Below are 57,671 nucleotides of genomic sequence, written 5' to 3'. Positions count from 1 at the left end.
TCGCTAAATTAAATCCGTTTATCAGTCTTTTGATTACATCCATCCTTGTCGGTTTCGCAACGGGCATGAATCTGCCGGACATTATCGCTTCGATGAAAACCGGGCTCGGCAATACGCTGTCGCTGCTTGCTATCGTGCTGGCCCTCGGTACGATGCTCGGAAAAATGATGGCTGAATCAGGCGGTGCGGAGCGTATCGCCCACACCCTGATCGGCCGCTTCGGAAAAAAGAAAGTGCATTGGGCGATGATGGCCGTCGCTTTTATCGTCGGCATCCCGGTCTTTTTCCAGGTCGGCTTCGTCCTGCTCGTGCCGCTTTTGTTTACGATTGCGATTGAAACCGGCGTTTCATTAGTGACGATCGGGATTCCGCTCCTTGCGGGACTTTCCGTCGTGCACGGATTGGTTCCGCCCCACCCGGCGGCGATGGCGGCTGTCGGCATTTATCACGCCAATGTCGGAAAAACGATTTTGTTTTCTTTAATCGTCGGCATTCCGACTGCCATCATCGCAGGGCCGCTTTACGGAAAATGGATTGGTAAGCGCATTCATAAACCCGTTCCCGAACTGTTGAAAAAACAATTTATTGAACGGAATGAAAAACGCAAGCTTCCGGGATTCGCAAATACATTGTTTACGATATTGGTACCGGTGATCCTGATGCTTATGGCAACGCTTGCCGAAATTGCGCTTCCGGAAAAAAGCGCGCTCTATGAAACTTTTAAATTTATCGGCGACCCTGTCACGGCGCTTTTGATCGCCACGGTGTACTCCTTTTTCAGCCTTGGTTTTTATCAGGGCTTTGACAGAGAAAGCATTTTAAAATTCAGCAATGACTGTCTCGGACCGATCGCTTCCATTCTGCTTGTGATCGGAGCCGGCGGCGCTTTTAACAACGTCCTGATTGATTCAGGCGTCGGCACGTATATTGCTGACATTGCGAAGCATTCAAGCTTCTCTCCCGTTCTTTTAAGCTGGACGATCGCGGCGGTCATCCGTGTCGCCACAGGTTCAGCGACTGTCGCCATGATGACGGCGGCCGGCATTGTTGCACCGATTGCATCTGTCATGCCGGGCGTCAGCAGTGAGCTTCTCGTTTTGGCAACGGGAGCGGGCTCTTTGATTCTGTCACATGTCAATGACTCCGGTTTCTGGCTCATTAAAGAGTATTTCGGAATGACGGTAAAAGAAACATTCCTGACATGGACGGCGATGGAAACGATTATTTCTGTCAGTGCGATCTGTTTTATCATGATCATTAACGCGTTTATATAAAAACAAACCCCGGCCGAATGAAGTGACCCCTGTCAAGTAGACAGTGTTAAAAAGACACGAAGCAGCCTGAGTCCTGTATTGATATGGGCTCAGGTTGTTTCACTTCTTTTGGAACCGTTGATGGTTGTAAAAATGAATATATTTACATACTGCTTCTTGAACTGCTTCAGCTGTTTTGACCCTTTCATCCCCTCTGTCTGAAAGTGGTTAATCCATTTCCTTACTTGGTTTTTATCAATGTTCATTTCTCTGGTCATTTAGGTGAAGATCAACAACTTTTTTCTTAAAGTGAATATTCATAAGTTTTACGTGTTTTCCCCATAAAAAATCCCCTCCATTGCAGACAGATCAGTATGCTTTCTTTTTTCTGTCTGCTATGAGGGGATCATATCAATATGAGCTGGGCTCCTCTTTCTTTAACGAAACAAAAGAACAGCTAATATCCCTAGATTAATTATTCCTAAAAGGAAGGAAACGACCGCTATCCCTTTGTTTTTCTGCATAAAATAAAGACCGTTTATAACCAAGATACAGCTGATCAAAGCATCAAATAATCGGAGAGCCATACCGTTAAAATCAACTTCCGACTCAAAAAAGCTAAATATCGATACTGCTATTAAAAAGATTACTGATACTGTAATATAAATCAACCAGTCCCTAGATGCATTGCTCTTTTCAGTTTCTTTTTGAATACTGTTCATGAGTTATTCAAAACCACCTTAAAACAATATTTCCTAAATCTTATAATATGCGCCTAATCATTTTCAATGGCGATTGTCTGATAACCCATCCCATCATTTAGGTGAAGATCAACAACCTTTTTCTTAAAGTGAATATCATAAGCTTTACGTGTTTTCCCCATATAAAATCCCCTCCATTGCAGACAGATCAGTATGCTTTCTTTTCTCTGTCTGCTATGAGGGGATCATATCAGAAAACCGGGGTTTGTTTTTTTATCGGTCATTCACAAGGATATAAGCGGCTTTAACGGGTCCGTGGACGCCGACAACCAAATCCATTTCGATATCGGCCGAGTTGCTCGGTCCAGTAATATAGTTGATGCAGGAAGGAACGGTGACGCCGTCTCTGATCTGCTGTTTCAGTATATCGCTGGCCTGTGTCATTCTCGGCACAATGGAAGATTTCGGGATGATTGCGATATAGGTGGTCGGAAGCAGGCTGACAGAACGGCCGGCATGCTCTGACGCATACAAAACGACGGTGGCTGATTCTGCAAGCGTAATCTCGCTGAATGTGATGCCCACATTCGCTTGTTCCGCTTTTTCAATATTTTTCGCTCCTTGTTCCGCGTCCCATTCCCAAACTGGAATCCCTTCATCCGGCCACTCTTCTGTCATAAGGGTCTGCAAGCCGTACGTTTCAAACCGGCTGTCCTTCGGAATGATGACAGGCCCTCCTTCAAAGCGGTTCACCTGCGTGCGCAAAGCGTCGTAAAGCCCGGCTGCATCCGTTTCGATCAGTTCCGTATGAATGTTGACGCAGTGGTCTTTCAGCATCGTGACAAGATCGTCTTCCGTACAGTCCGCATGCGTTTGATATTGAGGCTGATACTTCCATTCAGGCAGGGACACGCCTGATTTCCTGCGCTCTCTGCCCAGACTTTCGGCGATCCGGTTTAAAAAGGATTCCTGATGTGTAACCGTCCCTTTCATCATCATTCTTCCCCCTTTTGTTTTTCCCGGTCTTTAAACCAATCTCTGAATCTCGATTTATGCGGCGCCGGGAAATCCCGTATTGCCGTCCATTCTTTTAACGGCCCCGGCCCTTTTGATATTTTGTCATCTTCCGTAAACGGCGTCATGGCGGCAGGCGCCCATTTCGATCCCATTTTATAAAGGGACGGGGATGACGAGCCGAGCCCGAAGGCTTTCATCGCCAGTTTTTCGCTGATCGGCGCTTTGCCCTCTTTTTCCACGATGTTCTGCCGATGCTTGAGCAGCAGCTCGTGCAGCGGAATTTTAACGGGACATGCTTCCGTACAGGCCGCGCATAAGGAAGATGCGTACGGGAGCTCCTTGTATTCGTCATATCCGCCCAGAAGAGGCGATAAGACGGCGCCGATCGGACCCGAATAGATGGACCCGTACGAGTGTCCGCCGACATGCCGGTACACCGGACAGACGTTGATGCAGGCGGCGCAGCGGATACATTGCAGCACCGATTGGAATTCCGTGCCGAGTATGCGGGAACGCCCGTTGTCCACAACCACAAGGTGGAATTCCTCAGGCCCGTCAGCTTCTCCTTGCTGACGAGGTCCCGTCAGCGCCGTAATGTAACTTGTAAGCCGCTGGCCGACCGCGCTTCTCGTCAGCATGCTGACAAGCACTTCAAACTCAGAAAATGACGGAACGATCCGCTCCATTCCCATCACGGTGATCTGCGTCTTCGGCAGCGCGGAAACAAGGCGGCCGTTTCCTTCGTTCGTCACGAGACTGACCGATCCGGTATCCGCGATCGCAAAGTTGCAGCCTGTAATGCCGACATCCGCTTCGAGAAATTTTTTCCGGAGAACGCTGCGCGCGTGCATGACGAGCTCTTCCGGTTTTTCCGTCTGTTTGTATTCGAGTCTCTCTTTAAACACGTCACGGATCTGCTCTTTGTTTTTGTGAAGAGCGGGAGCAACGATATGTGACGGCGGATCGTGATCGTCAATCTGGAGAATGTATTCGCCGAGATCCGTTTCTGTGACTTCACAGCCCTCTTCCTCAAGCACTTCGTTCATATTGATTTCTTCTGTCACCATGGATTTGGATTTTACGATTTTTTTGGCGTTTTTCTGCCGGATGACATCGCGGATATAGGAGGACGCTTCTTCCGCCGTTTCGGCGAAAAAGACGTGTCCGCCTCTGTTGGCGACATTTTCGGCGAGCTGTTCCAAATAGAAATCAAGATTGTCCAGCACATGCTGTCTGATTTCTTCCGCATGGGAACGCCAATCCTCCCAGTTTCCCAATTCTTCGGCCGCCTGAAGCCTTCTTGTCCTGAGCCGTTCCTGCGCTCCGGAGACGGCTCCTCTCATAAACTCATTATCTATTCCTTCTGATACCCGCTCTTTAAAAGCGGCGGTACCGATTTTCATCGCCATGATTTTCCCCCCTTGTTGTTTCCCGTGTTATCTGCTGTTCAGCACTTCGGCGATGTGCATGACTCTGACGTTTTTATCCTTACGGTCAAGACGCCCGCCGATATTCATCAGACAGCCGCAATCCGCCCCGATCAGCACCTCGGCCTCCGTGTCTTCCACGCAGGCGACCTTCTCATCCACCATTTGTTCAGAGATTTGCGCCATTTTCACAGAAAACGTTCCTCCGAATCCGCAGCATTGGTGCTTTCCGGGAAGCGCGGTCAGCTCGAGCCCCTTGACATGGCGCAAAAGCTTCATCGGCTCCTCCGACACGCCGAGCAGCCTCGTCATGTGGCACGATGTATGGACTGTCGCTTTTTTTTGCAGCACCGCCCCGACATCCTCCACCCCGAGAACGTTGACGATAAAATCTGTTAACTCATATGTTTTGTCCGCAAGCTGCTGCGCTTTTGCCGCCCACTTCGGATCGTCCTGAAACAGATGCGGATATTCACGGAACATCGTCGTACAGGAACCTGACGGACTGACGACGTACTCCGCTTCTTCAAACGCGGCAATCATCCGCTTCATCGCTTTTTTCGCATCCGTCACATACCCGCTGTTGTATGCGGGCTGCCCGCAGCAAATCTGCCCCTCGGGAAAATCCACCTCACACCCGAGCCGTTCCAGCACCTCAACCGTCGCCTTTCCGACATTGGTCTGGAACATATCCACAAGGCACGTGACAAATAATGAGACTTTCATGATGAACCCCTCTTTCATCCTCAATATGTGATCCGGTCATCTGATGACCTGTTTTTAGGAAAGCTCTATGAATATCCTACACTATTCTGAATATGGATTGGAAGGTTTTTCTGAAAAATCCTTTCGTCCGATGCGCTGAAGGGGACAAAAAAAGAGAAGCCCGAAAGCTCCTCAAGCTTCTCTACATCCCGTTTTCCAGCAGGCGTCCCAGTTTTTGCACACCCTCTTTTATCGCGGCTTTACCGGCATAACTGAACGACAGGCGAAGATATTCCGCACCGTCTTCCTGATGCAGAAAAAAATATTTTCCGGGGACATAGGAAACGCCGTGAGACAGAGCCTGCGCCAGCAGTGCGGATGTATCCGCCCCAGGCGCTTTCACCCATACAAAGTAACCGCCTTCAGGCACGTGCCAGGATGCGGATTCCGGAAGATATCGCGCTGATGCGGCGAGCAAAACGTCACGTTTGCTTCGATATGCTTCCCGCAAGGCGGCGAGCCGTTCTTCCACATTCGTTTGTTCCAGATAGACGGCGGTCACCGCTTGGGAAAACGGGTGGCCTAAGTCTTTTTTTAACCATGACAATGCCGTGATGAATGCGGCGTCCCCTGCAATCCAGCCGATCCTCATACCCGGGGCGATGACTTTTGATAATGAACCGGCGTACAGCACCCGGCCGTTTTGATCCATAGCTTTCAAAGGCGGCGGAATATCAGTGAATCCGAGCTCACCGTATGCATCATCCTCCAAGATGAGAAAATCATACGCTTCGGCAAGTTGAAGCAGGCGGGTTCTCCGCTTCGCTGACATTACGGTTCCCGCAGGATTCTGAAAAGCGGGTATCGTGTAGAGAAGACGGGGAATCAGAAGCCCTTTTCGTTTTCTTTCCTCAAGCATGAACGCTAATGTTTCTGTTTGCAGGCCCTCTTGATCTGTCGGAATGCTCATGATATGCGGTGTGTAATTTTTAAAAATCTCGAGCGCTTCCATATAGACCGGAGCTTCAACGGCAGCGGCGGTTTGTTCATCGAGGAAAACCCGGGCTGCCAGATCTATCGCCTGACAGGCGCCTGACGTCACGAGCAGCTCATCGTCCCGACAGTGAATGCCGCGGGTGGCTAACCGTTCTTGAATCTGCTTTTTTAAAACGGCCGTCCTCGGGCTTCCCATATAATGCAGCGGCAGATCGCGCTCCTCATCCAGAAGGTGGGCGGCGGCTTCTTTCAGCTCCTTATCAGGAACGAGTGCGGGATCGGGATAGCCGGAATGCAGGGGGATGCACGCTTTCGGAACTGCCGGCATCCATTCCCCGGGAGGATCGTTTGTCAGAGCTTTCTTTACATGGTCAGAAAAAAAAGATTCGGCCTGCATGTGATGTTATCCCCTTTCACAAGTCAGCTTCTATACATTTTCTTCAAAATAAGCCCCCAGCACTTCTTCCACATTCGTCAGATGCGCCGTCATCGCCGCTTCCGCTTCATCCGCGTCTCCGGCGGCGACGGCGCTGTAAATGCGTTCATGCTCTTCATACAATCGCTGCACGCTCGTTCGTTTAGAAAACAGCCAAATTTTTCTCGTTTCTCTCATTGTTTCCAAAAGGAGCGCGGAGACATGATTCATGAGATGCTTGAGCAGCCCGTTTTGTGATGCTTCCGCCAGCGCCATGTGAAAGGAGAAATCCGCTTTTTCGCCCAATTCTTCGTCTCCGTCAATGCCTTTCATCTCCAGGAGAGCTTGGCGGATTTTTTGTAAATCGTCTTCGGTGCGTTTTTCAGCGGCCATGGCGGCGACGCCGAGTTCAAGCAGCTTTCTGACTTCGAGCAGCTGTTTGACGTCCTCTTTTTTCATCAAGAGGGCGGAAGAAAGCGGCTGGGAAACATGAGACGGCTCAAATTCTCTTATGTATGTGCCTTCTCCCTGCTTCATGTCGACGAGCCCCATCGCTTTCAAAGCCGACAGCGCTTCTCTGACCGCCGAGCGGCTGACCTGAAAACTCTCAGAAAGCGCCTGAACGGAATCAAGCTTTTCACCCGGCTTAAGCTCGCCCGCTTTTATCTTCTCCAGCAATGCGTCAGCGACTTCTTCGTAGATTTTTTTCGTTTTAATTTGTTTATATTTCAACGCGATCACCCCGTCACTTGTGAATCTTGATGTTTATCGTCTATTATACTTCTTTTTTCGCACCGCCGACAGGTTCAGACAATTTGTTCAAGAAAAGTATTGTACTTTCAAAACTTTCAAAATATAATGCTAATTAACCCGGTCATCAGATGACCTTATCATAAAAAGTAATCGCTTACATGACATAAGGAGGGGTTTTTTAGGGATGCAATGGACACAGGGGTACGCTCCTTTAGGGGGAAATTTGCTTTTATCGGCAGCTTGCGCGCTCGTGCCGATTATCTTCTTTTTTTGGGCGCTTGCGGTGAAACGGATGAAGGGGTACATCGCGGGGCTTTTCACGTTAGCCGTTTCACTTTTAATCGCTGTATTTGTTTACGGCATGCCGGCGGAAAAAGCGGTGATGTCCGCTTCTCAGGGAGCGGTGTACGGGCTGCTTCCGATCGGCTGGATTATCGTCACATCGGTCTTTCTGTATAAAATCACCGTGAAAACGGGACAGTTTGAGATTATCCGGAGTTCGGTGCTCTCAATTACAGATGATCGGCGTTTGCAGGCGCTGCTCATCGCCTTTTCATTCGGGGCGTTTTTAGAAGGCGCCGCCGGTTTCGGCGCTCCCGTCGCGATCTCGGCCGCTTTGCTCGTCGGACTTGGTTTTCAGCCGCTGTATGCGGCGGGGATTTGCCTGATTGCCAATACGGCGCCCGTTGCCTTCGGTGCGATCGGCATTCCGATTACCGCTGTCGAAGGTCCGACCGGGATACCGGCAATGGAAATTTCTCAAATGGTCGGCCGGCAGCTTCCGTTTTTATCCGTCTTTATTCCGCTTTACTTAATCATTTTGATGAGCGGGTTTAAAAAGGCTTTTGAGATATGGCCGGCCATTCTTGTTTCCGGCGTCTCCTTTGCGGCCGTGCAGTACGCAAGCTCGAATTTTTTAGGGCCTGAGCTGCCGGATGTGCTGTCGGCGCTTGTTTCCATGGCCGCGCTCGCTGTGTTTTTGAAATTTTGGAAACCGAAAACGGCCTTTCGTTTCGCGGCAGAACGGGAATCAGCAGCGGCCGCTGACCGGGCGCCGATCAAGTACGGGGGCGCCGCGGTGTTTAAAGCGTGGTCTCCTTTCCTTCTTCTGACGGCCATGATATCCGTCTGGGGGATTCCCGGCGTGAAGGCTGCCTTAACCGGTCATTACGAAGGAACGTCAATGTGGCTTTCCTGGCTGAATGCAGCCGGGCGTGCATTGACCTTCACGCCTCCCGTACCATTTGTAAATCAGCAGATTCTTCAGGCGGACGGCACGCCGATTGAAGCCGTGTACAAACTTGAGCTTTTCGGTTCAGCGGGAACGGCGATTCTGATTGCCGCCGTCATCTCCAAGTTCGCCCTCGGCATGTCGTGGAAGACATGGGGCGAAGCGTTTATAGAGACGGTGAAAGAGTTAACGCTTCCGGTCGTCACCATTGTTTCTGTTGTCGGCTTTGCTTATGTGACGAATGCTTCCGGCATGAGCACGACACTCGGTCTTGCGCTTGCCATGACAGGCGCGATGTTTACCTTTTTTTCGCCGGTGCTCGGCTGGCTCGGCGTATTTATTACCGGCTCTGATACGTCGGCCAACCTATTGTTCGGCGGATTGCAAAAGGTAACGGCGCTCTCTGTTGGGATGGACCCGGTTCTCTCCGTCGCCGCCAATTCATCGGGCGGTGTCACCGGAAAAATGATTTCTCCGCAATCCATTGCGGTTGCCTGTGCCGCTGTCGGTCTGGCGGGCAAGGAAGCCGATCTTTTCCGCTTTACGATTAAGCACAGTCTGTTTTTGCTTCTGCTCGTCTGTCTCATTACATTTTTACAGCATCATCTGTTTTCATGGATGATCCCGTAACACGGAGAACCTCCCCGGGGTTTGGCTCGGGGAGGTTTCAGCTGTACCGTTTTCTCGCCGATGACGGCGGAATATTTAATTGGTCACGGTATTTGGCGACGGTGCGCCTTGAGATTCGGATGTCATATTGTTCATGCAGCAGATCGGCAAGCTTTTGGTCTGAAAAAGGTTTCTTTTTATCTTCTTTATGGACCAATTCCTCCAGATGCGCTTTTACGGCATAATTGGAGGCGCCGCCGTCCCCCGATGATTCAGCTTTCGCCGAGAAAAATGTTTTCATTTCATACAGTCCGTACGGCGTCTGAACGTACTTCCCTTTGATGGCCCGGCTGATCGTTGATTCGTGGAGCTCCAGCGTTTCCGCCACCTCTCTTAAGGTCAGCGGCTGCATTCCGCTTTTTCCTGTGAGAAAAAAGGATTCCTGCCGTTCAGTCAGGACGCCGATAATTCTCGTGATCGTTTGTTTTCTTTGCGACAAAGCCCGGTTCAGCCAGCGCCATTCCTGATATTTTGCCGACAGATAATTTTTCGTGTCACGGCACCCGGCAGCTGACAAGAGCGGCTGATAATGGGTATGAAGCTGGATGTCAGGAAACGAACGGCTGTTGAGCCGCGCTTGAATGATGCCGTTTTTCACTGTGATGAAAATATCCGGTTCCACGTAAAAACCCGGCTCCTCATGCGCATAACGGAGCCCCGGCCTCGGATCAAGGGCGCTGATCATGTCAGCGATGTCCTGAATGTCTTTAAGCGGAATGCCCGTTTTTGTTGTAAGCGCTTTCCAGTTCTTTCTTGCAAATAGCTCAAAATAGGCTTCGGCAATCCATTCCGCCTGTTCGTTCCGCTCAGGAAGACGGCGGAGCTGAAGAAGGATGCATTCCTGCAAAGACCGGGCGCCGATTCCCGCGGGCTCAAGGGATTGAAGCTTTTTCAGAACCGCTTCCGTCTCCTCTTGTGAAGCGGATACATGGTCGGCGGCAGCTGGTATGTCCTCTTTTAAATATCCGTTTGAGTCCAATGAATGTATCAGATAATTGAAAATCTTTTTCTCATCATCGGACAGCTTCATGTCTAAGGCTTGCTGTTTGAGCGAATCCTGCAGCGTTTTGCGGGTATGTCTGATCTGCTGGCTTCCGTCCCGTTCTTTCATCCTGTTTTTATTTGTTTTATGGTAAGATAGTGGCGGCGTGTCTGTTTCCTTTCGTTCAATCAGAGGGTTTTCCAGTGAGAGCTCATCAATATATCCGGCCAGTTCCGCGGAATTGTATCCGAGTAATGTGATAGCCTGTTTAAGCTCTTGCGTTAATTGAGGCTTTAACATTTGTGTTTGCTGAAGTTTGATATCCATCATGCTCACTCCCCTTTTTTCATTGTACATGATTGGTTTCATACCGTATATACTTATTAAAAGGAGTTGCTTTATAGATGTCAGAACTTTTTTCTGTTCCTTATTTTATTGAAAACTTTACACAGCACATTGAAATGAATCCGAATGAAGACCGAATTCATGCGATGAACAGCTATTACCGCTCCGTCGTCTCAACCCTTGTTCAGGATCAGCTGACGAAAAACTCGGTTGTGCTCAAAAGAATTCAGCATTTGGATGAGGCGTACAACAAAGTAAAACGCGGAGAAACAAAATAAACCTTCCGCTTATTCAAAGCGGAAGGTTTTCCTTCGTGCCGGCGGTTTCCCCGATCAGACGGACGTCCGGCGCTTCGTGCATCCAGGTGTGATAATAGTTGGCGTTTTTCCCGTATGAATTATCAATGACGGTATTCGGTTTCCCGAGAAGCGAGGACAGAATGTGGCCGTGAAGCCTTGACGTTTCCACCGATTCGTACCTGCTGAAAAACAGAACCGCTTTTTTCGTCAAGAAATCGGAATAGCGTTTCCAAAACCGCGCAATCGGCAGCGGGTTTCCCGCTTTTTTATTCAAAACATTCAGTGTTTGGAAAAAAGCGATTCCCCTGCGGTCGCTTGCTGACAGCACATCCTGCCAGTCGCAGCTTTTAACGGAAGGATTGTTTTGCAGCTTCGGATTGATTTCCCCATCCGTGCGGCTAAAATGAAGCCTGCCGCGTGATGGAGCCGCTGACGCCGCGATCGGATACAGCTGATGGGCCATATCAGGCATAAGCCCGATATGATTCGCCGAAAAAAAGCGTTTCGCGGTCTCGTATGACACACGATCTCTCGTAAACAGGTGGAGATCCTTGTGCCCCGCAAAAAGCGCCGATGTCTTCCCAAGCCGTGTCTCATCCTGATAATAAATGGATTGCGGCAGGATGACGATCCTGTTTTCCGGAAAGGATTTGACGATTTTTTCCCTGAACGTCTGATAGTACGGATAGAGATCCCCGAAATTTCCGCCACCCTGACAGACGATGATCGTCTTTTTGTCCGCCCGGCGCCCGAATGGAAAATTGTCGGGATTCCAGCGCTGTTTCACGCGGATGCCGTGTGCTTTAAAAAACGCCTCCGTCCCTTTCATTATCAATAAATCCCCAACATTTCCATAGAGGGGATAGTCGGCATATATGATGTCAGATTGCGGCGGTATAACGCTGAGCAGACCCGTCAGCGTTTCTTTTAATCGGCTCATAACATGGCGGCTGTCCATGTTTTCTCCCCTTTCGTTTCAAACAGTTGCGCAAGTGCGTCAATGACACGCTGCTGATCCTCAGAACACAAGTCAGACCCGGACGGCAGACAGATGCCCCGGCTGAAAAGGTTCTCAGAGACACGCTCATGTTCGCTGTGAGGATAAAAGACGGAAGATGAGAAAAGCGGCTGCGTATGCAGCGGTTTCCACAGCGGCCGGGCCTCAATATTCTGTTCCGCAAGACAGGCGACGGCTTCTTCCGGCGTCACACCGTTATCAAGCGTCAGAGCCGTCAGCCAGCGGTTTGAAACCGTTCCTTCAAGCTCCGGCATCATGCGGATGCCCGGATACGTTTCCAGCGCTTCCCGATACCTGTGAAAGATTTCTCTCCTCGCCCGGACGCGATCTTCAAGCACTTCCAGCTGCGATATCCCCACGCCCGCGAGAATGTTGCTGAGCCTGTAGTTATAACCGAGCTCGCTGTGCTGGTAATGAACGGCGGCATCTCTCGCCTGTGACGCAAGAAACCTCGCTTTTTCAATCGCGGCTTCATCGTCAGACACGAGCATGCCGCCTCCCGATGTTGTAATGATTTTGTTGCCGTTAAAGGAATATATGCCGAAACGGCCGAACGTGCCGCTCTGCCTGCCTTTATATGTTGATCCTAAGGACTCGGCAGCGTCTTCAATCAGACAGACGCCGTATGCGTCACAAAGGCTCATTAATTCATCCATTTTCGCGCTTTGGCCGTAAAGATTGACGGCGATCACCGCTTTCGGGAGTCTGCCGCGCCGTTTTGCATCCCGCAGCGCCCGCTCAAGCGCATCAGGCGACATATTCCACGTCTCCCATTCCGAATCAATAAAAACGGGCTCAGCCTGCTCATACACAATCGGATTCGCCGTGGCGACAAACGTAAAGGAAGGACAAAATACAGCGTCTCCTTTTTTCACACCCGCAAGCCGCAGGGCAAGATGGATGGCGGCCGTTCCCGAGCTTACGGCCGCCGCGCTTTTCACTCCCGCATATTCCGCGAGCCGCGCTTCAAACGAATTGACGAGCGGACCGAGCGGGGCAATCCAATTGGATCGGAAGGCTTCTGCGATGTATTCCTGTTCTTTTCCGCTCATATGAGGCGGAGACAAATAAATCCGTTTGTTTGTTTGCATGAAATCATCCTTTTTCATTATGGATAGGGGAGATGACGCGGGCCGGAACGCCGACCGCCGTCACATGGCCGGGAATTCGGCTGATGACCGCAGCCCCTGCCCCGATAACGGACCAAGGGCCGATGTCAATCTGCGGTATGACGGACGCGCCGATTCCGATGTGCGTTCCTTCCCCGACTTTCACTCCGCCGGCAAGCGCCGCGCGCGGTGAAAGATGGACGTAATCTCCGATTGCATTGTCATGATCGGCAACCGCGCCCGTATTGATGATGCAATGGGCGCCGATGTCAGCGCCCGCCTGAATGACGGCGCCCGCCATCACAACCGTTCCGTGTCCGACGGAAGCCGTTTCACTGACGATCGCCCCGGGGTGAATGAGTGCGGCATAATCGTCATCTTCAAGCCCAAGCGTTTCAGCGAACTGCTTTCTGACGCCGTTGCGGCCGATGCATATCGTGAACACGGCCTCGGGGACGAGTTTCCGAAGCATGTGCACGTCTTTCGTCCGGCCCGTATATAAACCGTTCCGAACGGCAAAACCGCTGAATCCGTCATCCAATATGCCCGCAAGCTCCATATCGGAACGGGCCTGCACGATTTCCTTCACGACTTTTCCGTGTCCGCCGTTTCCGATCAGCACGACCTTTTTCACGATGACATATCTCCGCTGCCTGTGAAGCGCTTTGCCGTCACATGGCCGGCTTGATGTATGCCTTCTGACACGAGAACTTTTTTCACTGTTAAAAGCAGAATCTTTAAGTCGAGAAGAAATGTGCGGTTGTCGACGTACCACACGTCGAGCTTGAATTTTTCCTCCCATGAAATCGCGTTTCTCCCGTTAATCTGCGCCCAGCCCGTAATCCCCGGCTTCACCTCGTGCCGCCGCGCCTGCTCCGCCGTGTAAAGCGGCAGATAATCCATCAGCAAAGGGCGGGGGCCGACAAGACTGATATCTCCTTTGAGCACATTAAAAAGCTGGGGAAGCTCATCGATGCTCAGTTTTCTGATCAGCCTTCCCGTTTTGGTCAGACGGAGATGATCCGGAAGCAGTACACCGTTTTCATCACGCGCATCCGTCATCGTCCTGAGTTTATACAACGTAAACGGACGCCCGTTATGCCCCGGTCTCGTCTGTTTGAACAATACCGGAGACCCGATGGCGCATCTGACGGCGGCCATGGCGAAGAGAAGGATGACGCTTGCGCCGCACAATAACAACACCGCGGCCGCTATATCAAATACACGTTTCGCCTTCAAATCTGAACAGCTCCTTTCACTTTTCGGCATTTCTGTAAAGCAAGCCGCCTTTCTTCTTTCGTACAAATGAAGAAAAAAGCGAATGCGGCATAGCTCATGCATACGGCAAGCCCCATAGCGATCAGGCCGGCCCAGCTGTCAAGCGGTGAAAACAGCCGGATACCCCGGCAGACAGCCCAGGCAAATACGGCCGCCGCCAACGGGCCGAACATGCCTTTGTAAAACGCGGTTTTCTGAAAACCGGTAATATGCGAAACATACAGCGGCGTGAAGACGGCATTTTTCAAAATGAGCGAGACTGCACCGGCGATGGTGATGCCGTACAGCCCGAGATGTGCCGGTCCGCTGAGAACCACGGCCAATATGACATTCAGTCCGCCTAAACATAAAGTAACGACGGCGGGCGTTTTTTGTTTATTAAAAGCCGTCCATACGTAAAAAAGCGGCATGACAGAGAGACTGACCGCCAAGTACGCGGCGTGAATGTATAAAAGCGGCGCCGTCTGCACAAACGACGGGCCCAGCCAAATCGCCAGAAACGGTTCGGCAAGCCCTCCTAATAATGCGGCGGGAAGCGCGAGCAGAAGCCCGTTCAGCCGCACGGCCTTATTGGCGTAAGACAGGAGACCTTCCATATCGCCTTTTGAATAGTAGGAAGTCAAAACCGGCGCAAACAGTGAAGCAAGCGTCCCGGCAAGACTTCTGAGCAGGAGCGGGAATTGAATAATCGCCGCATAGACACCCGCTTCAGACGGCCCCAGCACGAGGTTGGCCGTCATGAGGTCAATCTGCAGAAACAGCAGCACGCCGATCTGGTTGACAGAACTCCAGGCACCGGCCGAAAACAGCACTTTGCTCGTCTGTAATGACAAGGTTTTACGGCTGAAAGAAAACCAAGGAATCAATTTCTTAAAGAAGAAAAAAGTCAGCACGGCCGCACAGACAGCTCCCGCTAATGCCGAAAGCTGGATCTGCCAGATTTTCGGAGGCAGGCACGTAAACAGAGCGAGCACACACAGCACCCTGACCAGCATTTGCACGGCCTGAATGGAACTTGTGATATAAAGCTTGTTGGCAAAAAACGGCCCCGTCGCGAACCCCGCCATAAAAAACGTCAGCATAAACAGCACGCTGCCGATTACGATAGAGAGCCTCACATCCGTTAAGAGCCCGGCCGGTACATTCATAATCTTGTCAATAAAAAAAGCCGTCCCGGCGAGCGGCACAGCGAGCAATAGAGATATCACGACAGACGCGGCTAAATAATTGCTTACATACGCATTGGCCTCGTCCCTGTTCCCCCTATGGGCGGCGACGGAGAAAAACCTCACAACGACAGAGCTCAGCGCAACGGTAATAATAGAGAAATAGTTAATGATATTCTGTGTCAGATGGACAAACCCAAAAGCCTCCACACCTAATGTTTTCACAATAAAGGGCGTCATCCACACTGATAAAAACACCGATAGTAAAAACGCCGTCACATTGGCGCCGAAATTAATGGCAAATTTCATGCTCCTTCCGCACTGCCTTTCTCTTTCGATTTCCGTTCGAAAAACGCATGCAGAAGAAGAGGAAGGCGCATTTTGCACAGGCCGAGCACCACGCGCTCCCCCGCCAGCAGCTGTTTATGGCGGCACGGCGTCCTGCGCACCGCCGTTTTTACCATGTCATACGTTAAGATTCTGCCGATATGCGCCGTAATCTGATGTGACGGCTGCGGGGCGGCGCATGCGTTGGCGATCAGCATCGGAATCTGATGCTTGCACAAATATGTATCAATATCGCTCCGGCAGGCGTCCGTCAGCCCGTTTTCCTCATAAAAAGCCATTTTCGCTGCATATTGCTTTTGCAGTTCTTGATCTAAGTGGGGCTTAAACAGTGTTTCTGTAAGACTTTGCGGATTTTCCCGGTAGATATACAGCCCTTCGTCTATCACTTTGACACGCGCGGCTTGGCGGAACGCTGCCAAGTTAAACGGAGAGTCCTCGGCAAACCGGATATCTTCATGGAACAACAGTCCTTGCAATGCTTCTCTCCGGTATATATAGCGCCACACATACCAAATAAACCGATGTTCGTGCGCACGTATCAGCAATGCAGTCATTTCATCCGCTGTGAAGACGCGGCCCGCCGGAATGGACGGCGGCATATATGTTCTTTCTTTAGACGGCGTTTCCTTATAATAACCGCAGCCGGCGATATCCAGCCGGTTCTTCTCTGCTTCTTCATAAAGCCGCTCGAACATCGTTTCCGTCACATAGTCATCGCCGTCCGCAAAACCGATATAACGGCCGCGGGCGGCTTTTATTCCGGCATTGCGGGCCGAGCTGAGGCCGCCGTTTTCTTTATGAATCACCCGGATTCTCGCATCTTCTGCGGCGAATTGTTCGGCAATCCGGCCTGACTGATCCGGTGAACCGTCATTGACGAAAATGATTTCGATGTCTCTCAGCGTCTGTTTTGTTAAAGAAACCGCGCATTCTTTAATAAAAGGCTCTGTCTTATACATCGGCACGATCACGCTCACAAGCGGCGCGGTCATCGGGCATCACCGCTGATTTTCGAGCGCAGCCCGGCAAAATAAACACTTCGCAATGAACCGCCTTCCTCATGCTTGCCGCTGAGCAGCCGGTTTACGGCGGACGTTACAGCTTCAGGGTCTGGACGTTCAAGCAATGTCATGTTCGGTATGTTTTTCAGCCATTGATAGCCTTCCATCACCTTATGATCAAACGAACGAATGACGACACAAGGCGTTTTCGTCAGCGCACAAAAAATCATCCCGTGAAGCCTGTCAGTGACGACGGCTTCCGCGCCTTTCAGCGTATTCCAAAGCGCTTCCAGCTCCTTTTCACGTGTATGGCGGCTGACCCTCCGGCCGACCGTCGTGGTAAAGGAATGCAGCTCTCCGTACTCTTTTGCCAAAGCTTCTTTTACCGTCGTTCTGTCCTCAGCCGTCAGCGCACTCTCCTTATCCTCCCGTAAACAGAGGTAGATCCCTTCCCGCGGGGTGCGCCGCTCGCTTTTATCCAAATATAAGACCATGTCAGGCTGTTTGAGCACTGTTTTTCCGGGAAAATGACGCTTCATCCATTGATACGTCGTCTCATCTCTCGCCATTAACAAAAGGTCGGGATGCGCATTGTACACTTTTCGGGCGCGCTTCAGTTCCTTCCGTCCCTTTTTTGATTCAGAAAAGTGAGCCGTCGCCGGAAGCTGAACGATCCGATATTCCCGGAATGTTTTGATAATAAAGCGGCGCGTCCATTCCTCATACCGGTACAAATCCCCCATGTTCCCGCCGCCGATGATGAATACCATATCATCGGGGTGGCGCTTTTTGATCAGCGCTTTTGCCGATCTGTATATATCCTTCATATCCACCTCGACAATGTCAAAATCGGGATACTCCCGTTCAAGAAACGTTTTGCTTGCGTAGGCGATGGCGTGATCGCCGAGATTATCGTGGGACGGGAGCAGCGTCAGAATGATCTTTTTTCTTGCCGCTGTAAGCCCCGTCCCATCCGCTGCCGTTCCGAAATGAAATTGGGACGGGTATTTGACCTTAAGCAACAGCCATTCCGCAAGATTGATTTTTAAAGATTGTATCGACATGTCTTCACCCTCTGATTTTCATTTTGTACTCGATTGCCCGCTGATACGCGGCTGATGCCAGCGACACGAACGGAATCAGCTTCAGCTTCGCCAAAAGCAGAAGGCATGAGCGTTTGGCGTCAAACGGCGCCGTTCCGGTTTTGGAAAGGCTCAGGCGAAACACGGGATCAGCGCATATCCGGCTGATATTCTTCCATTTCTCAGAAAACCGGCCGCCGTTATTCCGCTTCCATTCATTCAGCAGGCAGACTGTTCCGTGCTGAACGATGAAAAAATCCAGCTCCTGCCGGTATTCCTGTAAGCAGCCGTTTTCACGCAAAAAAGCCTCGTTCAGCCGATAGAGAACGAGACCTGAGTCAAACAGCTTTTTCTGATAGCTTTGCACAATGGAAGTCAAGTGAATCCGGTAATGATAGAGCGGCTGATCCACGTACGAGACCGCACCTGCGAAAACATGCGCCCTGAGGCTGTAGTACTGATCCTCCACATGCTCCAGCTCATCACGAAGCGGAAAGCGCAGCTGATGATGCTCGATCATGGTTCTTTTGTACAGCTTGTTCCATGAAAAACCGCTGACTCTTCCTTCAAATAAATCTTTCAGGTACCGTTGTTTCGGGCGGCCCGCGTACGCTGAAGCGATCGTTGAAACGGCGGTTTTCCCCGTATCCGCAAACTCGGCCGCATATTCGCAAATCACGAGATCAGCCTGATCAGCCTTCGCTTTTTTATACATGCGCAGGCAATAATCAGGTTCAACCCAGTCATCCGCATCAATAAAAGCGATAAATTCGCCGCGCGCCGCCTCAATGCCCCTGTTGCGGACCGCGCCGAGCCCCCGGTTTTGCTGATGAATGACCCTGATTCTCTCATCCCGCTTCTGATAGGTTTCAAGAATCGCCGGGCTTTGATCCGTTGACCCGTCATTAACGGCCACGATTTCGATATTGGCGAGCGACTGATTGAGCAATGAATCTAAGCATCTTTCTAAATAAGTTTCCGTATTATACACAGCAATTAATAAACTGACCGCGGGTGTTTCCATATAAACCTCCAGTGTCCATTACCGGGAAAAAATCGTTCTGTACGGAAGCACAGACGAATCGACCGGCATAAGCAAGTAACTGTAAAGAAAATAACAGACAATAATGGCGATATAAATCAGCGCATTTGATTTTTCATCAAAAATCCTCACAAAATAAGGGATCAAGATCATTTGGTACAGGCCGAAATATATATTAAACCGGGCAAAAATAACATCCTTTGTCGCCAAAAGACCGAAGAGCAGGCCGAGCAGACAGAAATTCACGATGACATCAATGTCAGGCCAGAGCTTCCGCAGCCGCTCCCGATAGCAGAAAGCCAAAAACAGCGGCAGAAGCAGCACCGCGATTTTTACGACGTTCATCCCGTTCGTATTGGTCATCAGCCATTTCTCATAATGGCCGTACGAGCTGTTTTCCAGCACGACGACAAACAGCGAAATGAACTTCTGATACAGAAACGTCATAAGAAGAAACAATGCCGACAGTCCGAAAATCGCGGGCGACCAGGCTCTTTTTCTGACGAGAAAATAAACCGGAATCATAATCAGCGCTGAGGAATGAAAAAGCGAACACAGCAGCACGATTGACATATAACGCTTCCAGCTTCCGCTGATCACGTAGCGGACGGCCCAAAACAAAACGGCCGCCACCATATACTGCCTGATCCCGTTAAAGGAAGCATAATAGTGATACGTGCCCAAAAACAAAAACACACTCAGCTCAAACGGACGGCCGAACTCAACGAGCCCCTTTAAAATAAAGCTGCACGTCACGACCGCCACGGTGAAATACATGATTTGCGGATCTTTCGTGATAAAATTCATGAGCCAGATGAGAGCCGTAAACCCCGGATCAACGGCTGCTTTTTTCGCTCCGAACCCGAAGATCTCCCAAATGCTGCCGTAATTTCCCGCCAGCTTGTACATCAGCGCGTACGTCTGAAAATCAGTCCCGACTCTGTAGCGCAAGCCGGAGACCAATACGAGCGATAGCAGCGGAACGATCATGACGAGCTGATTCGGCCGGTATCCGGTCGAAAGCGATTGATCACGCCCGCCGCACATTTTCGCGAACCATGACCAAATATACACAATTCCCATATTGACTACGTATACAATCATTCGTTACTGTTCCTTTTTCCAATTCATATTGTAAAGCTTCATAACAGCCCCCGCATTTTCTCCCGCGTCATATCCCTGCCGTCTGAGGGTTTCTTTAATGCGCGCCCCGTCAGGCTTTGCCGCCTCTGCTGCCCGTAAAACCGCGGATGCCCATTGTCGGGGCGGTTCTTTAAGGCTGAGCCTTTTGACCAGCCCGAGCCCGGCATCGGCTTCTTCCGTTATGCCGTCTGATATCACGCACGGCACCCCGGAGGCCTGCGCTTCAACGAGCGTGACGGGCAGCCCTTCATAAAGAGACGGCATGACAAATACATCCAGCGTTTTCAGCAGGGCATGAACGCGTTCTTCTATGCCGATAAAACGCACATCATCATCAAGCCCCAGCTTCGCCGCCAAATTTTCCATATCAGTGCGCAGCGGACCGTCTCCGGCGAGAATCAGCTGTAAACCGATGCCCCGCTCTTTCATATCAGCGGCCAGCCGGAGCAGAAATTCGTGGTTTTTTTCTTCTGTAAAGCGGCCGATATGGCCGATCACCAAACGGCCGCCTGCAATGCCCCGCTTCCTTTTTTCAGTTTCTGTGTCCGCGCACCCGCCGGCAAATAAGTCGAGATCAATGCCGTTCGGCAAAAGATGCACGTCTTTTTCTTTCCCGAATAAGAAACGGCCCGCGTCTTTTCCGCAGGCGCACAGTGCCGTGGCGTTTGCCGTAATCAGCCGTCTGAAAACAAACAGCTGCATCCCGGCAAGCCGCGACGCCCGCCCCCGCCACGACGTACTGTGCGAATGGCAGATCCGCACCGGGACGCCGGCTAAACGAGCGGCAAGCGCGATGAATCCCGACTGAAAATCGGTATGGGCGTGCACGGCGGCAAACGGGCCTTTTTCCTGAATCACCCGCTTGACCTGTTTTACAAATGTAATCGGGTTTGTGCTGCCGATGCTCGGCACATAAAAAAGCCGTCCGCCGAGAGCGAGAATTTCCTCATCATAAGCGCACGGATCGTTCCTATGGGTTAAAAAATCAAACTGCACCTTCGTTCTGTCCATCTTCCGGTACAAATTCATCATCATCGTTTCTGCGCCGCCCCTGTTCATCCCGCTGAAGATGTGCAGCACCCGTATCGGTTTGTCAGTCATGTTCGGCAAGCCCTTCTTTTTGGCGGATGTCCCTGTTTTTATGATAACGGTTCATGACCGCGGGCGGCGTAATGGCGCGGATGAGCGGTTTTGCGATATACGCGTAATGGGAAAGCGGCAGCTTCAGCCGTCTGCATGCCTGAAAAACGAGGACCGCGTTATCAATGGAATACGTAAACGATCTCCTTTTAAACGCATCACTGTCTTCTCTTACTTTATACAGCGTTTCTTGGAGATTGTACCCCCGGAAACCCGCTTCAAAAAAGCGCAGCCACAAATCGATATCCTCCATCCGCCGCGTCCGCCTGACTGACCGGTAGCCGCCAAGCGCTTTGTACGCTTCAGCCCGCATCATAATGGTGCCGTGGCAGAACGGTGTGCCTTTCGCCATAATTCCCGGTTTCGGCACGGGCGGCAAAAGGCGGGCGCCCCTTACACCGAATTCGTCAAATACGAGCATCCCCGTGCCTACGACTTGATAGTGGGCGTGCTTGTTTAAGAAAGCGGCCTGTTTTTCCAGTCTCCTCGGGTTGGAGATGTCATCACCGTCCTGCCTGGCGATATAATCCCCCGTTGCGTATGTCAGACAGCGGTTAAGCGAAGCGGCAAGCCGTTGATTTGTCTTATTTTGAATCAGCGTAATCCGGTCGCCGTAATGATCCGCGTAACGGCGCGCAATCTGATACGTTCCGTCAGTTGACGCGTCATCACACATGATCAGTTCCCAATTCTTATACGATTGGCTCAGGATGGATTCAATACTCTCCGCTAAAGTCTCTTCGCAATTATAAATTCCCATGATGACGGAAATTTTCGGTTGTGCTCCTGCATTCATACGCTTTTCTCCTTTTTATCCATATAACCGGCGTAAATGTGCGCCATTTCCTTTACCGTACGTGTTTCTGAAAAACATTCCGCCGTCCTGCGCCCTTTTTGCCCCATTGCTTTTCGCAGCCCCGGGGAGCGGTACAGCTTTTCAATCCGATCGGCAAACGCCGCGCTGTCCCCGGCCGGCACGAGAAAACCGTTCACGCCGTCTTCGATGATCTCGCGGTGCCCCCTGTTGTCCGCGGCAACGGCGGGCTTTTCGGCAGCCATTCCTTCAAGCAGATTCATGCCGAGTCCTTCGCGGATGCTTGAGGCGACAGACAGATCAGCAAGCTGAATCAGTTCATGAATATCGCGGCAAAAACCGTAAAACCGCACCATGTCGGATACACCGAGTGATTCAGCCTTTTTTCTGTACGGCTCTTCCATCGCGCCTTCTCCGGCAAATACGAGTTTCAGCTCCGGGATGCGGTTCTTCAGCAGTGCCGCAGTCTCAATGAGAAGTCCCTGGTTTTTATTGCCGTTTAATTCAGCGGGGTATACGAGAATAAATTCCCCGGCGCCGAAGCCGTGTTTTTCTCTCAGACGTTCACACTCTTCCCGGCTCACAGGGCGAAACCTGTCTGTATTCACCCCGATGCCGTGTATTTTTTTCGCGCCGCAATCTGTTTTTTTCATTTGCTTGGCCCGTTCGTAATCCTCTTCATTAATCGTAATCAGACAATCCGTATAAGAAGAAAGAAATTTTTCGATCGGGTAATAAAGAAGCCAGTTTTTCAGAGGCGCTCCGTCGCAGAAGTGAAAGCCGTGCGCGGTGTACAGCACCTTTGTCCCTTTTTGGCGCGCTTGTCTCGCCGCAAGGCGTGCAAGCACGCCGCCGACCGGCGTATGACAGTGAATCATGTCGTAGCCGTTGTCCTGTATGAGCCGTTTCAGACGCCTGTAAACAGAAAGATTTTCGGGATGAAACGGCGAGCGCCGGATCGGAATGGAAAACTTTTCATCAACGAACGGAAGATTCATATTGCCGCCTGCCGCGACGTGCACCTCCCAGCCCATATCCTGAAACCATTGAAAATACGGAAGATGAAAGGCTTTAAAATGATAATCGACTGTGGCGCAGAATAATACTTTTTTCGTCATCTTTCTGTCCTCCCATCACACGCCTGCGGCCGCTTCTTCATGTACTGATTCGATCGCCTCAAACAGCCTTTTTCTCAGCTCTTCTTCAGGCAGACGGCTGAATTCCTCCATAAAACGGATGAGCACGGCCCAATTCCCGTCCACCGCTTTCCCGATATGGATTTTCGGAAAAATCTGCTCCGTATGTACTTCATTATGATTCAGCAATTCTTCATACATCTTTTCTCCCGGACGGATGCCGGAGAATTCGATGGGAATCTGTTCTGTCGTATAGCCTGATAAATGAATCAGGTTTTTTGCCAGATCGACAATTTTGACGGGTTCTCCCATATCCAGAACGAAAATCTGCCGCCCTTTTGCAAGCGCCCCCGCCTGAATGACGAGTCTTGACGCTTCGGGAATCGTCATAAAATATCTTGTCATCGCCGGGTGCGTGACGGTGACGGGTCCGCCTTTTTCAATCTGCTTTTTGAAAATCGGAATGACGCTGCCGCGGCTTCCGAGCACATTTCCGAAACGGACGGCGGCGAATTTGGTGCGGCTGATCTTTCCGAGGTTCATGATGACCATTTCCGCAAACCGTTTCGTCGCGCCCATGACATTGGCCGGATTGACCGCTTTGTCAGAAGAAATCAGCACGAATGTTTCCGTTCCGCACATGTCGGCGGCTTCGGCGACATTTTTCGTGCCGATGATGTTGTTTTTAACGGCTTCTTCCGGATTATGTTCCATTAACGGCACATGTTTATGGGCAGCCGCATGATAGACGACGTGCGGCTCGTATTTTTTCATCAAAGTAAAGATTTTATCTCTGTCCTGAATATCGGCGATCTCCGCGTGAAAGAGCACCTCTTTGCCGAAGCGTGCGGACAGCTCGGTATGTACGGAATGAATGCTGTTCTCCCCGTGGCCGAGAAGGACGATTTCCCGCGGAAGAAACGCGCTGATCTGGCGGCAGATCTCAGAACCGATTGAGCCGCCGGCGCCCGTGACCAGAATCGTTTTTCCCTTGATGCTGTCAGAAATTTTGCTCGTATCAAGGGTGACCGGCTTTCTGCCGAGCAGATCTTCGGCTTTTACATCCCTGATGTGTCCGGCAGCCTGCGTTCCGAGCAGGATCTCATCAAATTGCGGCATGATTTTAATATGGGCGCCCGTCTGCACACATTCTTTGTATAACGTCTGAAGCTCATGGGTGCAAAGAGACGGAATGGCGATGATAATATGGTGAATTCTCAGCCTCTGCACCGCCGGCATAATGCTTTCTTTTCCGCCGATGACGGGCAGGCCCATGATTTCGAGCTTATGCTTCGTCTGATCATCATCAATAAAAGCCACAGGCATGATTCCGAGATCGTTTTTCTGGGTAAGCTGACGGACGAGCAGCGTCCCCCCCGCACCTGCGCCGATGATCAGCGCCCGGGAAGAGTCATTTTGCTTCCTGCCGATCGTTTCTTTCAGCACCCGTGAAATCATCCGGCTTCCTCCGATGAACAATAGCTGAACCATCCAGCTGACGGCCAACAGCCGGAACAAAATCGTGTGGAACACCCCGTATTGGACGGCGGCTGTCACAGCTGCGGACAGCGTGATCCCCTTCAGCAGATCAAGCAGCTCGCCTATTCCCGTGTACGTCCATACCTGCTTATACTGGTGAAACATAAAAGCGCATACATGATGGCTGATCAGCATGCTCACGGCAGTCAGCAGCAACGCTCCGGAGTCATAAAAGTGATAAGAATCCTCAAAAAATTGATATCCTATAACAACGGAAAGTAAAACGAGATACGTATCCAATGCAAAAATCATTGAAAGTCTTCTCCGGTAAGTCAATCTTTCCCCTCCTCATTTATCGGTTTAGCTGATACGGTTTTCGAAAAAAAACAGACATAACAGCTAAGCCGATAACAATGCATCATCTTAAGATAAATTGGGCATTTAACCCGTCCTCACACCCCGCCACCGACGACCAGCATCTAAGGCAGCGAAAACGCCGCCCACAGCAGAGCCGAGTGCCTCCGTTGATAAAGGTAAGGAGACATCACCTGCACCGCTCAATACGAGTAGTGCTCCGTTTTTTTGATTTTCTTTTTATTCAGCAGCGCCCCCAAAAGCTTTGCCTTTGACTGCTGGAGCGCGTCTCTCGCCTTTTGGACGGTATCCATTTTCGTTTTTCCGCTCAAGACGACGAGAACGCTTCCATCTGTCTGGTTCGCTAAAATCTGTCCGTCCGCCACCGCCAAAAGCGGAGGTGAATCGAAAATAACCAGACTGTACCGGCTGTACATCTCCTGAATCAGCTCTCCCATCGCCTTTGAAGATAAAAGCTCAGCCGGATTCGGCGGCGTCGGCCCGCTCGTTAAGACGTAAAGGTTATCAATCAGCGTTTTTTGCACCGTTTCGCCGAGGGAAGCGTTTCCGACTAACACATTCGTAAGGCCTTGTACATTTTCAAGCTGATAGGTCTCGTGTATCGTCGGTTTTCGTAAATCCGCATCGACGAGCAGCACCTTTTTTTCCTGCTGCGCAAATACCGCGGCAAGGTTGGCGGCGCTGAATGATTTTCCTTCTCCCGGAACGGAAGAAGTGACGAGAATAGAGCGCAAATGGGTCTGAACAGAGGAGAACTCAATATTTGTCCGAATGGTGCGGTATTGTTCAGCCACCAATGATTTGTGATGTAAAACGGATATTTGAGCCAGTCCCCTTCTTGATTTCTTTTTTCTGAATCCCAAACGCCTCACTCCCCGAAATATTTTTCATCAGACCGTGTCTGCTGATTTTTGATGTCATACACAACCCCTAAAACAGGCAAGTCTGTTTTTTCGCTGAGCTGCCGCTCGCTTTTAACGGTTTCATCAAGAAAATGGAGAAAAAACGCAAGCGTCACACCCGCCATGAGAGCCGCACCGAACGCCATCATGATATTCCTGATGCGCGAAGGCTTGACCATCGGGCTTTCCGATGCTTTTGCCTCAGACAAAACAATGACGCCTTTTATATTCATCCTGTCACGGACTTCTTTTTTAAATGTCTTCATCAGCGTGTTCGCTATAGCGGCGGCCTGTTTCGGGTTCTCGTCCTGCACCGCTACGGTAATGATCTCTGAATCGGTTTCGCTGCTTGTCATGATCTTTGCTTTTAAAGCGGATGCCGTCTCAGAAAGATGCAGCGTCTGCTTCACTTTCTCAAGCACAACCGGGCTTTTCATTATCGTTTGAAACGTATTGTTGTAATGAAGATTCAGCTGAACGTCGCTGAGATTCGAATTTTTTTCACCGCTTGTTTCATGAATGAGCACTTGGGTCGATGACTGATAAACGGGCGAAATCACCCGGAATTGGATGTATCCCGTCACCAGCGTTACAACTGCTGTCATGATAAAAATCAGTAAAAATCTGTGTTTAATAATGTCAAATAATTCTTTAAAACTCATATTCTCATTCATGTAATTACAGCCTCATCCTTATTGCATCAGGCTTAAACGCCCCCTTCTGTTAATGATTGGATTATAAAAGAAAAGGTCGAAATTTGAAAATTTCAAATTAAGCCATTTAGTTCTTTTTAGAGAACATTATCATGATTTTCCTCTTATTTACTGCACTTACCTTATAATTTTAAATTTTATAAAGAACGAAAAATTTCTTATAATGAACAAAAAAATGCCAGTATACAGGGGAGAATTCAGCACAATGATTGGAAGAATAATTCGTTTATACCGCAGAAGAAAAGGCTACTCTATTAATCAGCTAGCAGTTGAAGCAGGTGTCTCTAAATCTTATTTAAGCAAGATAGAACGGGGTGTTCACTCAAATCCGTCCATCCAATTTCTGAAAAAAGTATCCGCCACCCTGCAGGTCGATCTGACGGAGCTTTTTGATGCCGAAACGATGCTGCATCACATGGGAGACACGGAAGATGAGTGGCGCATCCACCTTGTACAGGCCGTGCAGTCAGGCATGCCGAAAGAAGAACTGTTCACCTTTACGAACAAACTGACTGAAAAACGCCCGGAGCCCGCACCCTACCGCAACAGAAAACTGACTGAATCCAACATTGAGGAATGGAAAGCGCTGATGCAGGAAGCCAAAGAACTCGGCTTGTCCGTTCAGGAAGTCAGATCATTTTTAGAACGGAAGCGTTACTAATGATATGCTGATGAAAAGGCTTTTATTCGCTTCATGTCTTCATCTCTGTTTATAATGAAAAGAAAAAAGGGGATGAAATGATGACAAAACTTACCGTTCAAACCCGCTGCGGCGCACTGAAAGGAACTGCCGGCCGCGGCGTCCGCACATGGAAGGGCATACCGTACGCGAAGCCGCCCGTCGGAGAGCTCAGATTTAAAGCGCCGGAGCCGCCCGCACCTTGGGACGGCGTAAAACATGCCGACTCGTTCGGGCCGATTTGTCCGCAGCCGGATGATATGCTGTCTATATCGTTTTCCGGAGATATACCGGCTCAATCTGAAGATTGCCTTTACCTCAATGTTTTCGCCCCCGATTCAGAGGGCGAAAAAAAGCCTGTCATGGTATGGATACACGGCGGGGCATTTTATTTAGGTGCCGGAAGCGAACCGCTTTACGACGGATCTGCCCTTGCCGCTGACGGAGATGTCATTGTAGTGACACTCAATTACAGGCTCGGACCGTTAGGCTTTTTACATTTGTCTTCTATTCATGACGCGTATTCCTCCAATATCGGGCTGCTCGATCAGATCGCCGCGCTGCGCTGGGTGAAGGACAATATCTCCGAATTTGGAGGAGACCCGGATAACGTCACGATATTTGGTGAATCGGCAGGCGGCATGAGCATCGCCTCCCTTATGGCAATGCCTGACGCAAAAGGCCTGTTTCATAAAGCCATTTTAGAAAGCGGCGCCTCCCATACGATCCCGGCGGACATGGCAAAAGACATCGCGGCTGCATTTATTCATGAAGCCGGCACTGATCAATTGCAGGAGCTTTCCGTTAATGACCTGCTTAAGACTGCGGATAAAGTGCGGCGCTCACTAGATCAAAACATTTTCCAGCTTTTGTTTCAGCCCGCCATCGATCCGGCCACATTGCCTGCGGAACCGGTGAAAGCCATAGCAGACGGGGCCGCAGAAGGCATACCTATGATCATCGGAACCAATCGTGATGAAGCATATTTGTTTTTCACCCCTGATACAGATATTCATTCCGAGAAAAAGCAGCAAGATTATTTGCATTATCACCTCGGAGAGAACTGCACCGAGCAAGCGGCAGATTTATATCCGCATTCATTAAAGGGACAAATCGATATGATGACGGATCTGATTTTCTGGCGGCCGGCTGTCGCTTTCGCACAAGGACAGTCGCAGCACGCACCGGTCTGGATGTACCGCTTTGATTGGCATGGCGAAACACCGCCGTTTCATAAAGCCGTTCACGCTCTGGAATTGCCGTTTGTGTTCGGAAACTTTGATTCTTTGAGAAAGACGCTGCAAGAACCGCTCGGTGACGACGCAGAACAGCTTTCCAAACAAATCCAATCCGCATGGCTCGCTTTTGCAAAAACCGGAAACCCGAACACCTCTCACTTCAATTGGCCTGAATATGAAACCGATTCACGCGAAACTTTGCTTTTCAACACGGATACCGCTGTCGAAAGTGATCCCGATGCAGCAAAACGCCGCATCCTGTTTCAAGCATAAAAAACGCCAAGGGAGCCGGCTCCCTTGGCGTTTCGTTTTCATCTTACTTCAGACATCGCAGAATATCCGTTTCCACATTACCCCTGATATGTTATATTCTAACCCAATAAGTTAAACAAACATTCATAAAGGAGTTTTTATATGGAGAAATCAAGTATTATCGGCACAGCTGCCGTTATAATCGGGGCGCTTATGACCTTAGTTTCATTTATCTTCCTGCGCGACACTGATTTCTATGCTGTGAGGTGGATAGGGGTTGTTATCATGGTTGCAGGGTTTTCATGCGGGCCGGCCCACACCATTTCAAAACATAAAAACAAACATGAAAAAGAAACCCGGTAACCTTTACTGGGTTTCTTTCATACACTTCATTTTATCTCACTTCATAATGCAACTCCGCAAATTGCTTATAGCGCCTGACATCAGTCAGCTTCAGCCCTGTCTCCCGGTCTCCGGGTTTGAACAAAGAAATTCCGCGGCCGAGCAGAACGGGGGCGATCTGAATGATAAACTCATCGACAAGTTTTTCCTCCAAAACCGGGTGCAGCAGATCGCTCCCGCCGACAATCCAAATCCGCTTGCCTTCTTGGCGTTTCAATGCTTTTATAAAATCGGCAGGCTCTTCATGAATAAACCGCACATGTTCAGTGCACCCGGTCAATGTCCGCGAAAACACATAGCATTCTTTACCTTTGTACGGAAATTCCTCAGGCAATAAAACCAATATGTCCTCGTATGTTTTTCTGCCCATGATAATCGTATCGACAGATTCATAGAAAGCTTCATAATCGGTGCCGTCTTCACCTTCAGTTCCGATTAACCAATCTAAAGAGTGATTTTCCCGCGCAAGATAGCCATCTGCGCTGACAGCTCCGTAAAAAACGAGCTTTCTTTGACCGCTCATAACAATCCCTCCCCCTTTTTTATTATACCTTGAACATGCGGATGAAATAAAAAATGATAGAACCGGATAAAAACCCCTGCTACCGGGTTTTCGTTTCTTCCTGCTTTGGAGATGCTGTTAATATGCCGTCTATCCATCTTCCGGTAATCGGCATAAAGAAATGAAGGATGATCCCGCCTAAACAAACGGTTAATAACGTTCCGATGCCTACCGGACCTTTTAGCATCACGGCCAGTATGAAAAATATGAAGTAAATGACCGTTCTTGAAAAAAAGATGCTTCTCCCGGTTAAATCGCGGACAATTAGCGTTAACCGATCAACCGGGATCGGGGCGAAATTTGTGTGCAGATAGGTTGCGGTTCCTATCCCTATCACAACTAAACCGATTGCAAAACAGCCCGCTTTTCCGTACCATAGTTCAGGCGTTATGACTCGATGCAGAAAAAAAAGCCACATATCAATCCCGATTCCCGTTATAAACGCCGTAATCATCCCTGAAAATTCCGGCCTTTGCCTTTTTAACATTGAATTACAGCAAATTAACAGGAAAGCGATGATGATTTCCCAGCTTCCCACGGTAAGCCCTGCATGGACGGACAATCCCACAATAAGCGCATCAAAAGGCGACGTTCCAAGATCTGATTGAATCGTGACAGAAATACCAAAGGTCAAGATCATGATTCCTAAAACATAAAAAACATATTTCACTTTATCGTCCTCATTTTCTTATTTTATGTTGCAAATACAACAAAATTACGGTATGTTTACTATACGGTATTTTCATTGCAAATACAACAAAAAATCAGCTGATATGATAAATGAAGAAAGGAGCTGTATGACCATGAGTATTCAATTAAAAAAGTGCAGCCTTAACGATATTACAGAGCTCCGGGAGATAAGCATTGAAACATTCAATGATACATTTAAGGATCAAAATTCACCTGAAAATATGAAAGCTTATTTGGAAAATGCATTCCGCTCTGAACAGCTGAAAAAGGAATTATCCAATCTGTCTTCTCAATTCTATTTTGTTTATTATCATGATGACCTTGCGGGGTATATAAAAGTCAACATGAACGAAGCACAGTCAGAAAAAATGGGGGAAGATTCTCTTGAGATTGAGAGAATTTATATAAGAAAAAACCACCAGAAACACGGACTCGGCAAATATCTGCTGAATGAAGCTGTGAAAATCGCAACAGCACACAATAAAAAGAACATCTGGCTGGGCGTATGGGAAAAAAACGAAAATGCAATCGCCTTTTATCAAAAAATGGGGTTTGTCCAAACCGGAGAACACTCTTTTTATATGGGGGATGATAAACAAGTCGACTTTATCATGACCAAAACCCTGTCGTAAAAGGATACAAAAAAACCCGGACAAGCTGCCGGGTTTTTTCTCTTATTTTAATTTTCCCGCGCGAATATCATCGGTCATTCCTTCGTACGGCGCTTCTGAAATCAATGTTTCGTTATTGATTCCCGCATTGTTGAGATACGTAATATCCGCAAACTCGGGAACGACATATTTCGGGTATGTTTCATATTTCTCACGTGACTCTTTCATCACGTCAATGTAATCATTTTGGTAGCACACCGTGATTTCCGGATGCTCATGCACCCATTTCGGGAAGAAAATAATTCCGTGCATCCGTTTTTCATTCGGCATAAAGTTTAAGGAAACGTCTGTGCCTGTCGGTTCAGTCCATGACACTTTGTATACGCCTTCTGTCAGCTTGACGATATTCACTTCCTGGTCGCGCACCCAGCGGCCGCCTACCATTCCGCTATGAATCCGATAGTCGATCGTATGATCATTTTTAATATAGATTTCATACTCCCAGCCGTTTTCATACGTGTAAATCATATGGCTTCCGATAAAGTTTTCCATGTTGACTCACTCTCCATATTATTATTGAACTTCATAAATATCTAACCGAATGTCATCCGGCAATCTGACCGCAGCCCCGATAAACAGCCGGTCCTGCAGATGCTGATATGCCTCACTGCTTGTTTCAAACACAGGCACAGTGCGGAAATACACGTGCTCGGGATCAATGATGCGCCCCTCTGCAGCCTGTTGGCGGAACGGTTCACTGACTTGGCGGATGCCGTTGTTCTCTACATAGATGACTTCATGCTCCTCCGTCTCCAGCGCATATCTGGCAGAAAGATCAACCCGGCCGTTCGGACGGATGATCTGGGCATCTGCCCCGCCCGGAAGAACACGTCCCTTTACGGCGCCGCTGACCGTTCCGCCCCGTATCGGAATCAACTGCCTTTTCCCTAATCCAGTCTGCCCCGCAACGATCGGTTCATCCACTTCAATCTGCAGAGACATCACTTTTTTTAAAGAAGGTTCATTCAAGACGTATCACCTCCCGAGTTATTATGTTTACTTAAACATGTAACTATTTACACGTTTAATTGTAACGCTGTTAAAACGGACTGTCAAATAATGAGCTGTTTCCGGTTATGTTTTACAGTGTTCAATAAAAAAAGACAAGGGCGGCACATGCCGAAACCCTTGTCTTTTTCATTATGCTCATATATAAAAAATGCCAGACGAGCGTCTTTATTAATAATCGCAATCTTTATCTCTGCATTCTTTCTTTCTTACAGCGTCTATTGAGTGCCCCATGATCTTGTCATTTGCCTTATCGTAAATACCATCGAATTTATTCGATGTATCACCGTTGTAATAGCCAAATACCTCTATCCCGCCCATTGGATCTATCTCGTATTTATCTTTAAATGTAACGTTATGTATGCCTTCATAATTCGCTTTGATAAATTTCTCCATTCGTTCCTGAGCAATCTTTATCTCTTCAGCCTGAACATTTTTATCATTCATACTCTTCATTATAAAACCTCCGGCTGCTATTAAGATAACCATAAAGATAATAATATATTTTTTCACAGAATCATCCGTTCCATGAGTTATGATGAAGTTCGCGGACTAGAAAAAATGACCGGTGACATCCGGTGCATTTAGGCGTGTTAAGATTTTTCTTCCGCATCCACAGAGGAGCTCCCTATTTTGTCTCCTACAGGATCATATAAGCCGTCAAATTCTTTAGTTTTATCGCCGTTTAGATATCCTTCAACTGTAATTCCGCCGGTTGGATCAATAAAATAATCATCATAAGAAATTTTCTCTATACCCTTGTACTCACTACGCAAGTACTCGGTCATTTTACTTTTGGCTTTTTCGAAAAGAGCATTTTCTTCCTTTTTCACATCATATTGATGCTTCATAACCAACCCTCCAACGGTTATAATTAACACTAGAACAATAATAAGGTATTTTTTCAAAAAAAATCATCCCTTTCCCTACCCTATTTTACATGACAAGAAAGGTGCTGTATATCTTGAGCAAGAAAATCAGGACTTCAAACCTGACAGATGAAACATATTACAGGATGAGTCAACGTGCTTATAACTATGACTATCTTAAAAAGGAAATTAGAGAAGAACGATTATATACGTATTAATTCTTCCATTTCAAAACCTACTTACTGGTACGTCGATCAAATAAAATCAGACGATAATACAGGACTTGATGCGGTTGTATTAGTACAAGCAGTGAAGAATAACGGAAAATGGATAAAATCAAAAAACCCCGAAAACGTGGTCGTCGCCTTTGCGGGAACCGATATCGCAAAAGACCCGATCAATGACGGCGTAAAAGCGGACGGCGGGAACATTGTTTTTGGAAGCGACCCCAAAAAAGAAGCTCATTATATCGTTGAAAAGGACGCGAAGGATACGTCTAAAACACTCGGAAAATATAACGGCACACCTTCTCAAGACGCGATGCTTACAACCGGAAACTATAAACTCATTACGAAAACATCGCAAATCGACCAAGCAGACCAACTCGTTAAAGAAGTTAAAAGAAAGTATAACGGAACATCGACGGTTGTTTCAACAACTGGCCATTCACTCGGAGGTGCAGAGGCCGAATACAGTGCAGTAAACAATGATATTTATGGGGTCGCGTTTAACAGCCCTTCTGTCGTCAAACTACATACTGATAATAAGCAAGAAGAAATAAACGATGGCTTGTACGACCCTTACGTGAGATCTATTATTAACCCGGATGATATGGTCGGAGCTGGTTATTGGAACGAATATGACCGCCACAACGGGACCACAATTTACACAAAAAACCCTGCACTTTCACAGATCAATCGCAAACAAAGACTGAGTGGAAGATGGGGTGACCAAATCGAAAAGAACCTCGTCTACTTTATAGATACTGTTATTCTTCGAAATCCTGATACACACGGTCTAAATGAAGCCAACTTTACGTTTGATGAAAACGGCAATATCACGAATGTAAACGGTGATGAGCTTGTGTACGATAAAAACCTAAACGCAATGCTTCCGGCTGGCGCAATCGGTGGCGGTGATGCCATTAAAGTAACTCCCAAAAGCGCCAAAAAACTTGCCGAAAAAGTTGACGCGATGGTCGAGGATCTCAGAACGATGAAAAAAGAAGCGCAGAATGCCTATCAAGAGCACGACGAAAAAGTTGCTGAACTAATAACGGAATTTTACGGTCAAGTTGGGCATGGCTTTTATGATCAGCTTAATTCACAGGACGTAACAAATACGTTAGAGGATATAGCCCAATCTTACGATAAAGGGCCGATATTTTACGACACACAAGCTGAACAATCATTCATAGATTCACTACAGGCAGCGATTACAGACCTTGAGGAAATAGGCGGTTTCTTGAATAAAATCGCCGACGACTTTGAGGAAAAAGATCAAATGCTTGCCAATTGGCTAAGATTATAGGAGTGACAAAGCAATGCCAACGTTAGATAACCTTTTAGAACATAAAGATGATCCAATGCGAAAACAGCTTCAGCGTCAAATGTTAAAAGCAGGTATGACGCAAGTGGCAAATACTAAACTTGAGACGGTTCGAAAAAACCTTAAACCAAAGTTCGAAATGAATTCGTTGCGGGAAGAATTAAACGATGTTTATTCAGTCCTTTTATACAGTTTCGAGGGAAAAGCGCAAAGAGCACTTGCTCAGCGTATCAGTGAAAGTGCCAAGCTTATTGTTAATGTGGAGAACGACGGAGAAACTTTCGTTAATAGCTTTAAAACTAGATAAAAAGCCCCTCTGCAAAGCAAGTTAAGTATGAAATGAACGAAAATAATAAAGATGCGATTATCGAGTCATTAAAGCGGAAAGTTAAGCGACTAGAGCATGAACAAAGATTTTAGAAACCAATTAAAAGTAGCGTAGCAGAAGTCTACAAAAAGTTCTAGTTGACAAGGTATTTATTATTTAACAATCAAGATTGTTTAGGAATCTTGTATATTAAACTCAAAAGTTATTTAACTAAAGATAAGAGGGTATAAAAATGGATAATGAAACAGCCAAAAATATTAGAGAAAGTTTAACGGCTGATTGTACGAAGTGCTTTGGACTTTGCTGCACAGCGCTTAATATTGTAGCATCAAGCGATTTTCCAATTAACAAGCCAGCAGGTGCACCTTGTGTTAATTTACAATCTGATTATGGTTGTCAAATTCACAGCAACTTACGAGAGAAAGGTTTTAAGGGCTGTACAGTGTTTGACTGTTTAGGTTCTGGACAAGTTGTTTCTCAAATTACTTTTAAAGGTCAAAGTTGGCGAGATAATCCTGAAATTAGAGAAAAAATGTTCCGAGTGTTTCCGATCATGGAACAAATACATGAAATGATTGCGTACACGGCAGAAGCCTTGTCGTATGACATTCCCCATGCTTTGTCTGATAAATTGAGTGTGCAGTTAAAAGAATTGCAGAACTTATCAAAACTCGATGCTGAAGAATTATTATCTCTTGATCTAGTGGTGTACAGATTTCCATTAAACAAATTGCTTTCGGAAACCAGCGAGTATATTCGGGAAAGCTTAATTTCAAAGTTACCTGACACTAAAAATGCCAAGAATTATAATTACGAAAGAGCCGATTGGATTGGCAAAAAATTAAGAGGTAAAGATTTAAGGGCGTTAGATTTAAGGGGAGCATATTTAATTGCTGCAGATATGAGGAATGCAGATTTAAGAGGTGTTGATTTTATTGGCGCTGATTTGCGTGATGCTGATTTAAGGGGAGCAGACTTATCTACGAGTATGTTTTTAACTCAAATGCAAATTAATTCGGCTAAAGGTGATGTAAAGACAACATTCCCCTCTCATATACAACGACCTTCCCATTGGATTAACTAATTTTGTTCAGTTTGTGTATTGAAGGAAACTTTTTGAAGATGGTCTTACTATCAGTCTTATTCCAGAAAAGGACGCTTTAATTGAATAAAAGGAAAGCACATATTAGTCATGTATAATATATGATTTATGCTTTCCTTTCCCGCGCTTAGTCATTCGGCTAAGGATCGACTTTATGCCGCCTAAACGGATATTTATCGTTACTGGCGAAAGGTCGCGTACGTTGAGCATCGTTGATATATAGGACCGCAGATGATCTTCCGTAATGTTCGTTACGTTATCCGTCGGCTGTATGCCGGCCACTTCCATAAATACCGCCCAATACTTCCGATAATCATTGATCGTTCTGTCGCGATAGTTCTCCGTTTCAAATAGCTCGAATACGATCCTTAACGCTTCGTGAACGGATTTCGCCGCTTTGAAGCTCTTTTCTATTCCGTCAGTCTCGCGCCGATTCCTGACGCCTTGCCTGCGTTTTAAAACCGCCATAACAAAAAACCTCCCGGATTTATTTATCCGCGAGGTTACGTTTGCTGAATCGGACTATTTCGTTTTAGGAGAAGCGAGCCGACCGATTAAAGCCGGGCCCGTTCTTTACCGGTTCGCGCCCTTCCGGACACTTTTCGTACACTTAACGCTTAACGGACCGTCGGAAAACGTTGATATGACGGGGTTATAACGTATTGGACGCGCTCGGAGGGATTCGAACCCCCGACAGACGTGGTACCGGAAACCACCGCTCTATCCAACTGAGCTACGAGCGCACGTTTTTTCAATCAGATACCTTTATATTATAATAAAGAAACGCACAGAAAGCAACTCTTTTTTGATAATGCACAACAGGATTATGCAGCGTCCTCATGCAGCATAATCCTGCATCGTATAACGGCATTGATTTTCACAAAAAAACCATTTCAGGCGGACTGCCCCCGGCTCAGTACATTTTCAGCCACTGCAGAAAAAGCGGTAATCACCCGTTTCAGCTTTTTTTCCAAATGTCCTTTAACATCCAATAGGTGAATTCCTCAACTTTTACGGCGCCTTTCTCAGAAAACAGCTCAATCCCCAATCTGCCTTCATTCGGATAGATACGGCTTGTCATCGTTGTTTCTCCATGATTGGCGAATACTTCAATCGAGGATCTGTCAATAAAGATACGCAGCGCCAGCTTGCCGTTTGTATCCGTCTGCACCCTTCTCACACCGTCTTTCGCTTTCCCCATCTTGGTGCAATCAAGTGTCAGCTTTTTATCCGTCAGATTGTATGTCAGCACAAGTTCTTCTTCGTCAAGGCCGCGAATCTTAAAACCTGCCGTTTCGGCATCAGAATCGTTTATATCAAACACGACTCGGACTTCAAGCAGTTCTTCGGACGTCTTTGCCAAGTAACTCCCTGAAACCGATCGTCCGGCACATTCCCGATATTCCATTTTCCGCAGCTGCTTGGTTTCTTCCACGGGATTCATCAAAAGTTTATGATCATCACGCAAAGTCAGTTCTCGCGGCAAAGTCAGTGCACCGCACCATCCGTCCGCTTTTGTCGGCATCTCAGATTCCCACATATCCATCCAGCCGATGGCAATTCTGCGTCCTTTATCATCTAATAATGTTTGCACGGCGTAAAAGTCATGGCCGTGATCCAGTTCTTTAAAAGCGCCGTGTGTAAATTTGTTTGTTTCATCATGATAGTCACCGATTAAATAACCGGTTTGATGTAAATTTTGATAGGAATCACCGTCCGCCTCGATCCCCTGGGGCGAAATCAGCAGGACATGTTTGCCGCCTAATTCAAAGAAATCAGGACATTCCCACATATAGCCGAGATTACCGTCACTTTGGGCGAGAACCCCCGCGTATTCCCAATCACGCAAATCAGGTGAACGGTATAAAACGACCCGTCCGACGTTTTCTTTTGAGGAGTTGCCGATGACCATATACCAAACATCGCGATGCTTCCATACTTTCGGATCGCGGAAATGACGGGCGCTGTCTTCCGGCGGTTCCGCAATAACAGGGTTTTCCTGAAGCTTTTCAAACACGGTTCCATCTTGGCTGACAGCGATATTTTGAGTTTGATAGAATAGGTCTTTCTCTTGATCAATTATATTATGTCCTGTATAGATGAGGGCCAATCTTCCATGATCATCGACCGCGCTTCCCGAAAAACAGCCGCTTTGATCGAATGCGTCCCCCGGAGCTAAGGCAACCGGCAGGTGCTCCCAATGAATGAGATCTTTACTTTTTACATGTCCCCAATGCATCGGCCCCCAATGCTCATCATACGGATGATGCTGAAAAAAGACGTGGTATTCTCCTTTAAACTGAATAAGTCCGTTCGGATCATTGATCCAATTCGCCCGGGGCATAATATGGTACCCCAATCGATATCTTTGTTTCACTTTACCCTCGGCTTCCTTCAAAGCTTCTTCCGCCTGCTGAATTCTATCCATTTGTAACATCCTCTCTATCCGATTTTTTGCAGACGCTGGACACGCCTGCTGTTTTGTTTCGGGCCCAATAAAGTAAATATGGAAATGACGGTAAAACCGAAGACGACGATTCCCATGATGAGATAGGTTTGACGGAACCCCGCACTGTCATATAATCCTCCCGCAAGCGGCGACAGAATCGACGCGCCTGCCTGAGATGCGAATTGAAAACCGACGAGATAAAGGACGGACGACAGACGCGTATCAAAATTGGCAGCCAAATATTTAAAAACGGCGATCAGCATAATCGGCAATTCCAGTGCGTGGATGAGTTTCATTGATGAAATGCCTACAGGTTCAACTGCAATTCCGGACCCGACGATGCGGAAAGCCATTAAAAACCCCGCTAAAATCAAACTGTTTTTCGCCCCGAACTTATTGACGATAAAAGGCGCAAGAAACATCATACCGGCCTCTAAAAAAACTTGGAATGAATTAAGATAGCCGAATACTTGGTTACCCGTCGACACCGAAGGAAACAAAGACGCATAGTAGATCGGGAACTGCTGATCATATACGCCGTAAATGCAAGTCACCCCGATAATGTACATCATAAAAAACCAGAAATCTCTTAGTAAAAAGAGCCGCCCCACATCTTTTAACCGGACCGAATCCGCTCTGTTTTTCTCATGATCGGTCATTTCTATTTTTACAGACATGATGATGGCCGTTAATATGACGGCTGAAACAGACGCGATCCAGAAGTTGATATTGGGATCGATATTGAAAAGCTGACCTGCAAAAAATGCAGCCGCCGCCCAGCCCAGCGAGCCCCACATTCTTGATTTTCCATACTCGAAATCATACTTACGGCTGACCTTTTCAATGTACGTTTCAATCGCGCCTATCCCCGCCAAAAAAGCGGCTCCCAAATATAAGCCTCCGACAACGGCGCCAAGAAAGACGTTGTATTGTAAAAGCGGCCCATAGACGAAGATATAAAACGGACCCGTGAATATGAGAAGACAGCTGATCATAAACAATATCTTTTTCTTCAGCCCCAATTTGTCAGAGATAAAACCGTAAAGAGGCTGCATGCACAGGGCAAATACGGCGTTTACAGAAAAGATAATGCCTGTCGCTGATCCGTTTAAATTGATTTCCTGCCCTAACCAAATCGCAAATAAAGAATAGCTGGAAGACCAAGTAAAAAAGAAAAAGAAGAAATAAGCACTCAGTTTCCAATACAGACTTTTTGAGCTTTTCATTTGCACCGCTCCTTTAATAGGGCCTTTTAATAGCCGTTTTAGAGCCGCATACTTTCTTCATATTCATCACATACATGCGAGCTCATAGTAAGCGCTTACTTTCCATCACTGTTTGATTCTTTCACTTTAATGCCGCCAGCCATCTCTCCATACCCGTCACTTCCCTTCACTCCATAAATAAAGCGCTTTCAAAAAGAATTGTATGTCAACCGGTTCCATATGTCAATCGGTTGACATAAAATTTTCTGATTATTTCAATCAAACCAAACACGCCCTCTTTATATGAAAACAGAAACATGGAATGTCCTTGCACATGTCAGCCTGATTCTCTAAAATAAGTGCGTGACGGAAATTGTAAGCCATTTCAGTAAGCAGGAGGGCACGGGAATGAAGCCTAACATTCATGATGTTGCGAAAATAGCGGGAGTTTCATCCACAACCGTTTCGCGGGTATTAAATAACCGCGGCTATATCAGCGAAAAAACAAAAGAAAAAGTGTACAAGGCGATGGAAGAAATCAATTACTTTCCAAACGATCTGGCCCGCTCTTTATTCCGAAAACGAACCAATTTAATAGGACTTATCATCCCAAACTCCAGCAACCCGTTTTTCGGCGAACTCGCCTTTCATATTGAAAGCATTTGTACGTCCATGGGCTACAAACTGCTGCTTTGCAACAGTTTACATCGAAAGGATAAGGAAGAAAAATATTTGGAGATGCTGATAAGAAACCAAGTGGACGGCGTGATCGCCGTGACTTACAACCGGGGAATTCTCAATGATCACAAGCAGAATCTGCCGATTGTCGCCATTGATCATTACTTATCGGACACGATTCCCGTCGTCGGCTCAGACAACTATGACGGCGGAAAAAAGGCGGCAGAACTGCTGATTGAAAAAGGGTGCCGGCACATCGTCCATATCAACGGCCCGATTGAACTCGAAACACCGGCAAACCTCAGAAGAAAAGCATACGAAGACGTCATGCATGAACACGGACGGAAGCCTATTACATATGAAGTACCCTTTTATCAGCATTACCATGACATTATTTCAACATTATTCGATGAACAGCCTGACACCGACGGAATTTTTGCCAGCGATGATATCATGGCCGCTGCCGTGATGACTGAGGCCAAAAAACGGGGAATAGACATCCCGAATCAATTAAAAGTGATCGGTTATGACGGCACTGAAACCGTTCAATCGGTTCTGCCGGACTTGGCAACCATCCAGCAGCCGATTGAATTGATTTCCAAAACAGCCATCGAGATTTTAGCAAAAGAAATTGAAGGCGAATTTGATGATTTGCCGCTGGAAACGTATTTGCCGGTACGGCTTTTGGAAGGGCGGACAACGTAGTCAGACCCTTCAGCCGTACGTAGCGACGCGATTGCGGTCTATTTTGAGCGCTCCGGCCATATCATTTTCTCAAGCGCCGGTGCTGATCATCCTCATTTCCACTTTGCTGTTTGAACTTTTTGTTTTATGGGAAAAATGGTGTTAGAAGAAAAGGTTGGCATTTTGGTCAGCGTTTTGTTTGACCTTTATTGACCAAAAATGTATCATGTAAATACATACTTACCTAAAAGGTGAAGGAGGAGCATTATGAATTTAATACCTACAGTCATTGAACAAACGAACCGCGGAGAAAGAGCTTATGACATTTACTCCCGTCTTTTGAAGGACCGTATTATCATGCTTGGATCTGCGATTGATGACAACGTTGCGAACTCCATCGTGTCACAGCTTTTATTCCTTGAAGCGGAAGACCCTGAAAAAGATATTTCCATTTACATTAACAGCCCTGGCGGATCAATCACTGCCGGTATGGCAATCTATGATACAATGCAGTTCATTAAACCGAAAGTATCCACGATCTGCATCGGTATGGCCGCTTCTATGGGAGCATTTTTACTTGCAGCCGGAGAAAAAGGCAAACGTTACGCGCTTCCTAACAGTGAAGTTATGATTCACCAGCCGCTTGGCGGAGCGCAAGGACAGGCGACAGAAATTGAAATCGCGGCAAAACGCATTCTCTTGCTTCGCGACAAATTAAACAAAGTGCTTGCTGAACGTACCGGCCAGCCGCTTGAAGTCATTGAGCGTGATACAGACCGCGACAACTTCAAATCAGCTGATGAAGCCTTAGAATACGGCTTAATCGATAAAGTGCTGACACGCAATACAGAAGACCAGAAGTAATGCCCAAAAAACCTGCAAGAGATGATGTCTCTTGCAGGTTTTTTTCACTCTCTGATGCTTTTTAAAACCTTTCCCCTATACTGCTTCCATTCTTCCTTCAACAGCTCAAACGACAATTCACCGGTTTGCCTCACAACCAGATCAGCACCAAGCATCGACTGTTCACGCCCGACACCGACCGCGAACATCCCGGCAGATTTAATTGCAGATATTCCTGCTTCAGCATCTTCTATTGCCGCGCAATCAGCCGTGGAAACACCGAGCAGCGCTGCAGCTGTTAAAAAGATTTCGGGATCAGGCTTCCCCTTCGCAAGAGCCGCCGGGTCAACAATGGCTTGAAAATCATCGATAATCGCCAAACGTTTTAAGATCGCGCGGGCATTGCGGCTTGAAGATGCTAACCCGATTTTTATATGTTCATTTTTTAATTCACAAAGAAGCCTGCCGATTCCCGGCAAGAGATCTTCCGGCGTCAATCTGCTGATCAACGTTTGATAATATTGGTTTTTTTGATGCAGCAGTTCTTGTTTCTCCACATGTGTAAACCTTTTTTCCGCTCCGCCAAAGATCAGTATGCTTTCCAGTGACTCTTCCCGGCTGATTCCTTTCAGGCCTTCATTCACATTCCTGTCAAAGGGAATATCAATTTGTTCTGCGATGTGCTTCCAAGCGAGAAAATGATATTCAGCCGTATCTGTTATCACTCCGTCTAAATCAAAAATAACCGCTTTCATATGCTGATGCCCATCACAGCTTCATAAGGTTTGAGGCTGATACGCTTCAAGTCAGCCCGCTCCTGCGGATAGTTCGAAATCAGGATTTTCCAACGCTCATGGATCAGTTCCGGAGGCGCTTCGAACTGGGCCTTGTCTTCCGACAAATTCACAACGACGAGAAGCTTTTTCCCTTGATATTTACGGATGTAACAATAGATTTGCGGATCATCTTCCAGCAGCAGCTGATAATCTCCGTATACCATGATCTTATGTTGCTTTCGTAATTGAATGAGCTTCTGATAGTAATAGAAAATTGAATCTTGATCTTCCAAGGATTCTTTCACATTGATTTCTTGATAGCGGGAATTGACCGCTAACCAAGGGTCTCCGGCTGTGAATCCGGCATGTTTTCCTGCATCCCATTGCATCGGCGTCCTCGCGTGATCCCTTCCTTTTATCATCACGGCTTTGACAAACTCTTTTTCTGTCATCGTCTTGTTTTCGATGACTAGTTCACGGTATGCATTTTTTATTTCAAGATCGTCATACATCTCCAGCGGCATATCACTGTTGACCATGCCGATTTCTTCTCCCTGGTAAATAAACGGTGTGCCTTTCATCCCGTGGAGAACCGTTGCGAATGCTTTCGCACACTGTTTTCGCAGCTCACCGTCATTGCCCCAGCGGGAAATCACCCGCGGCTGATCGTGGTTCTCAAAATACAAGGTATTCCAGCCGCTATTCATCAACCCGGTCTGCCACCTTGTCATCGTTTGTTTTAAAGCAATCACATCAAACGGCTTGATCTGCCATTTCCCATTTGGCGAGTTTTGTTCTGTATCGATATCCATATGTTCAAATGTAAAGATCATATTCAGCTCTTGCCTGCCTGCATCCGTATATTTTTTCGCCTCTTCAATATCAGAACCGTTTGCCTCTCCGACTGTCATGCAGTCGTAATGAGAAAGCACTTCCCTGTTCATCTCTTGAATAAATTCATGCAGGCGGGGGCCGTTAGAGTGGTAACGGCCGACAATAAAGTTTTTGCTGTTATCTGTTTCATAGTCCGGAAAATCAGTGTGCTTGGAAATGGAGCCGATCACATCCATCCGCCAGCCGTCAACGCCTTTATCCATCCAGAACTTCATCAGATCATACACTTCCCGGCGAACGGCTTCATTTTCCCAATTTAAATCAGGCTGTTTTTTCGAAAAGTAGTGCAAATAATACTGTCCTGTCCCTTCATCGAACGTCCACGCCGAGCCTGAAAAAATCGATCCCCAATTATTCGGCTCAGAACCGTCCGATTTCGGGTCTTTCCAAAAATAATAATCCCGGTAAGGATTGTCCTTCGACTTGCGGCTTTCAGCAAACCAGGCATGTTCATCCGACGTGTGGTTCACGACCAGATCCATGATGATTTTCATTCCGCGCTGATGCACTTCATCAATTAACTGAAACATATCTTCATTTGTTCCGAATTTTTCGTACATGTTTCTGTAGTCACTGATGTCATAGCCGTTGTCATCCTGCGGAGAATCAAACACGGGCGACAGCCAGATCACATCCGCGCCAAGTCTTTTGATATAATCAAGCTTTTTGATAATGCCTTGTAAATCCCCAAATCCATCTCCATTGGAATCATAAAAACTGCGCGGGTAAATTTGATACACGACAGCTTCTTTCCACCATTCACTCATCAGGCATTCTCCTTTCACATCGTTCATTCAGCACCATCGGCTCTCCATAAACTGTGATGGACACCGGTTCTCCTTTGACAAGCTCAAAAATGGCGCGCCTTTCTTCGACCGTCACCTTGATCAAGCGGTTTCGATAATTGATATGGAACGAGTAACCGTCCCATTCATTCGGCAAAAATGGGGTGAATGAGAGCGTTCCTTTTAAAGTACGCATGCCGGCAAACCCTTGGACGATCGCCAGCCAGCTTCCCGTCATTGAAGTAATGTGAAGGCCTTCCTCCGTATCGCGATTGTAATTGTCGAGATCAAGCCTTGCTGTACGCTTATATAATTCAAGCGCCTTCTTTTCCATCCTCAATTCGGCAGCGAGCACCGCGTGAATGGAGGGCGATAAGCTTGATTCATGAACCGTCATCGGTTCATAAAATTCATAGTTGCGGCGTTTTTCGTCTATAGAGAAACGGTCAGGAAATAAATAAATGCCTTGCAGCACATCGGCTTGTTTAATAAAGCTGGAGCGGAGGATTTTGTCCCATGACCAATTTTGATAAAGAGGCCGTTCAGCTGGATCTAATTCGTCAACTGATTGCAGGTCTTTGTCCAAAAATGTGTCATGCTGAACGAAAATTTGCAGTTCTTCACTATACGGATAGTACATGTGCCGGATGATTTCTCTCCAGACTTTCAATTCTTCTTCCTGCACATCCAGAAGGCGGCGTTTCTCCGCTGAGATCCTTTCGAGACTTTGCAGAGTATAATCCAACGTCCAAGCCGCAATGACATTCGTATACCAATTGTTGTTGACATTGTTTTCATATTCATTCGGCCCTGTGACGCCATGGATCATATACTTATTTTTTCGTTTCGAGAAGTGAACACGGCCGGCCCAAAACCTGCTGATCTCAACAAGAACATCTATACCGTATTCTTCCATATAGGCGCGGTCGCCTGTATATTGGACATAATTGCAGATCGCATAGCAAATCGCGCCGTTGCGGTGGATTTCTTCAAACGTAATCTCCCACTCATTGTGGCATTCATCTCCGGTAAACGTCACCATCGGATAAAGCGCCCCCTTCATCCCCAGCTTGGCGGCGTTCCGTTTGGCAGCCTCCAAATGATGATAGCGGTACAAAAGCAGGTTTTTCGTGACTTCCGGCTCGGCTGTCGCCAAATACATCGGAACGGCATACGCCTCGGTATCCCAATAGGCGGCACCGCCGTATTTTTCGCCTGTAAATCCTTTCGGTCCGATGTTCAAACGGGCATCTGCCCCGTAGTATGTCGAGAATAACTGAAAGATATTGTAGCGGATGCCTTGCTGAAGTTCCTTATCTCCCTTTATCTCTATATCCGCTTTTGCCCATCTTTCCTTCCACTTGGCAATATGCTGCTGTCTCGCTTCTTCATAACCTTGCTTAAGAATAGCCGCCAAAAGCTCCTCCCCTTTCGAAGTAAGCTCTGCTTCTTGAACATCGCGTGAAGTCGTGACAACAATAAACTTTTTCAATGAAGCTTTGTTTTGGTAGCTGAAGCGATTTTCAGCATACATGCGGGAAGTTTGAAAGCTTTGACTGACACAGCCTTCTGTCAAATTTCCCATTAAGGCTGAGACGGTGAAACGCGGCGTTCCGAACGGATTGTCGAGCGTTTTTGCCGTTATGTGCCCGCGGCGGTAATCCGCTCCTGTCTCTTTTTCCTGCCAAAACCGCTCTTGATAGTTTGAATCTTCGTTTACAACATTGCCATCAAGATAAGGAACAAGCGTAATAACGGCGTCCCCTGTCAGACACTCCGCTTCATAATGAATCGCACATAGCTCTTTTACGGCCAGGCTGAGAAATCGTTCTGATTTGATTCGCACGGTTTTATCCTGAATACGGACAACAGCGCTCCTCCTCAGAATTCCTTCTTTCATATGAAGCTCTAACTCAAATGATTCGAGTCGGTTTTGATAGAGATCGACTTTTTCACCGTCAACATACACATCTATTCCAATAAAATTCATCGCATTGATCACTTTTCCGAAATAGTCCGGATACCCGTTTTTCCACCAGCCTACCCGCGTTTTGTCAGGGAACCACACGCCCGCAATATATGTGCCTTGATGGCTGCCGCCTGAATACCCCTCTTCAAAATTCCCCCTGATGCCCATATAGCCGTTGGCAAGAGAAGTCAGGCTTTCCTGCAGCCGTATATACTCTTTTTGAAATGTATTGGTTTTGATTTTCCATTCATCAATCTCAAACAACCGCTGATTTATCATGTCTTCCTCCCGAATGAACATTTTCATTATGACGGCGGGTTTTGGCCATATATCTGAATAAAAAAGCAATCATCAACGTGACGCCGCATGTATGAACCATTAATACAGTAATCAAATCAAAGCGGATCAGCCCGATAGCAGCTGCCGCGAATGCAGGCAGAGCCGATGCGCATATCGCTGCAGAAGCTGCTTCCTTACATGACGCGATAACGATCATTTTTGATAATTTCGCCATCCAGATGCCTCCCGCAAGCACAGCTGTAAAAAATAGCTGGATCAAAAAAATCACTGCGCACCCCAGCATCATGATCATCGGCTTATACTGTGCCAGCCACAATTGACCGATAACAGCCTCCGTCTCATATACGCCCGGGTCCGTAAGACTGGCGTCCGCTTTCCCATAGCGAACTGAAAACCCCATTCCGTTTTGGTCGGTAATAATCAGCCGGTCAGGCTGGAATATGACCGCGTTGTCATATCCTTTTACACGCAAACGCCCATTTTCACCGTTTGGTTTCCATTCATGCTCCATATCGACTGCCAGCAGATGTTTGCCCTCTTCAATTTGATCAAAATGCTGTCCGCCTGTCAGTTTTCCGTTCCTGATTTGAATACCGTTTAATTGTTCGGCAAAACGATCATTCACTGCAGAAAGCGCCGCAGGCATAACCAATTTGAGGCTGAAGCGGTCCATTTTCAAAAACGACATCGTAAACGGCGCCATAAGGCAGGACGTTAAAAACATAAAGAGAAAGGAGAGCTGAAGCCAGCTGAATGTTTTCCCGTAACGGCAAATACCTGACGGAGACACCGACGCTTTAAGACTGCGGATCATAAAGCTTTCATTTTGCACATTCTTCATTGAACTACCCCTTTGTTCCGCCCGCCGCCAGCCCGGATACAAAGTTCTTTTGGAGAAAAAAGAACAAGATGCATATCGGCAGTGCGGCAAGTATAGCTCCCGCCGCAAACAGGGCGACTTTTTGCTGCTGCGGATTTGAAATGAACGACTGCAACCCTACTGCAATGGTCAGCCTTTCCGGCGAGCGAAGCAAAAACTTCGCCAGCAAATAGTCCCCGAACGGCGCCATAAACGCCCAAAGCGCTTGAACGGCAAGCATCGGCTTCACAAGCGGCAGCACAATGGAGGCAAATATCCTGAAATGCCCCGCTCCATCCATTCGCGCAGCCTCATCAATTTCTCTCGGAACTGTATCAAAATAACCTTTCATCAGCCACGTGTTCATCGGAATTCCGCCGCCGATATAGATCGCTGTCAAAAACCAGTATTGATCAAGAGCGCCTATCAGCATGGCCAATACATAAAAAGCAGTCAGCGCTGCCATTGTGGGCACCATTTGAATGATTAAAAAGAAGACAAGACTCTTTTTTCGCCCCGCAAACCGATAGCGGCTGTACGTATACCCGGCAAGCGTTACAATCGTGACCTGCAATACCATGACTGACAGCGCGATAATCAGCGTATTGCTGTACCAATGAAGATAGAGCGTCTCTTCAAACAGCCGCTTAAAATGATCAAAAGTCCAGGAACCTGAGAAATCGAGCTGAAAAGCCGTCACATTTCCCGCACGGAAAGCGGAGGAAGCCGTAATCAGCAGCGGATATAAAATGACAATGCTTAAAACCAGCAAAAATAAATAGGTGCAGATTTTCGTAAGCATTCCGGCCGTTCTGGAACCCATCTACATCACCTCCTCATTGCCGAAAGCATTTGACTTTTTAAAAGCAATCAGTGAAATTCCAATGACGACGAAAGAAATTAACAATGTCACGGCCGCTGCCACAGCATATTGCGGAGAAGTGCCGGTTGTCAGTTTATAGATCCAGGAAATTAAAATATCGGTCGACCCGGCACCGGCTCCCGCGCTTCCCGGACCGCCTTCATTAAACAAATAGATGATCGAAAAATTATTAAAGTTAAATGTGTACTGTGTAATCATCACCGGTGCCGTCGCAAATAAAATCATCGGTAATGTAATATTGCGAAAACGCTGCATAAAAGAAGCCCCGTCAATCTTTGCGGCTTCATACAATTCACCCGGAATCGACTGCAAGACTCCCGTTACCATGACATAAATATAAGGAAAGCCAAGCCAGGTCTGAATCATAATCAGAGCAGTCTTCGTCCAGAAAGCATCAGTCTTCCACGCGATCGCCGGCAGTTCCACAAACGGCAGGTGGTTAATTAATGGGATCACCTGCGTGTTCATCGCCCCAATACTGTCATTAAAAATATTGGAAAAGCTCATAATTGTGATAAAGGCCGGAACAGCCCATGGAAATAAGAAAATCATTCGGAATATCCGTCTGCCTTTAATAAAATCTTGATTCACAAAAAGTGCCGTCACGATCCCCAAAATGATTTGCAGCGTTGTTGCACAGATTGTCCATATCATGGTCCAGCCCAGTACATTCACAAATGTTTCCCGGTAGGAACCGACAAAAAAGATATTCAAGAAATTTTTAAAGCCGACCCAGTCAATCAGACTGTTAGGCGGTATATGATAAAAATCATAGTTTGTTAAGGCAACAAACAGAGTCACCAGAACAGGAAAAATAATCACAAACACCATCATGAGATATGCCGGCAGTGTAAATAAATAAGGAAACCCTTTATCTCCCGCATGGCGGATGATATCCTTGGCCGCTGTATTCACCTTCAAACCCGCCGCTTTCATAGTGGCGGTATGACGGAAATCATAAACTGAAAAGATATAGAACATGAGAAAAATCAACGTTAAGATCAATTGCAGCGTGCCTTCAATCAGCATAAATAATGAGTGATCTTCACCGGGAACACTTCCCAAGGTAACCAATCCGGTCAGCGCCTCAATACCGAAAACGCATAATTCAACAGCAAACAAACTCGTAATGACCAGAAATAAGATCCCCTTTGATATCTGCTGATTCGCGATCTGTCCAATTCCCGGAATGATCGATAAAAACCATGGCGCCTTCCGTTTTTGGTGTAAAAGTGTATCATCTTTATTCATTTTTCGCCCTCTATTCTTACGGACACTTCCCCTCCGATTTTATTTCACATACTTTTCTTTGATGTTTTCTTTTATGACGTTTACCGCATCATCCGCCGATTTTTTTGCTGTTTTTTTCCCCGAAGCCGCATCAAACATTAAACTTTCAGCGCCAGTCCATACCTCGGCCATTTCAGGAATATTCGGCGCAGGTGCCGCTGACTCATATTGTTTAATAACAGCTGACGCCAGCTCATTTTTTTGCTCCCCCGCTTTCTTCCTTGCGGCTGTGTTGGCCGGAACTTCATTTGTATCCTCATAAAAGGCGTAAGCATTGGCATCATTTGTTGCATACTCAAGCCATTTTTCAGCCAGCTCGGGTTCCTTTGTATATTTTGAAGCAACCCAGCCTTTTCCGCCCGCAAACGGAGCATATTCTTTTCCGTTTGGCAATGTCGGAATAGGAGCGGCTCCATAGTTCAGGCCGGCCTCTTGAAAATTGGCAGCCGACCAAGGCCCGCCGATGATTGCAGCCGCTTTCTTATCCAAAAACATTTGCTGAATAAAATCGTCTGCGCTCGAGTTATCCTGCATGCCTTTTGGCCAATACGTTTTAAACCATTTCTCCGCATATTTCACCGCTTCTGCAGCCCCTTTATTGTTCAGGCCGATATCCCCGGGATCTGTGCCGTTTTTCCCGAATACATATCCGCCGTAACCGGACAGCAAACCGTACGACATATAAAAGTCAGTCCACTTTGCCAAAAATCCCGTTGACTTTCCTTTTTCAGAAGCAAATGAAAACCGGGGATCCTCTGTTAATGTTTCAAGGTCTTTAAATGTTGCCGGCGCTTTTTTTATAAGATCTTTGTTGTAATACAGAACAAGCGTCTCAATCACCAGCGGCATTCCATACACCTTTCCGTTAACCGTTACCTGCTGCATCTCTTTATCTCCAAAGCTTTTTGTATCAGCAGGTTTTAGATCAAGCAAATGGCCTTGCTGCGCCAAACTGCCGATCCGGTCATATGCGGCAAGCATAACGTCAGGCGCATTGCCGGCCGGGCCGTCCAAAGGAAGCGCCTCCAGCTGATCGAACATTTGCTTTTCTGCAATGTTGATTGTGACGTGATTCTCTTTTTCAAACTCTCCTTTAATGCTTTCAATATATTTTTTATAGGTTTCTTCAACGGACACGGTCAGTACCTTTTTGCCGTCAGAGCCGGCCGATTCCTTTGAATTTGAACAGGCGCCGAGACAGAATGCCAAAACTGATGCCGTCAATAAAGCCAATCCCTTTTTGACGAACCCCGCCATATCTTTTCCCCCTTTTATTATGAATCTATTACAATTCTACTCTGTTAGAGAAAGCGGTTTCAAAGCCTTTCAGCCTGTTACCGATAACAGAATTCAGACAGGGGCGTCAGCGCTTAAAATCAAAAATTCTCTCGGCTGAACAGCAATAGCGGCATCATGTTGAAGGATCTGATCCGTCCACGCATCGTAAACTATTCTGCTTCTCTCCATATTAAAATCTTGCAAACGGATTTCCCCGGCCCGATTCCCCTGATTAAAATAGAAAATCAATTGCCTGCCATTGAAAACCCTCGAAAAACTGATACAATCGTTTTGATCATCAAGCAGATGCCACTCAAGACTTCCGTACGTCAATAAAGCGTTTTCTTTTTTGCGTAAGGTGATTAAGCGTTTCATAAAGCTGAGCATTTCCTGGTTTTGCTTTTCCTTTTCCCAAACCATACACTTCCGGCATAATGGATCTCTCCCGCCGTCCAGACCGATTTCCGTTCCGTAGTAGATGCAGGGCGCTCCTGTCTGGGCAAACATAAAGGCCAGCAGAGCGCGGGCTGTTTTCTCATCATTTCCGCACCTTGTCAGAAGACGTTCTGTATCATGGCTGTCCAGTAAATTGAACGTCACCTCGTTGGCCTGCCGCATCCCATTCATCAAGTGCGCGTTTAATCGATAGGCCATGGATGAAGCAGAAATCTCCCGGTCAGCAAAATAAGCAATCATCGGCTCTGTGAAAGGATAATTCATCACGGCATGAAACTCATCTCCTCTGAGCCAAGGTTCCGATGAATGCCATATCTCTCCCAAAATATAAAGATCGGGTTTCTCGGCCGTTACAGCCTGCCTGAATGCCTTCCAAAAAGCGTGATCCACTTCATTTGCCACATCTAAACGCCAGCCGTCAATGTCAAATTCACGAATCCAGTACAAAGCAATCTCAAACAAATACCTCTGTACTTCCGGATTAGCCGTATTCAGCTTCGGCATATCAGGCGTAAACGCAAACCTGTCATAATTGTCTTCTTTCACAGGAAAAGAGTGAACATGGAACCAGTCTTTGTAGCGGGACCGGGCCCCGTGTTTTACAACATCCTGCCACTGCGGAGAAGCGCTGCCTATATGATTAAAAACAGCATCAAGCATAATTTTCATTCCCCGCTGATGAAGCCGACTGACCAATGTCCGGAAAAGCTCCCGATCCCCAAAATGCGGATCGATGGAATAGTAATCCAGCGTGTCATATTTATGGTTGGATGGAGAGGAGAAGATCGGAGTTAAATAAATTCCGTTCACCCCTAATTCTTCTAAATAGTCGAGTTTGTCAATAATCCCCTGCAAATCTCCGCCAAAAAAATCATTAACGTCCGGGTCCTTGCTCCCCCAAGGCAGTGCAGCTTCCGGTGACAGGTCTTCTCTTCCATTCGCAAAACGTTCCGGAAAAATTTGATACCAAACCGTTGATTTCGCCCATTCAGGCGCTTGAAATGTATCCGCCTCATGAACAAACGGAAGCTTAAAATAATAATGAATCGTTTCCAGCGTTTTTTTATTTACAGGACAGACCCCTGACGCTCCGAAAAAGATGTTTTCATGCTGGTCTGAGACAATAAATGCATATTGCAAACGCCTGAATGGCGGCGTCACTTCAGCAAACCAATAATCATGATTTTGGGTTGCGGCTGTTTTTCTCATTGGCTGCTCGGCTGCCGACCACCTGCCGCCGCTGTATTCATAAGGATCGCCCCAAACCAATCGAATCTGATCAGCATCACCTTTTTTCGTCCGGATTTTGATATGCACCGTCCGCCCGTCATAAGAATAAGCATCAGCACTGAACGGCTGATGATGTATTGCGGCATATTCCATCATGTTTCCCCCTTTTTATAGGCTGGCTTATGCTTTGAAGGTAGCATGATGAAATCGGGAGAAGCAATCGTTTTTCTCTTGTTACCGATAACAGAATCAAGCTTTCACAAAGTTGATTCCCGCACAATTAACTCCGGTTCAAAAAACAAATGACCTTGAGCTGCGCCGCCTTCATTCATTTTTTTCAGCAGCATTTTCGCACAGGCCTCTCCCATTTCCACAACCGGCTGTCTGACCGTAGTCAGCCGCGGGGAGGAAATGCGGTCAAGAAAAACACCGTCATTTCCAGTAACGGCCACATCTTCGGGAATTCGTTTTCCGAGTGACTGCACCGCACGAATGACCCCGAGCGCGATTCGGTCGGTGGCGCAGACAAACGCGGCTTGCCGGCCGAGCGTTTTCAAAACTTCTCTTGCCAGGCTTTCGCTTTTTTTTGAACTGTTAGCGATCCGAAACAGCTTCGTTTCTCTGCAGCTCTCTTTCATCGCCCGAATATACCCCTGTTCTCTTGAGCGTTCGAATGGCTCATCCAAATCAATGCCGAAAAAGACAACCTCACGCTCCCCCAGCCCCATGACATGGCGGGTTGCCATAAAAGTCCCTTTTTCGTTATTCACATCGACGAAATCATAGCCCATTTCATTTTCTCCAAATACGACTAACGGCTTTTCAAAAGCTTTGATGACAAATTCAAAATCGGCCTTTCTCAAGCCGGTGGCAATAATGCCGTCGCATTGCCCGATATTGAGTGAATTTCTTGTCACAAGCTGCAAAGCATAATGATGGCGATCCAACTCCCGGCTGATTCCGGTCAGCAAGTTCATGTAATAGGGTTCGGTCGTATCCATTTCCTCAAGAATCAGCAATTTGACAACCTGTGTTCTGTTTTGCACAAGCGCTCTTGCCGCATAATTAGGGATGTAATTCAGCTCTTTCATTGCGGAATGAACGAGCTTTTTCAGTTCATCTGTTACCGTATCAGGGTGATTAATCACACGTGACACCGTCATTTTCGAAACATTCGCTCTCTTAGCCACATCTGACAACGTCGCCATTTTCCGTCTCCTTCCGCTTTTGCTTAGATAGCCAATCCGAATTAGTTAAATTATACTACGATGGTAATCCGGACATAAAAAAAGATTTCCCTAAGGAAATCTCACATTGTCAAATACACTCGATTTTCATGAAGTCCGCCCGGAACTCACACACATGTCAGATGGCTCTTTTTTTATATTTCCGTCCATTTTTTCTGAAGGATCGGGTACGAGTAATTGTTCATCTGCTCAATCAGCTCATCCGGCCGGGAGGAACTGTGTATCAGTTTTAAATGAGACTCATTCGAAAATCCTTCCTGAATGCTGTACTTGACCATCTTCATCATCGGCTCAAAATACCCGTTCACATTGTACAGTCCGATCGGTTTTTGATGAATGCCGATTTGCGCCCAGCACAGCACTTCAAATAACTCTTCATATGTTCCGAAACCGCCGGGCATGGCAATGTACCCATCGGCAAGTTCACTCATTTTCGCTTTCCGCTCATGCATGCCGCTGACTTCAATCAGCTCCGTCAGATTCTGATGAACAACCTCTCCGCTGAACAGCCCGCTCGGCATGACGCCGACAGCTTTTCCGCCGCCTGCCATTAACGCATCGGCGACGGTTCCCATCAGACCGACCCGTGAACCGCCGTAAACAAGGCCGATTCCCTGCTCCGCCATATATTCACCCAGTTCGGCCGCTTTGCGTTTGTACTCTTCATTTACCCCCGGGTTTGACCCCGCAAATACACAAATGGTTTTCATTTTTTCATCTCCACATCTATATATGTACATCAATAAATCAAAATACACTATATATTGTCCCATCTCTATATGATAATATCAATAAGAATCATACAGGACATAAGGAGTGTTTCACATGCAGATGGCTGAAGCAGAACGATGGACGAAAGATTTTTACGAAAAACGAGGATGGACGGCGTACGGGCCATTTATCAGAATCGGCTTTTTAATGGAAGAGGCGGGTGAGCTCGCCCGGGCGGTAAGAGCATATGAAATCGGCAGAGACCGGCCGGATGAAAAGGACGCGACCCAGGCTGAACGCAGGCAGGAGCTGATTGAAGAAATGGGTGACGTCCTCGGAAATCTGGCCATCCTTGCCGATAAGTACGGAATCACGTTAGAAGATGCGATGAAAGCCCATCAGGAAAAACTGATCCAGCGCTTTGAAACCGAATAAAAACACGGCCTGTCCGCTTTTTCATGGACAGGCCGTATCTGAATTTATCCCGTTATCTCGTCCTGATGCTCAAAGAAATGCTGCTTTCCGATTTTATGAAACAGCCCCGTCTTCCGGATCAGCTCTCTCGGCTGTGATTGCAATCCGACGATCATCAATCTCCCGTTATGCCGTTTGATCCGGTTCATCACATTCCCCAGCACCGCTTCTGCGGAGGTATCCATGTAATGTACATTATTCATCAGCAGAATAAGCGTCTTCGGCTTTTCCTGAAGCCTCTCCAGCAGCGATGATTCCAGTGAATCAATTGAACCGAAAAACAGCGGCCCTTCAATGGAATATGTGCTGACGGACGAATCATTTTTAACCGATTTGACAGCGGCATGCGGTGTTTTGATGCTTGTTGATTCGCTCATTTTTCTGATAAAGAAAACAAAAGCGAGCACGAGACCGGCAGAAACGCCGATGATTAAATCAAACAGAACCGTCAGTAAAAAGGTTGCCGCCAGTACGAATGAATCAGTGTTTTTCAGCCGCATCATATTGGCGACTTCCCTCCGCTCACTCATGTTCCAAGCCACAACCATCAATACCGGCGCCATGCTTGCAAGCGGTACATGAACGGCAAGCGGGGCGAAGACGAGCAGGACGAGGAGGACGGTGACTCCGTGGACAACACCGGAAATCGGAGAAACTGCGCCGTTTTTAATATTTGTTGCGGTCCGCGCAATCGCTCCCGTTGCCGGTATGCCGCCGAAAAGCGGCGCTGCCATATTGGCGATGCCCTGCCCGACAAGCTCCCTATTGCTGTCATGCCGTGATCCTTTCATATTGTCCGCGACCATCGCCGATAATATGGACTCAAGTCCGCCGAGAAGCGCAATGATCAAAGCAGACGGGAACATCATCACCATGTTATCGATTGAGAAATCCGGAAGCTGAAAAGCCGGGAGCTGCCGCGGAATCTCCCCGTAAGCAGAACCGATTGTCGCCATTTTGTCAGGAAAAAACATGACCGCCGCGGCTGTAGAGACAAGCAGCGCCACAAGCGCGCCCGGAATCTTCGGCATCAGCCTGGCTGATAACACCAAAATGGCCAAAGCAATTCCCGCGATGAGGATGCTGTACAAATTAAAGGTTCCGATCTTCTTGCCTATTTCCGCAATGTTGAGGATAAAGCTTTCATGCTTTTGGATATCGCGCAGACCGAGAAAATGGGCAATCTGCTCCGAGAAAATCAGCACCGCGATTCCGGCCGTAAATCCGACGATCACCGGCTTCGGCACGAATTTCATAATCTTTCCGAGCTTAAATACGCCAAACAGGACGAGCATGACGCCTGCCATAAAACCGGCTACAAGTAAATTCTCAAAACCATACTGCATCACAATGGCAAATAAAATGGGAACAAACGCCCCCGTAGGCCCGCCGATCTGATATTTAGAGCCGCCCAACAGCGAAATCAGAATTCCGGCCACAATAACGGTGTAAAGCCCGTATTCCGGACCGACCCCCGAAGCGATGGCAAAGGCCATTCCCAGTGGAATCGCTACAATTCCGACCACAATTCCTGCGATTAGGTCTTTCTGAAATTTCTGCAAATTGTATCCCTGATATCTGCCGGTAAATTGCATCGTCAGCTGCATCCTCCTTTGACTGTTTCATAACCGTCAACGACAACATCCAGCGTCCCCGTCCCCGGATCGATCACCAGCCCGTGCACCGGCACCTCTTCAGGCAAGAGCGGATGATGCCTGACCATATTCACGCTGTGGGCCACGCTTTCTTCGACGCTGTGAAAACCGGTCAGCCATGTTTCCAAATCGACTCCCGCATGCTGCAGAAGGCTGAGACATTTGTCCTCAACGCCGCGCTCTTTCGCTTTATTTAATATGGAAGCCGCATTTAATCCCGACATTCCGCACTCGCGGTGACCTATGATGCAGACTTCCTCTGCCTGCAGTTCATAAACGGCAACCAAAATGCTCCGCATGACACTTCCAAATGGGTGAGAAACAATGGCTCCCGCGTTTTTTATGATTTTGGCATCGCCGTTTCTGAGTCCCATCGCCTGCGGCAGAAGCTCCGTCAGCCTTGTATCCATACAGGATACGATGACAAGCTTTTTTTTCGGGAATTTTGTCGTTTGGTAAGGTTCATATTTCCTTTCTTGGACAAACTGCTGGTTGTGCTCCAAAATGCTTGATAAAGAAACCATTTTTCTATTCATCTCCCATCCGATTGTATTGCAAGCCTTCTTACCCAGCTTACAGTAAGGAATTATAGCACAGAAAAAGGCCTCAAAAGCGCTTTCAAAAAAAGACACGATAATTTGACTGTAAATTCAGATTATGTTCATTTATATCTTTCAAAAATAATAAAATTTATCTTTACACCAACCTATAAAGCTTTTAAAAACAGCGGTTCCGCTCATTTTGCCTTCAGAAATATAGGCGGATTCTGTTATTGTTTGGAGAAATCAAGCATGTACGTTTCTTTTTCTTTCATTTTAAGTTCAAAAGAACCAGAAATTTACCGTAATGCGTTTGAATATTTCTCACGTTACCGCTTCTCTTATATAATAAAATAGAGAAGAAAGACAAAGGAGGAGAAGCCCGTTGAAACCCTATGTATTCATCGCGAAACCGATACCGCCGGAAGTCGAACAAATGATAGGCGAGCATTGCCGCTATGACATCTGGAAAGAAGATACCATTCCAAAAGAAGAACTGTACGAAAAAATGAAAGATGCTGAAGGGCTGCTGACATCCGGAACGGCGATTGACAGTGATTTACTGGATCACGCGCCGA

General features: G+C 47.4%; 57 protein-coding genes, 1 tRNA gene and 2 pseudogenes (2 of these 60 running past the window's edge). 15 read left to right on the top strand and 45 right to left on the bottom strand.

The features are described from left to right. Window positions 1-1,274, top strand: partial view of a GntP family permease gene (locus RUW00_RS11540; protein WP_014418918.1) — the 3' portion only. Its footprint begins 55 nt before the window's first position; 1,274 of the gene's 1,329 nt are visible here — the last part of the coding sequence; its start codon lies off the left edge, out of view; it ends in the stop codon at window positions 1,272-1,274. Between the two features lie 416 nt (window positions 1,275-1,690). Here RUW00_RS11540 and RUW00_RS11535 read toward each other — a convergent pair whose 3' ends face one another. The 7 genes from RUW00_RS11535 to lutR all read right to left on the bottom strand — a co-directional run bounded on the left by RUW00_RS11535 (window position 1,691) and on the right by lutR (window position 7,246). After that, complete coding sequence (locus tag RUW00_RS11535) at window positions 1,691-1,975, bottom strand: hypothetical protein (RefSeq protein ID WP_094296304.1); 285 nt, start codon at window positions 1,973-1,975, stop codon at window positions 1,691-1,693. Between the two features lie 53 nt (window positions 1,976-2,028). Continuing rightward, window positions 2,029-2,136, bottom strand: coding sequence for a transposase (locus RUW00_RS23100; RefSeq protein ID WP_459178126.1), 108 nt, complete (start codon window positions 2,134-2,136; stop codon window positions 2,029-2,031). A 91-nt stretch (window positions 2,137-2,227) separates the two neighbouring features. Next, entirely contained in the window at window positions 2,228-2,950 is a 723-nt protein-coding gene (locus RUW00_RS11530) for a LutC/YkgG family protein (RefSeq protein ID WP_025649302.1), read from the bottom strand. Then, window positions 2,950-4,380, bottom strand: coding sequence for a LutB/LldF family L-lactate oxidation iron-sulfur protein (locus RUW00_RS11525; RefSeq protein ID WP_007407375.1), 1,431 nt, complete (start codon window positions 4,378-4,380; stop codon window positions 2,950-2,952). The genes RUW00_RS11530 and RUW00_RS11525 overlap by 1 nt, the downstream gene beginning before the upstream one ends. Before the next feature lie 27 nt (window positions 4,381-4,407). After that, window positions 4,408-5,124 carry a (Fe-S)-binding protein gene (locus RUW00_RS11520; RefSeq protein WP_014418920.1) on the bottom strand — a complete coding sequence of 239 codons (717 nt, stop codon included), beginning with the start codon at window positions 5,122-5,124 and terminating at the stop codon, window positions 4,408-4,410. A 181-nt stretch (window positions 5,125-5,305) separates the two neighbouring features. Continuing rightward, entirely contained in the window at window positions 5,306-6,496 is a 1,191-nt protein-coding gene (locus RUW00_RS11515) for an aminotransferase-like domain-containing protein (RefSeq protein ID WP_257988628.1), read from the bottom strand. 30 nt (window positions 6,497-6,526) lie between these two features. Beyond that, entirely contained in the window at window positions 6,527-7,246 is a 720-nt protein-coding gene (gene lutR, locus RUW00_RS11510) for an L-lactate utilization/bacilysin biosynthesis transcriptional regulator LutR (protein ID WP_021495225.1), read from the bottom strand. 205 nt (window positions 7,247-7,451) lie between these two features. Between lutR and lutP the strand changes: the two genes are divergently transcribed. Beyond that, a complete protein-coding gene (gene lutP / locus RUW00_RS11505) occupies window positions 7,452-9,128 on the top strand; it encodes an L-lactate permease LutP (protein ID WP_021495226.1) in 1,677 nt (558 codons plus the stop codon). A 37-nt stretch (window positions 9,129-9,165) separates the two neighbouring features. Here the strand turns inward: lutP and rpoN are convergent, their stop codons facing one another. After that, entirely contained in the window at window positions 9,166-10,476 is a 1,311-nt protein-coding gene (gene rpoN, locus RUW00_RS11500; RefSeq protein ID WP_031304540.1) for an RNA polymerase factor sigma-54, read from the bottom strand. Between the two features lie 77 nt (window positions 10,477-10,553). Between rpoN and yvfG the strand changes: the two genes are divergently transcribed. Further along, a complete protein-coding gene (gene yvfG, locus RUW00_RS11495; protein WP_003151570.1) occupies window positions 10,554-10,772 on the top strand; it encodes a protein YvfG in 219 nt (72 codons plus the stop codon). 13 nt (window positions 10,773-10,785) lie between these two features. On the opposite strand, the gene RUW00_RS11490 is transcribed toward yvfG, so the two are convergent. The 15 genes from RUW00_RS11490 to RUW00_RS11420 all read right to left on the bottom strand — a co-directional run bounded on the left by RUW00_RS11490 (window position 10,786) and on the right by RUW00_RS11420 (window position 26,500). Beyond that, window positions 10,786-11,751, bottom strand: a complete 966-nt coding sequence (locus tag RUW00_RS11490; RefSeq protein WP_021495228.1) for a polysaccharide pyruvyl transferase family protein — start codon at window positions 11,749-11,751, stop codon at window positions 10,786-10,788. Then, on the bottom strand, window positions 11,730-12,902 hold the full coding sequence (locus tag RUW00_RS11485; protein ID WP_014418926.1) for an aminotransferase class I/II-fold pyridoxal phosphate-dependent enzyme: 1,173 nt from the start codon (window positions 12,900-12,902) through the stop codon (window positions 11,730-11,732). The genes RUW00_RS11490 and RUW00_RS11485 overlap by 22 nt, the downstream gene beginning before the upstream one ends. 4 nt (window positions 12,903-12,906) lie before the next feature. Next, window positions 12,907-13,554: an acetyltransferase gene (locus RUW00_RS11480; RefSeq protein ID WP_233662446.1), complete on the bottom strand. Its 648-nt coding sequence runs from the start codon at window positions 13,552-13,554 to the stop codon at window positions 12,907-12,909. Continuing rightward, on the bottom strand, window positions 13,551-14,159 hold the full coding sequence (locus RUW00_RS11475; RefSeq protein ID WP_007407383.1) for a sugar transferase: 609 nt from the start codon (window positions 14,157-14,159) through the stop codon (window positions 13,551-13,553). The genes RUW00_RS11480 and RUW00_RS11475 overlap by 4 nt, the downstream gene beginning before the upstream one ends. Further along, complete coding sequence (locus RUW00_RS11470) at window positions 14,156-15,673, bottom strand: MATE family efflux transporter (RefSeq protein WP_280144639.1); 1,518 nt, start codon at window positions 15,671-15,673, stop codon at window positions 14,156-14,158. Before RUW00_RS11470 ends, RUW00_RS11475 begins: the two co-directional genes overlap by 4 nt. Continuing rightward, window positions 15,670-16,704 carry a glycosyltransferase gene (locus RUW00_RS11465; protein ID WP_280144640.1) on the bottom strand — a complete coding sequence of 345 codons (1,035 nt, stop codon included), beginning with the start codon at window positions 16,702-16,704 and terminating at the stop codon, window positions 15,670-15,672. Before RUW00_RS11465 ends, RUW00_RS11470 begins: the two co-directional genes overlap by 4 nt. Beyond that, window positions 16,701-17,777 (bottom strand): polysaccharide pyruvyl transferase family protein, encoded by a 1,077-nt coding sequence (locus tag RUW00_RS11460; protein ID WP_280144641.1) that lies wholly within the window; start codon window positions 17,775-17,777, stop codon window positions 16,701-16,703. Before RUW00_RS11460 ends, RUW00_RS11465 begins: the two co-directional genes overlap by 4 nt. Window positions 17,778-17,781: 4 nt before the next feature. Further along, window positions 17,782-18,819: a glycosyltransferase family 2 protein gene (locus RUW00_RS11455; RefSeq protein ID WP_280144642.1), complete on the bottom strand. Its 1,038-nt coding sequence runs from the start codon at window positions 18,817-18,819 to the stop codon at window positions 17,782-17,784. A gap of 18 nt (window positions 18,820-18,837) precedes the next feature. Then, window positions 18,838-19,941 carry a biofilm exopolysaccharide biosynthesis protein EpsG gene (epsG, locus tag RUW00_RS11450; RefSeq protein ID WP_007613926.1) on the bottom strand — a complete coding sequence of 368 codons (1,104 nt, stop codon included), beginning with the start codon at window positions 19,939-19,941 and terminating at the stop codon, window positions 18,838-18,840. A 3-nt stretch (window positions 19,942-19,944) separates the two neighbouring features. Continuing rightward, the gene (locus RUW00_RS11445) at window positions 19,945-21,081 is read right to left on the bottom strand and encodes a glycosyltransferase family 1 protein (protein ID WP_280144643.1); all 1,137 of its coding nucleotides are present in this window, start codon (window positions 21,079-21,081) and stop codon (window positions 19,945-19,947) included. Beyond that, window positions 21,074-21,916, bottom strand: a complete 843-nt coding sequence (gene epsE, locus RUW00_RS11440) for a glycosyltransferase EpsE (protein WP_012118512.1) — start codon at window positions 21,914-21,916, stop codon at window positions 21,074-21,076. The genes RUW00_RS11445 and epsE overlap by 8 nt, the downstream gene beginning before the upstream one ends. Then, window positions 21,913-23,052, bottom strand: coding sequence for a glycosyltransferase family 4 protein (locus tag RUW00_RS11435; protein ID WP_280144644.1), 1,140 nt, complete (start codon window positions 23,050-23,052; stop codon window positions 21,913-21,915). Before RUW00_RS11435 ends, epsE begins: the two co-directional genes overlap by 4 nt. Window positions 23,053-23,067: 15 nt before the next feature. Beyond that, on the bottom strand, window positions 23,068-24,885 hold the full coding sequence (locus tag RUW00_RS11430; RefSeq protein ID WP_021495233.1) for a polysaccharide biosynthesis protein: 1,818 nt from the start codon (window positions 24,883-24,885) through the stop codon (window positions 23,068-23,070). Window positions 24,886-25,106: 221 nt separating this feature from the next. Then, window positions 25,107-25,787 (bottom strand): protein tyrosine kinase EpsB, encoded by a 681-nt coding sequence (gene epsB / locus RUW00_RS11425; protein ID WP_007407393.1) that lies wholly within the window; start codon window positions 25,785-25,787, stop codon window positions 25,107-25,109. 5 nt (window positions 25,788-25,792) lie between these two features. Beyond that, window positions 25,793-26,500, bottom strand: coding sequence for a YveK family protein (locus tag RUW00_RS11420; protein ID WP_280144645.1), 708 nt, complete (start codon window positions 26,498-26,500; stop codon window positions 25,793-25,795). Window positions 26,501-26,744: 244 nt separating this feature from the next. Here RUW00_RS11420 and slrR point away from each other — a divergent pair, with 244 nt between their 5' ends. The 3 genes from slrR (at window position 26,745) to RUW00_RS11405 (ending at window position 29,071) form a co-directional block, all read left to right on the top strand. After that, entirely contained in the window at window positions 26,745-27,200 is a 456-nt protein-coding gene (gene slrR / locus RUW00_RS11415; RefSeq protein ID WP_007407395.1) for an HTH-type transcriptional regulator SlrR, read from the top strand. 80 nt (window positions 27,201-27,280) lie between these two features. Beyond that, complete coding sequence (locus RUW00_RS11410; RefSeq protein WP_094296312.1) at window positions 27,281-28,729, top strand: carboxylesterase/lipase family protein; 1,449 nt, start codon at window positions 27,281-27,283, stop codon at window positions 28,727-28,729. 141 nt (window positions 28,730-28,870) lie between these two features. Then, complete coding sequence (locus RUW00_RS11405; RefSeq protein WP_014418938.1) at window positions 28,871-29,071, top strand: hypothetical protein; 201 nt, start codon at window positions 28,871-28,873, stop codon at window positions 29,069-29,071. A gap of 31 nt (window positions 29,072-29,102) precedes the next feature. Here the strand turns inward: RUW00_RS11405 and RUW00_RS11400 are convergent, their stop codons facing one another. Beyond that, the gene (locus RUW00_RS11400; protein WP_014418939.1) at window positions 29,103-29,633 is read right to left on the bottom strand and encodes a dihydrofolate reductase family protein; all 531 of its coding nucleotides are present in this window, start codon (window positions 29,631-29,633) and stop codon (window positions 29,103-29,105) included. A gap of 79 nt (window positions 29,634-29,712) precedes the next feature. Further along, window positions 29,713-30,342, bottom strand: coding sequence for a YczE/YyaS/YitT family protein (locus RUW00_RS11395; RefSeq protein ID WP_014305880.1), 630 nt, complete (start codon window positions 30,340-30,342; stop codon window positions 29,713-29,715). A gap of 133 nt (window positions 30,343-30,475) precedes the next feature. Between RUW00_RS11395 and paiA the strand changes: the two genes are divergently transcribed. Further along, entirely contained in the window at window positions 30,476-30,994 is a 519-nt protein-coding gene (paiA, locus tag RUW00_RS11390; RefSeq protein ID WP_021495236.1) for a spermidine/spermine N(1)-acetyltransferase, read from the top strand. A gap of 42 nt (window positions 30,995-31,036) precedes the next feature. On the opposite strand, the gene RUW00_RS11385 is transcribed toward paiA, so the two are convergent. The 4 genes from RUW00_RS11385 to RUW00_RS11370 form a co-directional block, all read right to left on the bottom strand. Beyond that, window positions 31,037-31,525, bottom strand: a complete 489-nt coding sequence (locus RUW00_RS11385) for a phenolic acid decarboxylase (RefSeq protein WP_014305882.1) — start codon at window positions 31,523-31,525, stop codon at window positions 31,037-31,039. A gap of 21 nt (window positions 31,526-31,546) precedes the next feature. Further along, window positions 31,547-32,002 carry a DUF3237 domain-containing protein gene (locus RUW00_RS11380; protein WP_076424578.1) on the bottom strand — a complete coding sequence of 152 codons (456 nt, stop codon included), beginning with the start codon at window positions 32,000-32,002 and terminating at the stop codon, window positions 31,547-31,549. A 210-nt stretch (window positions 32,003-32,212) separates the two neighbouring features. After that, window positions 32,213-32,497: a DUF1433 domain-containing protein gene (locus RUW00_RS11375; RefSeq protein WP_095270728.1), complete on the bottom strand. Its 285-nt coding sequence runs from the start codon at window positions 32,495-32,497 to the stop codon at window positions 32,213-32,215. Between the two features lie 137 nt (window positions 32,498-32,634). Further along, complete coding sequence (locus tag RUW00_RS11370; RefSeq protein ID WP_021495239.1) at window positions 32,635-32,949, bottom strand: DUF1433 domain-containing protein; 315 nt, start codon at window positions 32,947-32,949, stop codon at window positions 32,635-32,637. Window positions 32,950-33,005: 56 nt separating this feature from the next. On the opposite strand from RUW00_RS11370, the pseudogene RUW00_RS11365 reads away from it, so the two are divergent. The 4 genes and pseudogenes from RUW00_RS11365 to RUW00_RS11355 all read left to right on the top strand — a co-directional run bounded on the left by RUW00_RS11365 (window position 33,006) and on the right by RUW00_RS11355 (window position 35,870). After that, window positions 33,006-34,440, top strand: a pseudogene (locus RUW00_RS11365) (lipase). A 13-nt stretch (window positions 34,441-34,453) separates the two neighbouring features. After that, entirely contained in the window at window positions 34,454-34,765 is a 312-nt protein-coding gene (locus RUW00_RS11360; protein ID WP_095270733.1) for a hypothetical protein, read from the top strand. Continuing rightward, window positions 34,765-34,923, top strand: a pseudogene (locus RUW00_RS23000) (DUF6262 family protein); the annotation flags it as partial. The gene RUW00_RS11360 and the pseudogene RUW00_RS23000, both read left to right, overlap by 1 nt. A gap of 95 nt (window positions 34,924-35,018) precedes the next feature. Next, window positions 35,019-35,870 (top strand): pentapeptide repeat-containing protein, encoded by an 852-nt coding sequence (locus tag RUW00_RS11355; RefSeq protein WP_280144647.1) that lies wholly within the window; start codon window positions 35,019-35,021, stop codon window positions 35,868-35,870. 102 nt (window positions 35,871-35,972) lie between these two features. On the opposite strand, the gene RUW00_RS11350 is transcribed toward RUW00_RS11355, so the two are convergent. The 4 genes from RUW00_RS11350 to RUW00_RS11335 all read right to left on the bottom strand — a co-directional run bounded on the left by RUW00_RS11350 (window position 35,973) and on the right by RUW00_RS11335 (window position 39,563). Further along, complete coding sequence (locus RUW00_RS11350) at window positions 35,973-36,356, bottom strand: phage integrase N-terminal SAM-like domain-containing protein (RefSeq protein WP_280144648.1); 384 nt, start codon at window positions 36,354-36,356, stop codon at window positions 35,973-35,975. A 199-nt stretch (window positions 36,357-36,555) separates the two neighbouring features. Then, a tRNA-Arg gene (locus tag RUW00_RS11345) sits at window positions 36,556-36,631 on the bottom strand. A gap of 215 nt (window positions 36,632-36,846) precedes the next feature. Then, window positions 36,847-38,316 (bottom strand): glycoside hydrolase family 32 protein, encoded by a 1,470-nt coding sequence (locus RUW00_RS11340; RefSeq protein WP_267543532.1) that lies wholly within the window; start codon window positions 38,314-38,316, stop codon window positions 36,847-36,849. 14 nt (window positions 38,317-38,330) lie between these two features. After that, on the bottom strand, window positions 38,331-39,563 hold the full coding sequence (locus RUW00_RS11335; protein ID WP_017418854.1) for an MFS transporter: 1,233 nt from the start codon (window positions 39,561-39,563) through the stop codon (window positions 38,331-38,333). A gap of 387 nt (window positions 39,564-39,950) precedes the next feature. Here RUW00_RS11335 and RUW00_RS11330 point away from each other — a divergent pair, with 387 nt between their 5' ends. Both RUW00_RS11330 and clpP read left to right on the top strand, forming a co-directional pair. After that, complete coding sequence (locus RUW00_RS11330) at window positions 39,951-40,925, top strand: LacI family DNA-binding transcriptional regulator (protein ID WP_015418285.1); 975 nt, start codon at window positions 39,951-39,953, stop codon at window positions 40,923-40,925. 246 nt (window positions 40,926-41,171) lie between these two features. Continuing rightward, window positions 41,172-41,768 (top strand): ATP-dependent Clp endopeptidase proteolytic subunit ClpP, encoded by a 597-nt coding sequence (clpP, locus tag RUW00_RS11325; RefSeq protein WP_003151513.1) that lies wholly within the window; start codon window positions 41,172-41,174, stop codon window positions 41,766-41,768. 44 nt (window positions 41,769-41,812) lie between these two features. Here the strand turns inward: clpP and pgmB are convergent, their stop codons facing one another. From pgmB to RUW00_RS11275, 10 genes are all read right to left on the bottom strand, one after another. Then, complete coding sequence (pgmB, locus tag RUW00_RS11320) at window positions 41,813-42,502, bottom strand: beta-phosphoglucomutase (protein ID WP_174747331.1); 690 nt, start codon at window positions 42,500-42,502, stop codon at window positions 41,813-41,815. After that, window positions 42,499-44,184, bottom strand: a complete 1,686-nt coding sequence (locus RUW00_RS11315; RefSeq protein WP_280144649.1) for a glycoside hydrolase family 13 protein — start codon at window positions 44,182-44,184, stop codon at window positions 42,499-42,501. The genes pgmB and RUW00_RS11315 overlap by 4 nt, the downstream gene beginning before the upstream one ends. Next, window positions 44,177-46,450: a glycoside hydrolase family 65 protein gene (locus RUW00_RS11310; protein WP_280144650.1), complete on the bottom strand. Its 2,274-nt coding sequence runs from the start codon at window positions 46,448-46,450 to the stop codon at window positions 44,177-44,179. The genes RUW00_RS11315 and RUW00_RS11310 overlap by 8 nt, the downstream gene beginning before the upstream one ends. Then, on the bottom strand, window positions 46,428-47,312 hold the full coding sequence (locus tag RUW00_RS11305; protein ID WP_095270750.1) for a DUF1189 family protein: 885 nt from the start codon (window positions 47,310-47,312) through the stop codon (window positions 46,428-46,430). The genes RUW00_RS11310 and RUW00_RS11305 overlap by 23 nt, the downstream gene beginning before the upstream one ends. Before the next feature lie 4 nt (window positions 47,313-47,316). After that, window positions 47,317-48,153 (bottom strand): sugar ABC transporter permease, encoded by an 837-nt coding sequence (locus RUW00_RS11300; RefSeq protein WP_014418954.1) that lies wholly within the window; start codon window positions 48,151-48,153, stop codon window positions 47,317-47,319. Beyond that, complete coding sequence (locus RUW00_RS11295) at window positions 48,154-49,464, bottom strand: carbohydrate ABC transporter permease (RefSeq protein WP_072177058.1); 1,311 nt, start codon at window positions 49,462-49,464, stop codon at window positions 48,154-48,156. A 39-nt stretch (window positions 49,465-49,503) separates the two neighbouring features. Next, window positions 49,504-50,760, bottom strand: coding sequence for an extracellular solute-binding protein (locus RUW00_RS11290; protein ID WP_060562516.1), 1,257 nt, complete (start codon window positions 50,758-50,760; stop codon window positions 49,504-49,506). A 93-nt stretch (window positions 50,761-50,853) separates the two neighbouring features. Further along, on the bottom strand, window positions 50,854-52,623 hold the full coding sequence (locus tag RUW00_RS11285) for a glycoside hydrolase family 13 protein (RefSeq protein WP_280144651.1): 1,770 nt from the start codon (window positions 52,621-52,623) through the stop codon (window positions 50,854-50,856). Window positions 52,624-52,724: 101 nt separating this feature from the next. Next, window positions 52,725-53,675 (bottom strand): LacI family DNA-binding transcriptional regulator, encoded by a 951-nt coding sequence (locus RUW00_RS11280; protein WP_014418958.1) that lies wholly within the window; start codon window positions 53,673-53,675, stop codon window positions 52,725-52,727. 173 nt (window positions 53,676-53,848) lie between these two features. Then, window positions 53,849-54,424 (bottom strand): LOG family protein, encoded by a 576-nt coding sequence (locus RUW00_RS11275; protein ID WP_014418959.1) that lies wholly within the window; start codon window positions 54,422-54,424, stop codon window positions 53,849-53,851. Between the two features lie 115 nt (window positions 54,425-54,539). Between RUW00_RS11275 and RUW00_RS11270 the strand changes: the two genes are divergently transcribed. Next, the gene (locus tag RUW00_RS11270; protein ID WP_280144652.1) at window positions 54,540-54,860 is read left to right on the top strand and encodes a MazG nucleotide pyrophosphohydrolase domain-containing protein; all 321 of its coding nucleotides are present in this window, start codon (window positions 54,540-54,542) and stop codon (window positions 54,858-54,860) included. Between the two features lie 44 nt (window positions 54,861-54,904). Here the strand turns inward: RUW00_RS11270 and RUW00_RS11265 are convergent, their stop codons facing one another. Both RUW00_RS11265 and RUW00_RS11260 read right to left on the bottom strand, forming a co-directional pair. Further along, window positions 54,905-56,494, bottom strand: coding sequence for a SulP family inorganic anion transporter (locus RUW00_RS11265; protein WP_095270897.1), 1,590 nt, complete (start codon window positions 56,492-56,494; stop codon window positions 54,905-54,907). A 2-nt stretch (window positions 56,495-56,496) separates the two neighbouring features. Beyond that, the gene (locus tag RUW00_RS11260) at window positions 56,497-57,078 is read right to left on the bottom strand and encodes a beta-class carbonic anhydrase (RefSeq protein WP_003151503.1); all 582 of its coding nucleotides are present in this window, start codon (window positions 57,076-57,078) and stop codon (window positions 56,497-56,499) included. A gap of 400 nt (window positions 57,079-57,478) precedes the next feature. Between RUW00_RS11260 and RUW00_RS11255 the strand changes: the two genes are divergently transcribed. After that, window positions 57,479-57,671 carry the start of a 2-hydroxyacid dehydrogenase gene (locus RUW00_RS11255; protein WP_012118532.1) on the top strand. Its footprint extends 773 nt past the window's final position, so only the first 193 of its 966 coding nucleotides appear in the window; its start codon is at window positions 57,479-57,481; the stop codon falls past the right edge of the window.

Origin of the sequence: Bacillus sp. IS1, from assembly GCF_032461585.1 — a bacterium.
Lineage (GTDB): Bacteria > Bacillota > Bacilli > Bacillales > Bacillaceae > Bacillus > Bacillus velezensis.
Note: the sequence above shows the minus strand (reverse complement) of the source record. Positions and strands in the feature narration are given on the sequence as shown.

Bases quoted from the DNA above. Each gene is read 5' to 3' on its own strand.
- RUW00_RS11295 (WP_072177058.1), bottom strand. From the start codon at position 49,464: ATGAATAAAGATGATACACTTTTACACCAAAAACGGAAGGCGCCATGG.
- RUW00_RS11305 (WP_095270750.1), bottom strand. From the start codon at position 47,312: ATGAAGAATGTGCAAAATGAAAGCTTTATGATCCGCAGTCTTAAAGCG.
- RUW00_RS11410 (WP_094296312.1), top strand. From the start codon at position 27,281: ATGACAAAACTTACCGTTCAAACCCGCTGCGGCGCACTGAAAGGAACT.
- RUW00_RS11465 (WP_280144640.1), bottom strand. From the start codon at position 16,704: ATGACCGCGCCGCTTGTGAGCGTGATCGTGCCGATGTATAAGACAGAG.
- RUW00_RS11335 (WP_017418854.1), bottom strand. From the start codon at position 39,563: ATGAAAAGCTCAAAAAGTCTGTATTGGAAACTGAGTGCTTATTTCTTC.
- RUW00_RS11420 (WP_280144645.1), bottom strand. From the start codon at position 26,500: ATGAATGAGAATATGAGTTTTAAAGAATTATTTGACATTATTAAACAC.
- RUW00_RS11525 (WP_007407375.1), bottom strand. From the start codon at position 4,380: ATGGCGATGAAAATCGGTACCGCCGCTTTTAAAGAGCGGGTATCAGAA.
- paiA (WP_021495236.1), top strand. From the start codon at position 30,476: ATGAGTATTCAATTAAAAAAGTGCAGCCTTAACGATATTACAGAGCTC.
- RUW00_RS11515 (WP_257988628.1), bottom strand. From the start codon at position 6,496: ATGCAGGCCGAATCTTTTTTTTCTGACCATGTAAAGAAAGCTCTGACA.
- RUW00_RS11405 (WP_014418938.1), top strand. From the start codon at position 28,871: ATGGAGAAATCAAGTATTATCGGCACAGCTGCCGTTATAATCGGGGCG.
- clpP (WP_003151513.1), top strand. From the start codon at position 41,172: ATGAATTTAATACCTACAGTCATTGAACAAACGAACCGCGGAGAAAGA.
- RUW00_RS11315 (WP_280144649.1), bottom strand. From the start codon at position 44,184: ATGAGTGAATGGTGGAAAGAAGCTGTCGTGTATCAAATTTACCCGCGC.
- RUW00_RS11445 (WP_280144643.1), bottom strand. From the start codon at position 21,081: ATGACTGACAAACCGATACGGGTGCTGCACATCTTCAGCGGGATGAAC.
- RUW00_RS11460 (WP_280144641.1), bottom strand. From the start codon at position 17,777: ATGTCGATACAATCTTTAAAAATCAATCTTGCGGAATGGCTGTTGCTT.
- RUW00_RS11310 (WP_280144650.1), bottom strand. From the start codon at position 46,450: ATGATAAATCAGCGGTTGTTTGAGATTGATGAATGGAAAATCAAAACC.
- pgmB (WP_174747331.1), bottom strand. From the start codon at position 42,502: ATGAAAGCGGTTATTTTTGATTTAGACGGAGTGATAACAGATACGGCT.
- RUW00_RS11290 (WP_060562516.1), bottom strand. From the start codon at position 50,760: ATGGCGGGGTTCGTCAAAAAGGGATTGGCTTTATTGACGGCATCAGTT.
- epsG (WP_007613926.1), bottom strand. From the start codon at position 19,941: ATGATTGTATACGTAGTCAATATGGGAATTGTGTATATTTGGTCATGG.
- lutP (WP_021495226.1), top strand. From the start codon at position 7,452: ATGCAATGGACACAGGGGTACGCTCCTTTAGGGGGAAATTTGCTTTTA.
- RUW00_RS11270 (WP_280144652.1), top strand. From the start codon at position 54,540: ATGCAGATGGCTGAAGCAGAACGATGGACGAAAGATTTTTACGAAAAA.
- RUW00_RS11375 (WP_095270728.1), bottom strand. From the start codon at position 32,497: ATGAAGAGTATGAATGATAAAAATGTTCAGGCTGAAGAGATAAAGATT.
- RUW00_RS11400 (WP_014418939.1), bottom strand. From the start codon at position 29,633: ATGAGCGGTCAAAGAAAGCTCGTTTTTTACGGAGCTGTCAGCGCAGAT.
- RUW00_RS11355 (WP_280144647.1), top strand. From the start codon at position 35,019: ATGGATAATGAAACAGCCAAAAATATTAGAGAAAGTTTAACGGCTGAT.
- RUW00_RS11470 (WP_280144639.1), bottom strand. From the start codon at position 15,673: ATGAAATTTGCCATTAATTTCGGCGCCAATGTGACGGCGTTTTTACTA.
- RUW00_RS11300 (WP_014418954.1), bottom strand. From the start codon at position 48,153: ATGGGTTCCAGAACGGCCGGAATGCTTACGAAAATCTGCACCTATTTA.
- RUW00_RS23100 (WP_459178126.1), bottom strand. From the start codon at position 2,136: ATGGGGAAAACACGTAAAGCTTATGATATTCACTTTAAGAAAAAGGTT.
- RUW00_RS11260 (WP_003151503.1), bottom strand. From the start codon at position 57,078: ATGGTTTCTTTATCAAGCATTTTGGAGCACAACCAGCAGTTTGTCCAA.
- RUW00_RS11385 (WP_014305882.1), bottom strand. From the start codon at position 31,525: ATGGAAAACTTTATCGGAAGCCATATGATTTACACGTATGAAAACGGC.
- RUW00_RS11435 (WP_280144644.1), bottom strand. From the start codon at position 23,052: ATGACGAAAAAAGTATTATTCTGCGCCACAGTCGATTATCATTTTAAA.
- RUW00_RS11490 (WP_021495228.1), bottom strand. From the start codon at position 11,751: ATGGACAGCCGCCATGTTATGAGCCGATTAAAAGAAACGCTGACGGGT.
- RUW00_RS11520 (WP_014418920.1), bottom strand. From the start codon at position 5,124: ATGAAAGTCTCATTATTTGTCACGTGCCTTGTGGATATGTTCCAGACC.
- RUW00_RS11360 (WP_095270733.1), top strand. From the start codon at position 34,454: ATGCCAACGTTAGATAACCTTTTAGAACATAAAGATGATCCAATGCGA.
- RUW00_RS11485 (WP_014418926.1), bottom strand. From the start codon at position 12,902: ATGCAAACAAACAAACGGATTTATTTGTCTCCGCCTCATATGAGCGGA.
- RUW00_RS11530 (WP_025649302.1), bottom strand. From the start codon at position 2,950: ATGATGAAAGGGACGGTTACACATCAGGAATCCTTTTTAAACCGGATC.
- rpoN (WP_031304540.1), bottom strand. From the start codon at position 10,476: ATGGATATCAAACTTCAGCAAACACAAATGTTAAAGCCTCAATTAACG.
- RUW00_RS11280 (WP_014418958.1), bottom strand. From the start codon at position 53,675: ATGGCGACGTTGTCAGATGTGGCTAAGAGAGCGAATGTTTCGAAAATG.
- RUW00_RS11285 (WP_280144651.1), bottom strand. From the start codon at position 52,623: ATGATGGAATATGCCGCAATACATCATCAGCCGTTCAGTGCTGATGCT.
- RUW00_RS11330 (WP_015418285.1), top strand. From the start codon at position 39,951: ATGAAGCCTAACATTCATGATGTTGCGAAAATAGCGGGAGTTTCATCC.
- RUW00_RS11455 (WP_280144642.1), bottom strand. From the start codon at position 18,819: ATGGAAACACCCGCGGTCAGTTTATTAATTGCTGTGTATAATACGGAA.
- RUW00_RS11265 (WP_095270897.1), bottom strand. From the start codon at position 56,494: ATGCAATTTACCGGCAGATATCAGGGATACAATTTGCAGAAATTTCAG.
- slrR (WP_007407395.1), top strand. From the start codon at position 26,745: ATGATTGGAAGAATAATTCGTTTATACCGCAGAAGAAAAGGCTACTCT.
- RUW00_RS11340 (WP_267543532.1), bottom strand. From the start codon at position 38,316: ATGGATAGAATTCAGCAGGCGGAAGAAGCTTTGAAGGAAGCCGAGGGT.
- yvfG (WP_003151570.1), top strand. From the start codon at position 10,554: ATGTCAGAACTTTTTTCTGTTCCTTATTTTATTGAAAACTTTACACAG.
- RUW00_RS11275 (WP_014418959.1), bottom strand. From the start codon at position 54,424: ATGAAAACCATTTGTGTATTTGCGGGGTCAAACCCGGGGGTAAATGAA.
- RUW00_RS11350 (WP_280144648.1), bottom strand. From the start codon at position 36,356: ATGGCGGTTTTAAAACGCAGGCAAGGCGTCAGGAATCGGCGCGAGACT.
- epsE (WP_012118512.1), bottom strand. From the start codon at position 21,916: ATGAATGCAGGAGCACAACCGAAAATTTCCGTCATCATGGGAATTTAT.
- RUW00_RS11535 (WP_094296304.1), bottom strand. From the start codon at position 1,975: ATGAACAGTATTCAAAAAGAAACTGAAAAGAGCAATGCATCTAGGGAC.